We start from the raw sequence: 57,671 nt of genomic DNA on the forward strand, positions 1-57,671 counted from the left end.
TCTCATCGATTTCTAAATCCACATGGCCTAAAAATCCCATTTTTTCTGCTCTTTCTAAATTTACGATCTCTTTACCACTTAATTCGCTTAAACGCATACACTCTCCCCCTACCGAATTATGAATTTAAGTTATCCATAATTAGTACCTATTCTATATATCAAAAAAAAATAACCGTATCTCATTTAAAAGAGATACGGTTATTTTTACATACTTCATATAAAGCAATTATAGTTTTATTCCTTTTGGAAGTTTTCCATCTGGACTAATTAATGCTGCAGAGAACTCATCTGTAAACATGTTACGAATTAACTCATCAACATTTTCTTTTGTTACAGTGTTTACACTTTCAATAATCTCATCAAGTGAACGATGCTTACGAAGTAGCAATTCATTTTTACCATTGCGGCTCATACGGCTATTCGTACTTTCTAAACTTAACATTAAGTTTCCTTTTAATTGCTCTTTACTATTAATAAGCTCTTTTTCTGTAATACCTGTATTTTTCAATGTTTCTAATGTTTCCTGCATTGTGTCATACAGTGTATCTAATTGTTTGCTACCTGTTCCACCATACAGCGTTAACATACCTGTATCTTCATAAGAAGAATGGTAAGAAAATACTGAGTAGGCTAACCCGCGTTGCTCACGTACTTCTTGGAATAAACGGCTACTCATGCTACCACCTAAAACGTTATTTAATACGATTAAGTTATAAATATCTTCGTGTCCCATTTGTAAGCCTTTATATCCTAAACATAAATGAGCTTGTTCTGTTTCCTTTTTACGTGCTACCTTATTAAAATGGAAAATTGGGCTATGTACTTGTTCACGATTTGTTGTTCCTTCATAGCTACCGAAATATTGCTCTACCGTTTGTAAAAAGGCTTCATCAATATTTCCTGCAACTGAAACAACGACATTTTCAGGTGTGTAATGATCCTTGATATATTGGCGTAGCGTATCACCTGTAAACGTATCAAGCGTTTCTTCTGTTCCTAAAATAGGATATCCAAGCGGATGCGTTTCATATGTTGCTTTTGTTAACATATCATGCACAATATCATCTGGAGCATCTTCGTACATTTTAATTTCTTCACATACGACATTCTTCTCTTTTTTCAGTTCTTCCTCATCAAATGTTGAATTAAAGAACATATCTGCCAATACATCTAAAGCATATTTAGCATGCTCATCAAGCACTTTTGCATAGTAACAAGTGTATTCTTTTGAAGTAAAAGCATTCACTTGCCCACCAATGCTATCAAATGATTCTGCAATTTCGCGTGCACTACGTGTTTCCGTTCCTTTAAAGAACATATGCTCTAAAAAGTGGGAAACCCCGTTATTTTTTTCATTTTCATTTCTTGATCCCGCATGGATCCAAATACCAATCGCAACCGATCTTACGGTTGGTATATTCTCCATAACGATTCTTACACCATTTTTACAAGTATATTTTTTAATCAAAAACTTTCCTCCTACTGCCAGTTTCTCTAAATAAGTGCTATTATTTAATGATAACAAGTTTAAGGATGAATGTCATGCAAATGTATTTAATCCACACGTTTTTCATCCAGTAATTCTGTTATATTCCCTACTTTATATCCTTGTTCCTTCAATTTTGTAATCATTGTATCTAATGCTTCTGCTGTAGATGAAGTTGGATGCATTAATACGATAGCACCTGGATGTATTTTTCTCATTACTCTCTGCAATAGTACATCTGGATCCGGTCGCTTCCAATCAATTGTATCGACAGTCCACATGATGGTTCCCATTTGAAAATCATCTGCAATTTTCACGACTTCATCCCGAAAACTTCCACTCGGCGGAGCAAACCATCTCACCTTTTGATTCGTAGCAGCTTCAATCATTCGATTTGTTTTTTGTAACTGATCTCGTATTTCATCAGACGATAGCGTTTTCATATTAGGGTGTGTGTAAGAATGATTTCCAACTTCTTGATTTGCATCAACAATCATTTTTGCAAATCGCAAATTTTCTTTCACCCAGCGTCCTTCTAAAAAGAAAGTCGCCTTCACATCATGTTTTTTCAATATCTCTAATATACGCGGCAAATACTCGTTTCCCCATGCCACATTTATTGTTAATCCCACCATCTTTTTATTTGGATGTCCCCTATAAATTGGAGCTGGTGATAAATCTTTTAAGTGGACACTCGGTGATACTTCCTTGAACTCAAGATTTCTTTGATCAAATTTCTTTAGCTTCTTCATATTATTATAGGATGCTTCGATATCAACTTGTCTTCCATTATATCCCGGTGTCGATTTCCATATTTTATCAATCATCGCATTTTGAGGTGCAATCTCATATTGTTTTGCATGTTTTTGAATTTCTTCATACAAGTCATCCTGTGCAAAAACGGAATAAGAGCCTACACTGACATATAAAAAAAATATACATATGTATGCCAATATACGAACTTTCATATAAACCCTCCCATTAACTATATAAAAACCTTTTTTCTTCTTATCTTTGTTAATTTGAGCGTTATAATGAAAACTATACCTATACTGACATAAAAATATATGTAAATCATATTTTTTACATAACAAAAAAAGCCAGTTTAACTGGCTTTTACTTATTGCTGCTCTTGTTTGTTTTCTTCTTTAGCAGCTTCTTTTTCTTGCTCTTCTTTTAGCAATACTTTTCTAGATAGATTCACACGACCTTGCTTGTCAATCTCGATAACTTTAACTGTAATTACATCACCGATCTTCACAACGTCTTCTACTTTACCTACACGCTCAAGTGCAAGTTCTGAAATGTGAACTAATCCATCTTTACCGCTGAATAATTCAACGAAAGCACCGAATTTCTCAACACGCTTCACTTTTCCTTCGTAGATTTCACCTACTTGTACTTCGCGAACGATATCTTCGATAATTTTCTTAGCTTTGTCATTCATTTCTTGATTTATTGAAGAAATGAATACTGTACCATCTTGCTCGATGTCAATTTTAACGCCAGTTTCTTCAATAATTTTATTGATTTGTTTACCGCTCGGCCCAATAACGTCACGGATTTTATCTGGGTTAATTGTCATTGTAATAATCTTTGGAGCGTAAGCTGATAATTCAGTACGTGGCTCTGCAATAACAGATAACATATGATTTAGAATGTGCACACGACCAACTTTCGCTTGTTGTAATGCCTCTTCTAAAATTTCACGAGATAGACCATCGATTTTAATGTCCATTTGCAGTGCAGTTACACCTTTTGCTGTACCTGCTACTTTAAAGTCCATATCACCTAAATGATCTTCCATACCTTGAATATCAGATAAAATTGTATAATGCTCACCAGTTTTAACTAGACCCATTGCAATACCTGCAACTGGAGCTTTAAGTGGAACACCAGCATCCATCATTGCTAAAGTACTACCACAAATACTTGCTTGTGAAGTAGAACCATTTGATTCTAAAACTTCAGATACAAGACGTACTGTATATGGGAAATCTTTTTCAGATGGAATTACAGGCTCAAGAGCACGTTCTCCTAGTGCACCGTGACCAATTTCACGACGACCTGGTCCACGCATTGGTCTTGTTTCACCAACACTAAATGATGGGAAATTGTAATGGTGCATAAAGCGTTTTGATTCTTCTACACCAAGACCATCTAAAATTTGCACATCGCCTAATGCACCTAATGTACAAATACTTAATGCTTGTGTTTGTCCACGTGTGAATAAACCAGAACCGTGTGTACGAGATAAAATACCAACCTCTGATGCTAATGGACGGATTTCGTCACCTTTACGGCCATCTGGGCGGATTTTTTCAACTGTAATAAGACGACGTACTTCTTCTTTTACAATTTTATATAAAATCTCACTTACTTGTCCTAATGTATCAGCGTCAGCTTCCTGCGCTTCGTAATGCTCAATTACACGCTTTTTCACTTCGTTAATTGCATCTTCACGTGCATGTTTCTCATGTACTTGAATTGCAGAATGCATATCCTTCTCAGACATTTCACGTACAGCTTGATTAAGATCAGCGTCAACTTCATAAAGTTTCACTTCTGATTTCTCTTTACCTACAGCTTGTACAATCTCTTCTTGGAATGCAATTAGACGTTTAATTTCGTCATGTCCAAACATAATTGCTTCTAACATTGTTTCTTCAGGCACTTGATCTGCTCCTGCTTCAACCATGTTAATTGCATCTTTCGTACCAGCCACAACAAGGTGAATATCACTTTGTTCTTGCTGTTCTACTGTTGGATTAATAACGAATTCGCCGTTAATACGACCAACTGTTGCACCCGCGATTGGGCCTTCAAATGGAATATCTGAGATCGATAACGCTAATGAAGAACCAAGCATAGCTGCCATTTCAGAAGAACAATCTTGATCAACACTCATTACAATGCTGACAACTTGTACTTCGTTACGGAAACCATCTGCGAAAAGTGGACGAATTGGGCGGTCGATTAAGCGACTTGCCAAAATTGCTTTTTCACTCGGACGACCTTCACGTTTAATGAAACCGCCAGGAATTTTTCCGACTGCATATAAACGCTCTTCATAGTTTACTGTAAGTGGGAAGAAATCTACATTTTTTGGTTCTTTTGATGCAGTTGCTGTAGATAGAACCGCTGTATCGCCATATCTTACTAATACTGCTCCGTTCGCTTGCTTCGCAAGCTGACTTGTTTCAACTGTTAGCTGGCGACCAGCTAAATCTATCGAGAAGACTTGCTTTTCTTGACTCATTTAAGTACCCCTCTCAATTTAAAGTATTCAATTCTTCTATGTAAATGGATAGTATATCACAATATTCTACCTCTAGTATTACCGAAAATGAAGTAAGCTATAAAGGGTAGAAGATATATTTTTACCTAACAAAAAAGCGGGAATATTCCCGCTTCTTTGACTATCGACGTAAGCCAAGCTTTGTGATTAATTCACGGTAACGTGTGATATCGCTATTACGAAGGTAAGTTAGTAAGTTACGACGTTTACCAACCATCTTTAATAGACCACGACGTGAATGATGATCTTTCTTGTGAGTACGTAAGTGCTCGTTTAGAGTGTTAATTTGCTCCGTTAGGACAGCAATTTGAACCTCTGGAGAACCAGTATCAGTCTCATGAGTTCTAAATTGTGCAATGATTTCATTTTTACGCTCTTGTGTTAAAGCCATCCTATTTCACCTCCTATTAATTAAACCCCCAATTACCTAGCAAGCGTCGGTGAGTCGCAATGCCAAGCAATGGTTGTCATAAAGTACATAACATAGAATACTACTTTTCATTTGAAAAAGCAAGTATATTCTTTTCGTTCGCAAAATATTCTTGTGCTGTTTTCTTATCTTTTGCAATTTGTTCAACTAACTCATCGATGCCATTGAATTTCTTTTCTTCTCTTATACGCATATGCCACTCTACTGTAACATTTTGATCATATATGTCTTTGTTAAATTCAAATAAGTGCACTTCAATAGATAATTGACGCTCATCTTCTTTAAAAGTTGGTTTATACCCAATATTACATACACCATCGTACCATTCATCGTGAACTTTTAATCTCACTGCATAAACACCTACAGGTGGTAATAGATACTCATCACTTAAACCTACATTAGCTGTGGGAAAACCAATTTGGCGTCCACGCTTATCACCGTGTACAACCGTTCCCCCTACTGTATATGCTCTACCTAAAATAGATGGAATTTGTTCCATTTCACCATTTCGAATTAACTTTCGTAATGCTGTAGAACTTACTTTCTCTTCTTGAAATTCAACTTTTTCAATCACAGTCTGTGTAAACTCCCCTCTTGCATGAAATGGTAAAGTCTCCATCTTTCCTTTTCCTAAACGTCCATATGAATAATCAAACCCTGCTACTACATGCTTTACATTTAAACCAATAATATAATCATCTACAAATTGTTGTGGCAATAAGCCTGCAAACGATTCATCAAATTTAATAACATATAATATATCGATCCCTAAGTTTTCGACTATTTTTTCTTTATCACACATTGGTGTAATATACTCCGCATGCGCTTCCTTTTTTCCTAAAACAACAGATGGGTGCGGATAAAATGTCATAACTGCACTTTTATATCCTCGTTCATCCGCTATTTGTTTCGCAGTTCGAATCACACATTGATGTCCTAAATGAATGCCATCAAAAAATCCTAATGCCATTACAGTAGGCGGTAATTCTAATTTTTTTTGTTCATGTGGATGAGTTAAATGAATAAGTTTCACGCTTGAATTCACCTTTTTCTGTAATAATCCTTCCAATAATTCATTATAGCTTTAGTTCTTGATTATTCACAAGTACTTTCATCGGCTTTAGCATACCAAGGTGTTTTGGATGGTGCTCAAAAATTGCAAGGCAGCGATTATTTTTATCAAACACTGTTATAAATGGCGCTGTTATTTGCAATTCATTTTTTAAGAACATACCATTCTTTATTTTCTCTGCTTGCTTTTCATCTACAACCATTTTCGGGAACTTACTTAACGCTTCATCAATTGAAATGAAGATAGACTCTACTGTTCCATTTTGCACGTTTTCTTCAATTTCTTCAAATGATATGCAATCTTCTAATAAAAATTCACCAGAAGCTGTTCTTACAAGGTGAGACATATGTGATGGAAAACCAAGTTTTTCACCAATCATTACTGCTAACGTTCTTACATATGTCCCTTTACTACACGTTACACGGAAACGGAATGAAATATTTTCCCCCTCAAATACTTCACGGTCATCTAGTAATACAAATTCATGAATTGTAATTGTACGAACTGGACGTTCAACTTCTTGTCCTGCTCTTGCATATTCATATAATTTTTTTCCGTTAACTTTTACAGCTGAAAACATCGGAGGCATTTGTTCAATCGTACCTGTTAATGCAGCAAGAGCTCCTTCTACTTCCTTACGAGTAATAACACGATCTACATTTTTCGTTTCAACAACTTCACCAGAAGCATCTTCAGTTGTTGTTGAAAACCCAAGTGTTACTTCACCTTCATATGTTTTCGTCTCACTTGTTAAAAATTGTGCAATCTTCGTTGCTCGTCCCACGCAAATAGGTAATACTCCTGTTACATCTGGATCTAATGTTCCAGTATGACCAATTCGTTTCTCACGCAATATCTTTCTTAATTTAAATACACAATCATGTGATGTCATGCCTTTTGGCTTATGTAATAATACTACACCTTCCATATATGTTCACCTCATCATAATTCTTTCATAGTAATTATCCAAAATTTATTTTGCATTGAAAAAATGGATAGACAAATGTCTATCCATTATTCTTCACGTTTACCGTCTTTATTAATTTGATGTAAAAGTGTATCAATTCGATGACCATATCCGATAGACTCATCAAACTCAAAGGAAATTTCCGGTGTTTTACGAAGACGAATACGCTGGCCAATTTCTGAACGAATGAAGCCTTTTGCCTTCGCTAAACCCTTTAATGTACTTTCTTTCTGCTCTTCATCACCTAAAACAGAAATATATACTGTAGCAATTTGTAAATCTCCACTCACTTGTACATCTGTTACTGTAACAAATCCAACACGTGGATCTTTAATTTTACGACTGATGATGTCGCCTAATTCTTTTTTCATTTGCTCGCCTACACGGTTTGCACGTAATTTCATAACTCTTCACCTCATTCAATACCATTCCAATTGTGTTATTGTACGTTCAATTTCAGGAAATGAATCGATGTACTCGAGTACACGATTCATTTCTTTTTCACAAATAACACGATTAGAGGATACAGAAACAATTGCAATTTCTGTACGTTGCCATACATCTTGATGCCCTACTTCTGAAACAGCTACATTATAACGCTGCTTCACACGAGTTAGCACCCGTTGCAAAATTGCTCGTTTCTCTTTTAAAGAATGCACATCGTAAATCATACACTCGAATGAGAGTGAAGCGATAATCATCGCTTCACTTCTTCCATAATGTACGCTTCAATGATGTCCCCTTCTTTAAGATCATTATATCTTTCAATTGTAATACCACACTCATAGTTTTGTGCAACTTCTTTTACGTCGTCTTTGAAACGTTTTAACGTATCAAGTTGTCCTTCGAAAATTACTACGCCATCACGGATAATACGCACGCCACTATCACGTGTAATTTTACCGTCAATTACGTAACAACCTGCGATTGTTCCAACTTTTGTTACTTTGAATGTTTGGCGTACTTCCGCTTGACCGATTACTTTTTCTTCGAATTCTGGATCCAGCATACCTTGCATTGCTGATTCGATTTCTTCGATTACTTTATAGATAATACGGTGTAAACGAACATCAACATTCTCTAATTCAGCTGTACGCTTCGCATTCACATCAGGGCGTACGTTAAATCCAATTACAATTGCATTAGATGCAGAAGCTAAAATAACATCAGATTCTGTAATCGCACCTACGCCTGTATGGATAATTTTAACTTTAACACCTTCAACATCAATTTTACGAAGTGACGCTGCCATTGCTTCTACAGAACCTTGTACGTCTGCTTTCACAATTAAGTTAATTTCTTTTACATCGCCTTCTTGGATTTGTTGGAATAAATCTTCAAGGCTTAATTTAGATTTTTCACCACGTTGAGCAAGTAACGCTTCTTGTGCACGTGATTCACCGATTTGACGAGCTTTCTTCTCATCAGCGAATGCCATGAAACGATCTCCCGCTTGTGGTACTTCGTTTAAGCCTGTAATTTCAACAGGAGTCGATGGACCAGCAACTTTTACACGACGACCAATATCACTTACCATTGCACGAACACGTCCGAATGAAGTACCAACAACGATTGGATCTCCAACTCGAAGTGTACCGTTTTGAACAAGTAATGTCGCGATAGTTCCTTTACCTTTATCAAGCTGTGCTTCAATTACAGTACCAGCTGCATAGCGGTTTGGATTTGCTTTATATTCTTCCACTTCACTTACAAGAAGAATCATTTCTAGTAAGTTGTCAATTCCTTCACCTTGAATTGCAGAAATTGGTACGAAAATTGTATCTCCGCCCCAAGCTTCTGGAACTAATTCATATTCTGTTAATTCTTGCATTACACGATCCGGATTTGCCGCTGGTTTATCCATTTTATTCACAGCTACAATAATTGGTACTCCAGCTGCTTTCGCATGGCTAATCGCTTCAACTGTTTGTGGCATAACACCGTCATCAGCTGCAACAACAAGGATTGTAATATCCGTTACTTGCGCACCACGAGCACGCATTGTTGTAAATGCCGCGTGACCTGGTGTATCTAAGAACGTAATTTTCTTATCATTTACATCAACTTGGTATGCACCGATATGCTGAGTAATTCCACCAGCTTCGCCTGCAGTTACTTTTGAATTACGGATAGAGTCAAGTAAAGTTGTTTTACCATGGTCAACGTGCCCCATAATTGTAACTACAGCTGGACGCTCTTTTAAGTTCTCTTCATCATCTTGCTCATCGATGAATGTTTCAAATTCAGTTTCACTTACAACTACTTCTTCTTCTACTTCAATACCATAATCAGTAGCAATTAACTCAATTGTATCTTTATCTAAGTCTTGGTTAATTGTTGCCATAATTCCTAGCATGAAGAGCTTCTTAATAATTTCAGATGGCTCTTTGCTTAATTTTTTAGCAAGTTCACCTACTGTAAGGCTTCCAGAGAAAGTAATTTTATCTGGTGTTTCTACTATTTGCGTTTGTTGTCTTCCAGCAAAGTTATCTTGACGTTTGTCTTCAGTTCCTTTGCCTTTTTTCTTCTTCTTATTGCTGTTCTTTTTACTGCGAACAACTTTTTCTTCTACTTCAAACTCATCTGCAACAGAAGGTTTTTCCGCTTCAGTGTCATATTCATTATCTAATTTGTTTACTACTTCATCTTCTAACATTGTCATATGATTCGAAACCTCGATATTCATCTCTTTTAGTTTTGTCATAAGATCTTTACTTGAGATATTATTTTTTTTTGCATATTCATGTACTCGAATTTTACTCATACCTTCACCCCCGGTAATTTGTATCGAGCATGCTACGTAGCTTTTTCGCAAAGCCTTCATCTAACACAGCTACAACGACTCGCTCGTCTCTCCCAATCGCATGCCCTAATTGTTGTCGATTTTCGACTTTTTTCATTGGTACGTTGTAGTACGTCGTTTTATCAGTGATACGTTTTGTAGTGTTCGCTGACGCATCTTCAGAAAGCAATACGAGCTTCGCTTTACCACTTCGTACTTCTTTTAAAACGAGTTCTTCACCCGAAATGAGTTTTCGAGCGCGATTTGCTAGTCCTAAAAACGATTTCCAATCGGACACTTATTTCGACTCCTTCTCAACAAGCTCAAGAAGCTCTTCGTATAGAGAACCGTCGATTTTCGCTTTTAGATGATGTTCCAAAACATTTTTCTTTTGGGCTTGAAGAATACTTTCTTTATCTTTTGATAAATAAGCACCTCGTCCTGATTTCTTTCCAGTTAAATCAATGGACACTTCTCCCTCTTTGGAACGAACAATGCGAACGAGCTCTCGTTTTGATTTCATTTCTTGCGTTGCAACACATTTTCGTAACGGAACTTTTCGATTGCTCATACTCATCACCTCTATTCGATTTCGTCTTCAACTGAATCGAATCCGAATGCGATTACGCTATCTTCTTCTGTTACAATACCAAGTTGTTTCGCATCAGACTCACTCTTAATATCAATTTTCCAACCTGTTAATTTAGCTGCAAGACGTGCATTTTGTCCACGCTTACCAATAGCTAATGACAGTTGGTGGTCTGGAACAACAACAGTTGTTGCTTTTTCTTCTTCATCTACAAGCACTTTAACAACTTGTGATGGGCTTAAAGCATTTGCAACATATTCTACTGGATCATTTGACCAGCGAACGATGTCAATCTTTTCGCCTTTTAGTTCGTCTACAATGCGTTGTACACGTTGTCCTTTCGGTCCTACACAAGAACCTACTGGATCAACATCAATGTTCTCTGCATGTACAGAAATTTTAGAGCGATCGCCTGCTTCACGTGCTACAGAACGAATTTCAACAGTTCCATCATAAATTTCAGGAACTTCCATTTCGAATAAACGTTTTAAAAGACCAGGATGTGTACGTGATACGTAAATTTGTGGTCCTTTCGTTGTTTTTTCTACTTTCGTAATGAATACGCGAATACGATCATGTGGTTTGTACTGTTCGTTTGGCATTTGCTCACTTACAGGTAATAAAGCTTCTACTTTCCCTAAGCTTACATAGATGAAACGAGCATCTTGACGTTGTACGATACCCACCATGATATCTTCTTCACGGTCACTAAACTCAGAGTAAATAACACCACGCTCTGCTTCGCGCACTCGTTGTGTTACAACCTGTTTTGCAGTTTGTGCTGCAATACGACCGAAATCTTTTGGTGTTACTTCAATTTCTAGTACGTCACCATCTTGATAGTTTGGATTAATTTGTCTTGCTTCTTCAACAGAAATTTCAAGACGTGGATCAAACACATTATCAACAACGTCTTTACGTGCTAAAACTTGAATTGTTCCCACTTCTGGGTTAAAGCTCACACGAACGTTTTGTGCTTGGTTAAAATTGCGTTTATAAGCAGAGATTAACGCTGCTTCAATCGCATCAATAATAATATCTTTGCTAATTCCTTTTTCTGACTCTAATACGAGCAAGGCATCTAACAACTCAGTGCTCATGAAGATCCCCCTTCTAACTAAAACGTAACAGCAAGTCGCGCATTTGCAACTTTATCCATTGGAATTTGGATTTCTTTTTTACGTGTTTTAATTGTTAATAATAGTGTAATTGTAGTACCGTCGTAGGAAAGTAGCTTTCCTTCAAACATTTTTTCACCATCAATCGGCTCATATGTTTTAATTGCCACTTGTTTTCCTACCGCTTGCTGGAAGTCTTTCTCTTTCTTTAATGGGCGTTCCGCTCCAGGAGATGATACATCCAAAAAGTAAAGATGAGGAATTGGATCCTCTTTATCTAAAGCTTCGCTTAAACGTTCACTTACCGCACCGCATTCTTCAATGTCGACTCCCTTTTCAGAATCGATGAATACGCGTAAGAACCAGTCTTGTCCTTCTTGCACATACTCTACATCTACAAGTTCAAGATTTAACTCTTCAACGATTGGCTGCGCAAATGCTTCTACAACTTCTGTGACTTTCTTATCCATAAACAGCCTCCTTCCTGCCGCCATGTACCATTTACAAGAAAAGACCTCCGTTCATAAAAACGGTCCATCTTATTCTTTCTCGTTAGCTAACAAAAGCCCCTGCCATTTAGCAGGGAATATCTGTCTTAGTATTACCAAATTTAAGAAGTAAAACTTGTAACAAAATATGTATATACGACAGAAATTTCTTACCTCTCCACATCAATAAAACGTAGATAGTAACACGAAAGAGTGGGTTTCCCCACTCTTTTTTTTACACAATATACATGACATGGTTATCTCGGTTAATAGTATACCATAGCAAATGTTGATTTGCAAAGACTTTTCCTACCTATTAGAACAGTGATAACTGGTTTTGATCAGGTAGATCGCCTAAGCAACCTTGACTATCTAAATACTCAATAATTGTTTTCGAAACCTTACTGCGCTGCTGTAAATCTTCTTTTGATAAGAAATCTCCATTTTTGCGTGCTTCTACAATACTTAAAGCTGCGTTTGTACCAAGTCCAGGCACTGCATTAAATGGAGGAATTAAAGTATCCCCATCAATAATAAATTCTGTTGCATGCGAACGGTATAAATCAACCTTTTGGAATGAGTATCCACGCTCACACATTTCAAGTGTCATTTCTAGTACTGTCAATAAACTTTTCTCTTTCGGCGCTGCATCCAAACCTTTTTGCGCAATTTCATCAATTCTTACACGTATAGATGCTGAACCTTTCGCCATCGCCTCTATATCAAAATCATCTGCACGAACTGTAAAGTATGCCGCATAGAATAGAAGCGCGAAATGTACTTTAAAGTATGCAATACGTACAGCCATAAGTACGTAAGCAGCCGCATGGGCTTTAGGGAACATGTACTTAATTTTCTTACATGAATCAATATACCAACCTGGTACATTATTACTTTTCATGTCATCTTCCCATTCTTCTGGTACACCTTTACCTTTACGAACTGACTCCATGATTTTGAAGGCTAATGATGGATCTAAGCCTTGATAGATTAAATATACCATGATGTCATCACGACAACCGATAACTTCACTTAGCGTACATGTACCGTTATAAATTAACTCGTTTGCATTACCAAGCCATACGTCTGTACCATGTGATAGTCCAGAAATTTGGACTAACTCAGAGAATGTCGTAGGTTTCGTCTCTTCTAACATCTGCCTTACGAATTTCGTACCAAACTCTGGTATACCAAGTGTACCTGTTTTACAGTTAATTTGTTCTTCCGTTACCCCTAATGATTCTGGGCCTGAGAAAATTTTCATTACTTCTGGATCGTCTGTCGGGATGGTTTTCGGATCAATACCACTTAAATCTTGTAACATACGAATAACAGTCGGATCATCGTGTCCTAGTATATCAAGTTTCAATAAATTATCATGAATGGAGTGGAAATCAAAGTGTGTTGTTCTCCACTCAGCCCCTATTGAATCCGCCGGAAACTGAATTGGTGAGAAATCAAAGATATCCATGTAATCTGGCACAACGATAATACCACCTGGATGCTGTCCGGTTGTACGTTTTACGCCCGTACATCCTGCTACTAAGCGGTCAATCTCTGCATTTCGAATCGTTAAATTATGATCATTTGCATAACCTTTTACATATCCATAAGCCGTTTTTTCCGCAACTGTACCTATTGTACCCGCACGGTATACATAATCTTCACCGAACAATACTTTCGTATAGTTATGGGCACGTGGTTGGTATTCCCCGGAGAAGTTCAGATCGATATCGGGTACCTTATCTCCTTTAAATCCAAGGAACGTTTCGAACGGAATATCATGTCCATCTTTCACGTATGGAACATTACATGCAGGACATTCTTTATCCGGCAAGTCAAAACCAGAACCTACAGAACCATCATTAAAGAATTCTGATTGCTTACACTTCGGACATACATAGTGTGGTGGTAATGGGTTTACTTCTGTAATTTCCATCATCGTTGCAACGAATGATGAACCTACCGATCCACGCGAACCTACTAAATATCCGTCTACTAACGATTTTTTCACAAGCTTATGTGAAATTAAATAAATTACGGCAAATCCATGCCCAATAATACTTTTTAATTCTTTTTCTAAACGCGCTTCTACAATTTCAGGTAACTCTTCACCATAAATGCTACGCGCCATTTTATAACTCATGTCACGCGTCTCATCATCTGCACCTTCAATTTTCGGTGTATATAGATCATCTTTCACTGGATGAACATCCCCAATTAATGATGCAACCTTTTGTGTATTCGTTACAACAATTTCTTTCGCTACGTCTTCACCTAAGAATGAAAAACACTCTAACATTTCATCCGTTGTACGGAAATGTACAGGCGGTAATGAATGTCGGTTTAACGGATTGGCTCCGCCCTGCGAACTGACTAAAATTTTGCGATACATCGCATCCTCTGGGTCTATATAATGCACGTTTCCTGTAGCAACAACTAGTTTATCTAACGTCTCACCTAGTTTTACTAAGTTAGAAATAATTGTTTTTAATTGCCCCTCATCTCGAACAAGTTCACGCTCTACTAAATGACGTAACACCTCTGGAGGCATTACTTCAATGTAATCATAGAACTGCGCAATTTCTTCTACCTCTTCAGGAGCTTTTTGCATCATCGCCTCAAACACTTCACCTTTATCACAAGCCGTTCCTACTAAAATTCCTTCACGATATTTTTTTAATAGTGACCTTGGTACTCGTGGTACACGGTAAAAGTAATTTAGGTGAGAATAGGAAACAAGTTTATATAAATTTTTCAATCCTACATCCGATGTCGCAAGTAACGTCATATGACTTGGACGTCCACGCTTATACGCATCCCCTTGCCCCATGCTATCATTTAATTGATCGTGATATTCAAATCCCTTTTCAATCACATCTTTTAACATTTTCACAAGTAAGTATCCCGTTGCTTCTGTATCATAAATCGCACGGTGATGTTGCGTTAATTCAATATCAAGCTTTTTACACATCGTGTTTAATCGATGGTTTTTCATTTCCGGGAATAAGAATCTTGCAAGTTCTAACGTATCAATAACAGGATTATTCGTTTTTTCTAATCCAGCCTTTTTAAAACCTACGTTAATAAAACCCATATCAAAACTTGCGTTATGAGCAACAAGTGTATGGTCGCCCATCCATTTTTCAAACTTTTTAAACACTTCGTCCACTTCTGGTGCATCCGTTAACATATCATCTGTAATACCTGTTAATTCAATAATCGTCGCAGATAATGGTTGATGTGGGTTTGCGAAAGATTCAAAGCGGTCAATAATTTCGCCGCCTTTTACTTTTACAGCCGCTAACTCGATAACAGTATCATATACAGCTGATAAACCTGTCGTCTCAACGTCGAAAACAACATACGTTTCCTCTGCAAGTAAACGATGCGCTTCGTTATATGCAATCGGTACACCATCATTAACTAAATTCGCTTCTACACCATATATAACTTTAACCCCAGCCTTTTTACCCGCAGAATATGCCTCTGGGAAAGACTGCGCAACAGCATGGTCTGTAACAGCGATTGCCTCATGTCCCCATTTCCCTGCTTGGGCAACAAGTCTAGAAACAGGAGTAACAGCGTCCATTTGGCTCATCGGTGTGTGAAGATGCAGCTCTACACGTTTTTCACCTTCTGGCGCTTTATCTTTACGAGACGGTCCTGTTATTTCATTTATATCATTTGCAATCATTACTAAATCTCGAACGAATGTATCATTTTGAACAGAACCACGCGCTTTCACCCACATTCCTTTTTTCAAGGACTGCAACATTGGAATATCTTCTTTGTCACGTGAGAACATTTTGATCATAATAGAATCCGTATAATCTGTTATTTTTAAAGTTAATAACGTACGACCACTACGAAGTTCTTTCGTTTCTACATGGAAGACATACCCTTGAACTGTTTTTCTTCTTTCTTCATCTTGAATTTCTCGCATCGGTGTAATCTCTTCGTCTGGCTTAATAAGATACCCGAGTGTGACCGGTCCTTCATGCACAACGCTACTTTCTTCAGCTTGCTTCTTCGCCATTTCTTCCATAGCTTGTATAACACGTTCACGATCTTCTTGCTGCGTTTGCTCACGAAACTTTTGCATTTCTTCTGTATTTTGCTGTATATGTGTGTCTAACTGAAAACGCGGGAATCCAAAAGTTTCGTATTGATCCCCTACTGGTTTCGCTACGTTTTTCTTTAAAGCAGTAGATTCCAGCTCATTATTCACATTTATTAGCAACTTCACTCCATTCACCTGCGGAAGCTGCTTCTTTAAGTAAGCAAACATAGGTGAAAATGTAATTCGTTCCGTACAAAGTGGCCAATACGCCCTCACTTCTTCTTCTGTAAATTGTTTATTCTCTGTTTCTAATGCAAATGTTGTTCTTGCAATATGAGAAAATGATTGCTTAAGCTTTGTTTCTAGCAATTCATATAATTCTGTAGGCAAAATACGTGGCACTTGTAAATCAAAATGCCAACTTTTATTCACTTTATCAATAACGAGCCTTTCAATACCACCACCTTGTAAATATTGATTTATAAGGTCGTCTGGTATTTGCAACTGCTGGAGCAAGATTTGAAATCGCTCTTGTTGTTCGTTTGTTAAAGACATAAGCACTCTCCTTCCATTTGCTATTATAAATTGAAACGTACTACAAAGAAAGATTTCTCCCTTCTTCTTTTACAAAATACGTTTACAAAGAAAGAGAAGGTACCTCATTACGAGGTACCTCTTCTTATTTTAAAATATTTGCAATATATGTTTGAAGTTCTTCTACTTTCACTTCTTCAGACTCGCCTGTAGCACGTACTTTCACTTCTACAATACCTTCGTCTGCTTTTTTACCAACTGTCACACGAACTGGAAGGCCGAATAAATCTGCATCTGCAAATTTAACACCTGCACGTTCTGCACGATCATCTAGTAATACTTCGTACCCTTGCTCTTGTAATGAGTTGTAGATGTTTTCACCCATTTCACGTTGCGCATCAGATTTCATATTTACTGGAATTACATGCACATGGAATGGTGCTACAGCTTTTGGCCAAACTAAACCGTTCTCATCATTAAACTGCTCTGCGATTGCTGCCACTGTACGAGATACACCGATACCGTAGCAACCCATAATAAGTGGTTGTGTTTTTCCGTTTTCATCTAGGAATGTTGCGTTCATCGCTTCACTATAACGTGTTCCTAATTTGAATACATGACCAACTTCAATTCCGCGTGCGAAAAGAATTGTTCCGTTTCCGTCTGGAGATTGGTCTCCTTCTTGAATGAAGCGTAAATCTATATATTGACTTACTTTAAAGTCGCGTTCTGGATTTACATTTACATAATGGAATCCTTCTTCGTTCGCTCCTGAACATCCGTTAACAATTGATGCTACAGCATGGTCAGCGATAATTTCGATATCACCTGTTACACCAATCGGTCCTAAAGAACCAACTTCACAGTTTAATAATTCTCTCACTTCTTCATGAGAAGCAAGCTCAACAACTGAAGCGCCGTATACATTTTTCACTTTTACATCGTTTACTTCATGATCACCACGAACAAGTACAACTACTAATTTCTCATCTACTTTAAATACCATAGACTTAATGCACTTGTCAGCTTCAATGTTTAAGAATGCAGATACTTCTTCAATTGCTTTTTGATCTGGTGTTGCTACTTTTTCAAGTGACTTTTCTGCTTCATCACTCTTCGTATACGTAGCTACCACAGGAGCCATTTCGATGTTTGCTGCATAATTAGATGTATCAGAGTATGCAATTGTATCTTCACCAACTTCAGATAATACCATAAATTCATGCGTATCTTTTCCGCCCATTGCTCCAGAGTCAGCAATAACTGCACGGAAATTCAAGCCACAACGAGCAAAAATGTTAGAGTATGCTTTGTATAAACGATCATACACTTCATCTAAACTCTCTTGTGTAGCATGGAACGAGTATGCATCTTTCATTAGAAACTCTCTTCCGCGTAATAAACCGAAACGCGGTCTTTGTTCATCACGGAATTTTGTTTGAATTTGGTATAATGTTAACGGTAATTTTTTATATGATTTCACTTCATCACGTACAAGATCCGTAATTACTTCTTCATGTGTCGCTCCTAATGCGAATTCACGAGCGTTACGATCTTTCATACGCATTAATTCAGATCCGTAAGAATACCAACGGCCTGATTCTTGCCATAATTCTGCAGCCTGCATCGCTGGCATTAATAATTCTACAGCTCCTGCGCGCTCCATTTCTTCTCGAACGATACGTTCTACTTTGTGTAGTACTTTTAATCCAAATGGTAGAAAACTATAAATACCAGAAGCATTTTGACGCATAAAACCTGCACGAAGTAATAACTGATGACTCTTAATCTCCGCATCAGCTGGAACTTCACGTAATGTAGGACTGAATACCATACTTTGTTTCATTTATTCGCACCTCTTCATTTTACTCTTTTACGCAGTAAAACCCCTCACCTCGAGTTAGGTGAGGGATTTTATTCTACGAGCTCTATTTCATTTATAAGTTTCACTTTATTTTACAAGAAAAACTTACGAATGTCATTCCAAGTTACAACTAACATAAGTAACATTAATAATGCAAAACCAATAAAGTGAACCATTCCTTCTTTTTGACGGTCAATTGGTTTCCCTCGTAACGCTTCAATTAAGAAGAAGAACAAACGTCCACCGTCTAAAGCAGGGACTGGTAGTAAATTAAATAAACCAAGGTTAATACTTAAAACTGCTGCTAAACTTAATACACGCGTAAATCCATAATCTACAACTTGATCTGTTAGATTATAAATTCCTACTGGACCTGACAACTCATTAATAGAGAATTGACCAGTTACTAATTTCACAAGTGAATCAAAAATTAGTTTTGTCCATTGGTATGTTTGTTCAAAACCTGATTTAATAGAACCCATTACTGTTTTCTCTACTGGAGAGTAAACACCAATTCTACCTACTTCGTCTTTTCCTTCTTTATCGAGCGTTGGCGTTACTTTTACATTAAACTGTTCACTATCACGCTTTACTTGTAACGTAATTTCTTTATTTGGATTTTCACGTACAATGGTAACAACTTCTTTCCATGTACTTGTGTTTTTCCCATCGATTGCTTGAATTGTATCATTTTCTTTTAATCCAGCTTGCTGTGCTGCACTATTATCCATCACTTTTCCGACCATTGGCTTGTCAACAGGAACACCTTGTACAAATCCTAGAATCACAAAAATAACAAATGCTAAAATGAAGTTCATTGCAGGACCCGCAAAGATTGTTAAAGCACGTTGACCCAATTTCTTGGAGCCAAACTGCCTATTATACGGAGCAATTTGAATTTCTTCACCAGCAGTAATGATACGAGCCTTTTCATTCACTCGGAATGTTTGAAGCTCTTCCTCGTACTCTTCATAGCCCGAAATTGTTAAATTATGCTCTAAATCAGCTTGTTCGACTTCAATGACACGAACATTTGGATACTTTTCATATCCATCAAAAACTAATTTCGCAACTTCGTCTTTTTCATTTAATACAAGGCCAACCTTTTTCCCAGGCTTTAACTCAACTGTGTCTGCATCCTCGCCAGCCATTCTTACATAGCCACCAAGGGGCAGTAATCGAATCGTATACACCGTTTCATTCTTTTCAAATGAGAATATTTTCGGACCAAAACCAATCGCAAACTCACGGCATAAAATACCTGCTCTTTTTGCGAAATATAGATGCCCTAGCTCATGGAAAAATACGAGTGCACCGAAAATTAGTATAAAGGCAATCGCTGTATTCAATTCCATAACCACCTTTGCTAAATTTGTTCCATCACAAACCGTCTTGTGGTTGCATCAATTTCCAAAATTTCCTCTAAGCTCGGACGTGCAATGACATTGTGATGGTTCATTGCTTTTTCAATGAGGTCTTCCACTGTTAAGAAACCAATTCTCTTTTGTAAAAAAGCTTCAACAGCTACTTCATTCGCTGCATTCATTACAGCTGGCATACTTCCACCTGCTTTTCCAGCTTCATACGCAAAACGTAGGCAACGGAATCGTTCTTGGTTCATTTTCTCAAAATGCAACGTCCCTATTTCCCATAAATTTAACTGTTTTGTGTCTGAAAGAGGCAATCGATCAGGATATGTAAGTGCGTATTGAATTGGTACTCGCATATCAGGCGAGCCAAGCTGTGCCATTACACTACGATCTTCAAATTCAACCATAGAATGGATAATACTTTCTTTATGTAAAACAACATCGATTTGCTCATAAGGGATACCAAAAAGCCAATGTGCTTCAATTACTTCTAGCCCCTTATTCATCATTGTAGCAGAATCAATTGTAATTTTCGAACCCATTGACCAGTTTGGATGTCGAAGCGCATCTTCTACGGTCACATGATGCAATTCATCTCTCGTTTTATCACGGAAACTTCCACCGGAAGCCGTTATAATGAGTCGAGAAATTCTTTTTTCATTTTCACCATTCAAACATTGAAAAATAGCTGAATGTTCACTATCTACTGGAAGTAACGAAACATTATGTTTTCGTGCCGCTTCCATTACAAGATGCCCTGCAGTTACTAACGTTTCTTTATTTGCAATTCCAATTGTTTTTTTCGCCTCAATTGCACGAAGTGTTGGTAACAACCCTACGCTACCTACAACAGCATTTACTACAATCTCCGCATCTGGATGTAATGCTACTTCTAAAAGCCCTTCACTACCATATACAACTTTTGTATTACCAGAGACAGCTTGTAATTTTAAAACATCTTCCTCTCTTTGCACAGAGACGATTTGCGGAGAAAATTCTTGAATTACCTTTACTGCGTAGTCAATATTTTTCCCTACAGAAAAAGCAACGAGACGGAATTGGTCTGGGTGCGAGCGTAATACATCTAAAGTTTGTGTACCAATTGATCCGCTTGCACCTAATAAACTAATGTTTTTCATGACTCCAACCCCTCGTTCATTTATTAATTATATTGTAATAAGAAGTAGAGAATTGGTAAAACAAATAACCAACTATCTGTTCGATCTAATATACCACCATGTCCAGGTAAAATTGTACCTGAATCCTTTACGCCATAATGACGTTTAAATGCAGATTGTACTAAATCACCAATTTGTCCAAAAATAGAAATGATAATTGTCAACACAATTAAAATCCCTACATTAGCCTCAACTGGGAAGAACATATTGTAAACAAGTGCCACAACAACTCCACAAACGATGCCGCCTAATGAACCTTCAATCGTTTTATTTGGACTAATTTCTGGCCACAATTTCCTCTTTCCTAATGCCTTTCCTACGAAATATGCGCCTGAATCAGTAGCCCATATAACAAATAATGCACAAAACACATATTTAATTCCTAATATTCTCGTTTCATTTAAATATAGGAACCCCATTCCAACATATGTTGTTGCCATTAGTAAAAATGAAGCATTGTCAAAAGTAAATGTATTCTTAGAAAGGACTGTATATGATAAAAGTAATAAAACAATCACAAATGTGATTTCTAATTTACCTAATCCAATCTGCGTAAACAGTTCTGATGCACTACTTGGAATTAAAATAATCCATAATAATACTGCAGCTAAAACTGTTGGTACTGAAATAAGCGTAAGCTTATTCATACGAATTAATTCATATAAACCTATAGAAGCAAGTGCATACACTAAAACCGTAAAAGGCACGCCACCGTAAATTACGATGGGAATGAATAGCGCGGCAGCAACCACTCCAGTAATAATTCTCTGTTTCACTACCAAACCCTCTCTTTCTACACGCCTCCGAATCTGCGCCCTCTATGCTGAAAGTCTGTAATCGCATTTAGCAAATGTTCCTCGGTAAAATCTGGCCAATACACATCTGTAAACCAAAATTCCGAATATGCAATTTGCCATAACATGAAATTACTAATACGTAGCTCTCCGCTCGTACGGATTAACAACTCTGGGTCAGGTAAAGAACTCGTCATTAAATAGGAAGAAAGCATTTCTTCACTTACATCTTCAACACGAATTTTTCCTTCCTCACTATCTTTCACCATATGTTGCACAGCAGAAACGATTTCATCTCGACTTCCATAGTTTAACGCGAAATTAAGAATTAATCCCGTATTCTCTTTCGTATCTTCCATGGCCTTTTCCATCGCTCTGCGTGTATGCGTAGGAAGACGATCTTGTTGTCCTATTACTCGGACTTGTACGTTCTCTTCAATCAATTCTGGTAAAAATGTACCTAGAAATTCTTCTGGAAGCCTCATTAAATAGTCAACTTCCTTTTTCGGTCTTTTCCAGTTCTCAGTTGAAAAAGCATAAAGAGTTAATACTTTTACATTAAGTTTGCTTGCAAATTTTGTGATCTTCTTTACAACTTGCATGCCTTCATGATGTCCCGCAATACGAGGCATCGCTCTCCTCTTTGCCCATCTTCCATTACCATCCATAATGATGGCAATATGTTCTGGGATGTATCCTTTTTTCACTTTTTCAACGAGATGATCAAACGATGCGACCTTTTTACTTTTAAAAAAAGGAAAGTTTTTAAACATCATTCATACCCTCCAGCAAGCAGACGTATGCCTAAAAGTGTAAAAAGACCCCCTTAAAAAGAGGGTCATATTTGCGAAGGTATCGCTATTACACTTCCATGATTTCTTTTTCTTTGTTTTTTGCGATTTCGTCAACTTTTGCAATATATTTATCTGTTTCTTTTTGGATATCTTCAGTATATCCTCTTAAATCATCTTCTGTAATATCGCCAGCTTTTTCAAGCTTCTTAAGATCATCGTTACTGTCACGACGTACGTTACGAACAGCAACTTTTGCTTCTTCAGCATATTTTTTCACAACTTTTACAAGATCACGACGACGCTCTTCTGTTAATGCAGGGAATGCAATACGAATTACAGTTCCATCATTAGAAGGGTTTAAGCCTAAATCTGCTTTTAAGATTGCTTTTTCAATATCACCGATAGAAGTTTTATCATAAGGTTGAATTACAAGTAAACGTGCTTCTGGAACTGTAATGTTCGCTAATTGCACAACAGGTGTTGGTGCACCATAGTAATCAACTTGTACCTTATCTAATACAGACGAGCTTGCACGACCTGCGCGAACTGTTGCCAATTCACGAGAGTAAGCAGCAACTGCTTTTTCCATTTTTTCATTTGAAGACTTCAATACTTGTTGTCCCATATTTATTTCCCCCTTACAACTGTTCCGATATTTTCGCCTAAAACGGCACGTTTAATGTTACCTTTTTCCATAACCGAGAATACAATTAATGGAATATCATTGTCCATACATAAAGAAGAAGCTGTTGAATCCATTACACCTAAACCTTCTTTTAATACATCTAAGTAAGTAAGTGTTTCGTATTTCGTAGCTGTTGGGTCAAGAGATGGATCTGCATTATATACGCCATCTACGTTGTTTTTCGCCATTAAGATAACGTCTGCTTCGATTTCCGCTGCACGTAGTGCTGCTGTTGTATCTGTAGAGAAATATGGGTTACCTGTACCTGCTGCAAAGATTACAACACGTTTTTTCTCTAGATGACGAACTGCTTTACGGCGAATGTAAGGCTCTGCTACTTGACGCATTTCGATTGAAGTTTGAACACGAGTTTGAATTCCAATGTTCTCTAGGCTATCTTGAAGAGCTAATGAATTCATAACTGTTGCTAACATACCCATGTAATCTGCTCCAGCACGATCCATTCCCATTTCACTTCCGATTTTACCACGCCAAATGTTTCCGCCACCAACAACAACAGCAACTTCTACATCAAGTTCTGCAATTTCTTTCACTTGTTCCGCAACTGATTTAATAACAGATGGGTTAATTCCAAATCCTTGTTCGCCAGCTAATGCTTCTCCGCTTAGCTTTAATACGACACGATTATATTTCGGTTTACTCATAATGAACCTCCAATTGCTTACATCTTTATTTTAAAAAAGGGAACACAATGTGTTCCCTAATCTTTATTAGTTGCTACCTTTTACTTGGTTCATTACTTCTTCAGCAAAGTTGTCTTCGCGTTTTTCGATACCTTCACCAACAGCGTAGCGAACGAATCCTTTTAATGTTCCGCCTTTAGACTCAACGAACTGACGAACTTTCATATCAGGGTTTTTAACGAATGCTTGGTCAAGTAAGCAAATGTCTTCGAAGAATTTGCCTAGACGGCCTTCAACCATTTTTGCAACGATTTTTTCAGGCTTGCCTTCGTTTAAAGCTTGTTGTGTTAATACTTGACGCTCATGCTCAACTTCTTCAGCTGTTACAGCATCGCGGTCGATGTATTTAGGGTTAACTGCTGCGATGTGCATTGCTACATCTTTAGCAGCAGCTTCGTCAGTAGAACCTTCAAGAACTGTTAGTACACCAATACGTCCACCCATGTGTAGGTAAGCGCCGAATGCATCAGCATCAGTTTTTGATACGATTTCGAAACGACGAAGTGTAAGTTTTTCACCAATTTTAGCGATTGCTTCGTTGATGTGCTCTTCTACTGTTTTGCCGCCTTCGATTGTTTGAGCCATAGCTTCTTCAATGTTAGCTGGTTTGTTAGCTAATAAGTGTGCAGCTAATTCTTTAATTAACGCTTGGAAACCTTCGTTTTTCGCAACGAAATCAGTTTCAGAGTTTAATTCTAAGATTAAACCTTCGTTACCGTTTGTTTCGATGAAAGTTAAACCTTCAGCAGCGATGCGGTCTGCTTTTTTAGCAGCTTTCGCAATACCTTTTTCACGTAAGAAGTCAATTGCCTTCTCCATGTCGCCATTAGTTTCTGTTAAAGCTTTTTTGCAGTCCATCATACCTGCGCCAGTTTTTTCACGTAATTCTTTTACCATTTGTGCAGTGATTGCCATACTTTTCATCCTCCTAAAATATGTATTTATACTTTTTATAAAGGTGTTTATACCTTAAAAAAGGTGATAAAAGGCCGAACCCCTTATCACCTTTCCAACTTTGTTACGCAGTAACAGTTTCTTCACCTTGTTTTGCTTCAAGGATCGCGTCTGCCATTTTAGATGTAAGAAGTTTTACAGCACGAATTGCATCATCGTTTGCTGGGATAACGTGATCGATTTCGTCTGGATCACAGTTTGTATCAACGATACCGATGATTGGAATGTGTAATTTGCGTGCTTCAGCAACTGCAATACGCTCTTTACGAGGGTCTACTACGAATAATGCACTTGGAAGACCTTTCATATCTTTAATACCGCCTAAGAATTTCTCAAGACGCTCTAACTCTTTTTTAAGTTGAACAACTTCTTTCTTAGGAAGTACTTCGAAAGTACCATCTTCTTGCATTTTTTCGATGTCTTTAAGACGCTTGATACGCTTTTGGATTGTTTGGAAGTTTGTTAAAGTTCCACCTAACCAACGTTGGTTAACGAAGTACATACCAGCACGAGTTGCTTCTTCTTTAATAGCTTCTTGTGCTTGTTTTTTAGTACCTACGAATAAGATGTCTCCGCCTTCAGCAGCGATGTCACGCATCGTTCTGTAAGCTTCCTCAACTTTTTTCACAGTTTTTTGTAAGTCGATGATGTAGATACCGTTACGCTCTGTGAAAATGTAACGCTTCATTTTTGGGTTCCAACGACGAGTTTGATGTCCGAAATGAACACCAGCTTCAAGCAATTGCTTCATAGAAATTACTGACATAATATAGTTCCTCCTAAATGGTTTTTGATATCCTCCGTTTACTTCATCTCTAAGCGAAACTACAAACGTAGCACCAACACTTAAATCAGTAAACGTGTGTACTTTGTACTGACACCACTGCTTACTATATCATACTGAAATATTACAATCAAGTCGAAAATGCGAACAATGTAAAACTTTCTTTGTTCACACTCGAATTCTAGTATTACCAACCTGTATTTCTTTTAAGCAAAAAAATAAAATTCAATTCATAGCTTTTCCTAAAAACACGATTATGACGCTATTTACAAACAACATCAATCTTTTATACGCAAAAAAACTCTCCTCAAAAAATGAGGAGAGTTTTATAAATTAGTTTGTTTTTAATTTAGCAAGTTCCTGTAGAAACTTGTCGTTTAGCACTTTAATGTATGTTCCTTTCATACCTAAAGAGCGAGACTCAATAACACCAGCACTCTCTAATTTACGAAGTGCATTTACGATTACAGAACGAGTAATTCCTACGCGATCAGCAATTTTACTTGCAACAAGTAAACCTTCTGTTCCATTTAATTCTTCGAAGATATGCTCGATTGCTTCTAACTCACTGTAAGATAATGAGCTAATCGCCATTTGAACAACAGCTTTACTACGTGCTTCCTCTTCGATTTCTTCTGCTTTTTCACGTAAGATTTCCATACCTACTACAGTTGAACTGTATTCAGCAAGGATTAAATCATCATCTAAGAACTCTTGACCAAGACGAGCTAACACTAATGTACCTAGACGCTCACCACCACCAACGATTGGTACGATTGTAGTTAAACCTTGACCGAATAATTCTCTATTTTCTACCGGGAATGCTGTGTAAGCACTGTTTACATCTAAGTTTGAAGATGTTTCTGTAATGTTGAATAAGCTTTGCGTGTATTCTTCCGGGAATTGACGCTCTGCAAGCATTTGTTTCATACGCTCATTCTCAATTTGTTGGTGAATTGCATAACCTAGTAATTTACCACGACGACTTACTACGAATACGTTCGCTTCGATTACTTCACACATTGTGTCAGACATCTCTCTAAAGTTTACAGGCTTACCTGCTGCGCTCTGTAATAACGCATTTAATTTTCTTGTTTTTGCTAATAATTCCATTTCAAAAGTTCCTCCTACATGTTACTCACATATTTTTTCATCACTTGGAAACTAGGGCGAGTCACCTGATGACACTATTACAAAATAAACTGGCTCACATCTTTATTTTTAGCAATCGTTGCTAATTTCTCCTCAACATATTGAGGTGTTATCGTTATTTTCTCTAACGTAATTTCAGATGCTTCAAATGATAAATCTTCAAGGAGCTTCTCCATAATCGTATGAAGTCTTCTTGCTCCAATATTATCTGTATCCTGATTAACTTGATAAGCAATCTCAGCAATCTTACGAATAGCATCGTCTGAAAATTCAATTTCTATACCTTCAGTCGCTAATAAAGCCACATATTGTTTAATTAACGCATTGTCAGGCTCGATTAATATTTTAACAAAATCATCCGTCGATAATTTTGTTAATTCTACTCGAATCGGAAATCTCCCTTGCAATTCCGGAATTAAATCCGACGGTTTAGACATATGAAACGCTCCAGCTGCAACGAATAAAATATAATCCGTTTTTACTGATCCGTATTTTGTCGCAACATTCGATCCTTCTACAATTGGTAAAATGTCACGTTGCACACCTTCACGTGATACATCTACGCTATTCGACTGCTTACCAGCAATTTTGTCAATTTCATCGATAAAAATAATCCCGAGCTGTTCAGCACGATAAACAGCCTCTTGTGTAACTTCATCCATATCAATTAAGCGCTGTGCTTCCTCATTTGTCAAGAGTTTTCTTGCTTCTTTCACAGAAAGTTTACGTTTTTTTGTTTTTTTCGGCATAAAACTTCCTAATGCATCTTGGAAATTCATTCCCATTTGTTCCATGCCAGTTCCTTGTAACATATCAAACATGGAAGACTGTTGCTCAGTCACTTCAATCGATACAATTTCATCTTCAAGAAGCCCTGCAGCAAGCTTTCTTTCCACATCTTGACGTTTCTTTTCGATTTCAACATCTTCCTGCGCATCAGATGTTTGGTTCGAATTTTGAGTACCGCCAAATAGCATTTCTAATGGGTTTTTAAATCCAGATTGTTTCTCCGGACTCGGCACTAAAATTTCAACAAGACGTTGGTTCGCTTGTTCTTCTGCTTTGTCTTGTACTTTAATTACCATTTCTTCTTTCACGATACGAACTGACGTTTCCACAAGGTCACGTACCATCGATTCTACATCTCTACCTACATATCCAACTTCTGTAAATTTGGTAGCTTCAACCTTAATAAAAGGTGCTCCAACGAGTTTCGCCATTCGTCGTGCTACCTCTGTTTTACCAACACCTGTCGGTCCAATCATTAAAATATTTTTAGGCGCAATTTCATCACGTAGATTTTCAGCTAATTTACTTCGACGATATCGATTTCTTAAAGCTACAGCAACCGCTTTCTTCGCATCTTTTTGACCGATAATGTATTGATCTAATTTTTCCACAATTTGACGCGGAGTAAAATGTAAATGCATATAAAATGCCTCCCTTACGATTCTACAATTCTTCCACAATTATATTGTGGTTTGTATAAACACAAATATCGCCAGCAATGTCTAAACTCGCTTTCGCAATTTGCTTCGCTGTTAAATGTTCACTTGCATATTGCTTTAAAGCACGACCTGCAGAAAGCGCATAATTCCCACCAGATCCAATTGCTAAAATACCATCATCTGGTTCGATCACTTCTCCTGTACCTGAAACAAGAAGCATAGTTGTTTTATCCATGACAATGAGCATCGCTTCTAGCTGACGTAACATTTTGTCGCCACGCCATTGTTTTGCCATCTCAACTGCAGCACGCTGCAAGTTCCCATTGTACTCTTCTAATTTCCCTTCAAACATTTCAAAAAGAGTAAATGCGTCAGCAACGGAACCTGCAAAGCCAGCTAAAACTTTCCCTTGGAAAAGTTTACGGACTTTACGAGCTGTATGTTTCATTACAACTGCATTTCCCATTGTCACCTGGCCATCTCCAGCCATTGCACATTCTCCATTATGATGAACTGCAAATATCGTTGTAGCGTGGAAATTTCCCATAGAAAAAACTCCTTTATATGTTTTTATAGCTTTAAAAGCAATTTATGCCCGTGGGTGATGCTTCATGTAGACCGAACGCAATCTTTCTTTAGAGACATGCGTATAAATTTGTGTCGTCGACAAATTCTCATGACCAAGTAGCTCCTGTACAGTACGTAAATCTGCCCCTTCATCTAACATGTGTGTAGCAAATGTATGCCTTAACATATGGGGACTTATCCGCATTGTCAGTGAAGCCTTCTTAATGAGTTCGTTTAATACATAGCGTACCCCTCGACTTGTTAGCGGCGTGCCTTTCGCATTTAAAAATACCATATGAGAGTGTTCTTCAGTTTTGTGAGCTAACTGTTTTCTCCCGTTCTCTATATAAGTAATTAAAGCATCTTGCGCATAGCTTCCGAACGGAATATACCTTTGTTTTTTTCCTTTTCCCATTACTAAAATTGTTCCCACCGCGAAGTCAATATCGGTAAGTTGTAAATTGACACATTCACTCACACGGATTCCAGTCGCATACATCAACTCTAATAAAGCTTGATTCCTTTGACCTAGCGGCGTTTCCGTATCAGCAACTTCAAATAATTCCTCTAATTCTTCAGCATATAAAAACTTTGGGATTGACAATTCTTTTTTGGGGAGTGACGCAAGTGCAAACGGATTATCTTTCCGATAACCTTCACGCATCAAAAAACGATATAAACTTCGTAAGCTTGATACTTTTCTTGCGACAGATTTACGGGCTAACTTTGCATCGTGCAACGTCGTTAAGTACAAACGAACATCCGCGTATGTAACATCTAAAAAAGAGGATATGCCTTCTCGCTCCATAAATTGCACAAAATGTTCTAAATCATTTTGATAACTTGCAATTGTATATTTTGAATAATTTCTTTCAATTTGTAAATATCCAACGAATAATTGTAACAATTTCTTCACATTCACACAATTCACCTCAATAAAGGCTACTAAATCGTATCACAACTTAGTAGCCTTTGCAAGAAATTTAACTAAATATTTACAAAATTTTGAATTGTCTCTAAAGCGCGTGTTGCATATGCTTCATTTCGTTCTGCTTTTCTCTTAATTTTCTTCTCTAACGGTGCAAACAAACCGAAGTTTGCATTCATTGGCTGGAAGTTTTTCGCGTTTGTCGCAGTAATATAATTCGCCATACTTCCCATTGCAGTTACAGGCGGTAATACAACCGGCTCTTCACCTTTCACAAGTCGAGCAGCGTTAATACCCGCCAGTAATCCTGATGCCGCCGATTCAACATATCCCTCTACTCCAGTCATTTGGCCAGCGAAGAATAAATCATCACGTTGTTTATATTGATATGTTGGACGAAGCAAGTTAGGCGAATTAATAAACGTATTACGATGCATTACACCATAACGTACAATCTCTGCGTTTTCCAGTCCCGGAATCAACTGTAACACTTCTTTTTGTGGCCCCCACTTTAAATGCGTTTGGAAACCTACGATATTGTATAACGTTCCCGCTGCATCATCTTGACGTAACTGAACAACAGCATATGGCGTTTTCCCTGTTTTCGGATCTTCTAATCCAACAGGTTTCATCGGTCCAAATACTAGCGTCTGTCTTCCTCTACTTGCCATAACTTCTACTGGCATACAACCTTCAAAGAAAATTTCTTTTTCAAATTCTTTTAAAGGTACTGTTTCAGCAGCAATTAAAGCCTCGTAAAAACGGTCAAATTCCTCTTCCGTCATTGGGCAGTTTAAATATGCAGCTTCACCTTTATCGTAACGAGACTTTAAATATACTTTATTCATATCAATGCTGTCTTTCTCAACAATTGGCGCTGCAGCATCATAGAAATAAAAATAATCTTCACCTGTTAATTCTTTTAATTGTGCTGCAAGATCAGGAGACGTAAGTGGACCTGTCGCGATAACAGTAGGCCCTTCTGGAATTTCAGTAATTTCTTCATTCATCACAGTTACGTTCGGATGGTTTTTCACATACTCCGTTACCTTTGCTGCAAATTCATGACGATCTACAGCTAAAGCCCCTCCTGCTGGTACAGAGCACTCATCAGCTGCACGAATAATAACAGAGTCCATTAGACGCATTTCTTCTTTAATAACACCAACAGCGTTTGTTAATGTGTTTGCACGAAGCGAATTACTACATACTAACTCTGCAAATTTATCTGTGTGATGAGCTGGCGTTTGCCTTACTGGTCTCATTTCATATAATTTTACTTGGACACCACGTTTTGCAATTTGGTAAGCTGCTTCACTTCCTGCAAGACCTGCGCCAATGACGTTTACTACTTGTGTTGTCATATTTATCACCTTTCCTTTTCTTCCCGAAAAAAATGTGAGCAGTTACGCTCACATTTGTTGTTCTTCTTCATAATCACACGAAATACATTGTACTTGCACGCCTTTTTTCAACTTCTTCTCTACAAGCATACCTTCGCACTTCGGACATTTACGACCAATTGGTTTATCCCAAGATACAAAGTCACACTCTGGATACGTACCGCACCCATAGAAAAGACGTTTCTTTTTATTACTACGGCGTTCAATAATTTGACCTTTATCACACTTCGGACAAGTAACACCGATTTCTTTCACAATCGGTTTTGTATTACGACAATCTGGGAAATTCGAACAAGCCATAAATTTCCCGTATTTACCCATTTTAAAGACCATTGGGTGATCACACAATTCACAGTCTTCCCCAGCTGGCTCATCTTTAATTTCTACTTCACGCATTTCTTTTTCCGCTTTTTCTAAACGCGGTTCAAAACCTACGTAGAAATCATCAACAATTTTTACCCAATTCGCATTTCCTTCTTCTACTTCATCAAGACTTTGCTCCATGTTAGCAGTAAATTCGATGTTAATAATTTCTGGGAAAAACTCTAAAATAAGTTCAATTACTATTTCACCAAGTTCAGTTGGAACGAAGCGTTTATTATCCAAACCTACGTATCCACGTTTTTGAATCGTTTCAAGTGTCGGTACGTAAGTCGACGGTCTTCCAATTCCAAGCTCTTCAAGCGTTCTTACTAAACGAGCCTCTGTATAGCGCGGCGGAGGTTGTGTAAAGTGTTGCTTCGGTTCTAAATCCTTCGAAAATACCGTTTCCCCTACTTCTAAAGGTGGCAACATTTTATCCTTTTCTTCAGCCCCGTCATCTTTCGACTCTACATACACTTTCATAAATCCTGGAAACTTTACAACCGATCCACTTGCACGGAACTGAACATTGTTATTAATGAGTCTAGCTGTCACAGTATCCATTATAGCAGACGCCATTTGACTTGCAACAAATCGCTCCCAAATCAGTTTATACAAACGAAGTTGGTCACGACTTAAGAAACTCTTTAGTTCCTCTGGCCTTCTCATTACCGAAGTAGGACGAATTGCCTCATGCGCATCTTGCGCGTTCGACTTTTTCGTTTCTTTCTTCTTTTCTGTTCCTATGTATTCCGCACCAAACGCCTCAGTAATGTAAGTACGTGCCTCTGTTTGAGCTGTTTCTGAGATACGTGTTGAGTCAGTTCTCATATACGTAATAAGACCTACAGTCCCTTGCTTTCCAAGATCTATACCTTCATACAGTTGCTGCGCGAGCATCATTGTTTTCTTTGCACGCATGTTTAACTTACGCGCTGCCTCTTGTTGCAAGGAAGATGTTGTAAACGGTAATGCAGGATTACGTTTTCGCTCTTTTCGCGTTACATTTTCAACTGAAAACGCATTATCTTTCATCTGTTCAATTATTTCATTCACTTGCGTTTCATTCGTTAATTGAACTTTTTCACCATCTACACCGTAAAAGCTTGCTTCAAATGTGTCTTTCCCCTTCACAAATTCTGTCTTAATTGTCCAGAATTCTTCAGGCTCAAAGATTTGAATTTCTTTTTCACGTTCGATAATTAAACGAACTGCTACAGATTGTACGCGTCCTGCACTTAATCCTTTTTTTACTTTCTTCCATAATAAAGGACTAATATTGTAACCTACAAGACGATCTAGTATACGCCTTGCTTGTTGTGCATCTACTAAATCCATATTAATCGCACGAGGATGTTTAAATGATTCTTTTATTGCATCTTTTGTAATCTCATTAAACACAACTCGGCAATCTGATTCAACGTCCACATTTAACGTGTTGGCTAAATGCCAAGCAATTGCTTCCCCTTCGCGGTCTGGATCGGCCGCGAGATAGACTTTCTTTGCTTTTTTGGCCGCTGATTTTAAATCTTTTAAGACGGGACCTTTACCACGAATGGTAATATACTTCGGGGTGAAGTTGTTCTTTACTTCTATCCCCATTTGACTTTTAGGTAAATCGCGAACGTGTCCCATAGACGCGACAACTTTGTATTTTTTCCCTAAATATTTCTCAATGGTCTTCGCCTTAGAAGGCGACTCCACGATTACGAGGTAATCTGACATGCTAGTGCCTCCTTAAGAGGTGGATTCAAGTCTTCATCAATCTTATTGATTTCTCTTGTTTTTGTCAATCAAGAATGAATATACCATACAGTGCCTATCTACCATTTGTCAATAATTGTTTAATAAAAACATAAAAATATAAGGTTAATTTAAAATCTCCTCCAAGATATCTTCTGCATTTCTTACTAGTTTTGCTCCTTGTTGAATCAGATGATTCGTTCCTGATGAACTATCTATAAATATAGGTCCAGGAAGTGCAAATACCTCTCTATTTTGCTCTAAAGCAAGATCCGCAGTAATAAGTGTTCCACTTCTTGATTTCGCTTCTACAACTAAAACACCCTTACTTATACCACTAATAATCCGGTTCCTTTTTGGAAAATACCATTTTTTCGGTGCATAGTGCGGCGGATATTCTGTTAATAACAATATATATTCATTCCACTTTTCATATAAATGTCTATTCTCTTTTGGATACATATACGATAATCCATGCCCTAGTATTGCAATGGTCGGACAATTCTGTCTTACTGTAATTTCATGAGACATTGTATCTATCCCTCTTGCAAACCCACTGACAATAAGCCATTCCCTTTCTAATAATGGGTGTAAAATAAATTTCAAACTCTCATGCCCATATAAAGTCGGTTCTCTCGTTCCAATAACCGCTAACTTATTCGCTTTATTAAGAAAATCCTTCTCTCCTTTTCCATATAACACAAAGGGTGGATCTTGTATTTCACGTAATAATTGTGGATAATCTTCATCCCATATAGTCATATAAAAGATTCTATTTTTCTCTAAATAAGATATGTATTGCGAGAGATTTGAACTTTGAAGAAAAATTACTAATTCTGAAGATTTTTTCGAGGATATTCCAGTGTAGTATTCCATTTGTTTTGCATTAAAAGTGTATATTCCATTCAATTCAGCATCGACATATAGTAGTCTTTCCATCGCATTCCAATGATCTGCTAAAAAATAATGAAGATGTAATAATCGTTCTCTTTTCATCTTAATTCTCCTTACCCATAATTTTTATTATGTAAACAAGAATTGCGTAAAAAGACACCTTCAAGCAAGAAGGTGTCTTTCAACAGATTAGTAGTTTTTACAAGTCTCAAATAAACCTTTTTCTTTTAAGACAGAGATTAGCGTTTCGCCCATAACCGCTGGAGTTTCCGCTACTTTAATACCACAAGCTTCCATCGTTTTAATCTTCTCAGCAGCAGTTCCTTTACCACCAGAGATGATTGCACCAGCATGGCCCATACGTTTGCCAGCAGGCGCTGTTTGGCCACCAATGAAGCCTACAACAGGTTTTGTCATATTAGCTTTCACCCATTCAGCTGCCTCTTCTTCCGCTGTACCACCGATTTCACCAATCATAATTACAGCATGTGTTTCTTCATCTTCATTAAATGCTTTTAACGCATCAATAAAGTCCGTACCGTTAACTGGGTCCCCGCCGATACCTACAGCAGTAGATTGGCCAATACCTTCTTGTGTTAACTGATGTACAGCCTCATACGTTAATGTACCAGAGCGAGATACGATACCTACATGGCCTTTTTTATGAATGTACCCTGGCATAATACCAATTTTGCATTCATCAGGTGTAATAACACCAGGACAGTTTGGTCCAAGTAAACGTGTATGTTTACCCGCCATATATCTCTTTACGTTTACCATATCTAATACAGGAATTCCTTCAGTAATACATACTACTAAATCGATTTCTGCATCAACCGCTTCCATAATTGCATCAGCCGCAAAAGCGGGTGGAACGTATACAACTGAAGCGTTTGCGCCTGTTGCTTTCACTGCATCTTCTACAGTATCAAATACTGGTACACCTTCAATATCAGTGCCACCTTTACCTGGCGTTACACCACCGACAATCTTCGTACCGTATTCAATCATTTGTTTTGTGTGGAATAACCCTTGAGAACCTGTAATACCTTGAACAATAACTTTTGTATCTTTATTAACTAATACGCTCATTTTTCTCCCCCGCTTTCTATTAGCCCACTAGTGAAACAATTTTTTGTGCACCGTCTGCCATAGATTCTGCTGCAACAATATTTAAGCCAGACTCATTTAAAATCTTCTTACCTAACTCTACGTTTGTACCTTCAAGACGTACAACTAAAGGCAATTCAAGACCTACTTGTTTCGTCGCTTCAATAACACCTTCTGCGATAACATCACACTTCATAATGCCACCAAAAATGTTAACGAAGATACCTTTTACATTTTTGTCAGAAAGGATAATTTTGAATGCTTCTGTAACTTTTTCAGCTGTTGCACCGCCACCAACATCTAAGAAGTTAGCTGGATCGCCATGGTAATGTTTAATGATATCCATTGTAGCCATCGCTAAACCTGCACCATTAACCATACAACCGATATTTCCATCTAAAGGAATGTAGTTTAAGTCATATTTAGAAGCTTCAATTTCTTTTGAATCTTCTTCATCAAGATCACGAAGTTCTAAAATGTCTTTATTGCGATATAAAGCATTAGAATCAAAGTTTAATTTCGCATCTAATGCCATAACTTTACCGTCACCTGTTGTAACAAGTGGATTAATCTCCGCGATAGAGCAATCTTTTTCGATAAACGCACGGTATAAGCCCATCATAAACTTCACAGTTTGTCCTACAAGCTCTTTTGGAATATTGATGTTAAACGCGATTCGGCGCGCTTGGAAGCCTTGTAAGCCTACTGCTGGATCAATATATTCTTTAAAGATCTTTTCAGGTGTTTGCTCTGCTACTTCTTCAATTTCTGTGCCACCTTCTTCAGATGCCATTAAAACAACTTGAGAAGTTGCACGATCTAAAACTAGACCAACATAATATTCTTTTTTAATATCGCAACCTTCTTCGATAAGTAAGCGCTTCACTTCCTTACCTTCAGGACCTGTTTGATGTGTCACAAGTGTAGTTCCTAAAATGCTCTCTGCATATGTACGAACTTCATCTAAATTTTTTGCAACTTTTACTCCGCCAGCTTTGCCGCGTCCACCAGCGTGAATTTGTGCTTTTACTACACATACATCCGTTCCTAATTCTTTCGCTGCTTCTACAGCTTCTTCTACTGTAAATGCAACCTTCCCGTTCGGAACGCTAACCCCATAGCTTCTAAGGACTGCCTTACCTTGGTACTCATGGATATTCATGGTCCCATCCTCCCCTGTTTTCCTGTTTTACTCGAAAAGTTTTTTAATGTTTAAAAAACATTACATTGCCATTGTATAAGATGATTGGCACGCTGTCTACAATAAAGTGTCAGAAAACTGAAATCGCTTTATTCTTTTTTGAAAATAATAATGTTCATATACCAAAATAAAAAAATAAGCTGCATATTCGCAGCTTATTTTTGAATCATATCTTTAATTGGTGCAAACGATTTTCGATGTTCTTCTAATACCCCATGCGCTTCAATCGCTTCTAAATGTTGTTTTGTGCCATATCCCATATGTTGTTCAAATCCATATGCAGGATACTTTTCTCCAAGCTCTTTCATCATACGATCTCTCGTTACTTTCGCAATAATGGATGCAGCTGAAATAGAAATACTTTTCGCATCACCTTTAATAATGGATGTTTGCGGAATTGGTGTAGGAAGTTTCATCGCATCAATTAATAAATATTCTGGTGCACAAGATAAATTCGCAACAGCATCTAACATCGCTTGTTTCGTCGCTTGATAAATATTGATCTCATCAATAATTTGTGGTGATACAATTCCAACTCCAATTGCAATTGCTTGTGCTTTAATTTCATCATAAAAACGCTCTCGCTTCGCCTCACTCAGCTTCTTCGAGTCATTTAACCCTGGAATATAAAAATCTTCTGGAAGGACAACAGCCGCCGTCACAACAGGCCCAGCTAGCGGTCCACGCCCTACTTCATCTATACCCGCAATAAATGTGAGCCCTTTTTCACGTAATGCAATCTCATACTTGGACATTTCGAAAAACTTTTCTTTTTCTTTCTGCGTTAACTCTTTTTGTTTATGCCACTTCAAAATGAGCTTTTGTACCCCTTTTCGTTCATCTTTCATTAATGTTTGAAAGCGGTCGTCCTCTTCACTGATAATTTCTTGCAGTAAATGTTCCGCTTCTTGAATAGTCACTTTTTGCATTCACGCACACTCCCTTTATATACAAAAAAGAAAAGACGTACAAACGCACGTCTTATACTTCTTCTACTTTTTCAACACCTTCTGCTTGCTCCGCAAACTCTTCTGGTGTTTCAAACGTCATTTTTCCAAGTTTTCCACCACGAAGCTCACGAAGTACAAGCTCAGATGTTTTATCATAATCAATCATTCCGCCGCCCATTAAACAGCCTCTATTTTTTCCAATTGCATCGAATAACTCCACAATATCTTCTGGAATTTCATTTAAATTATATCGCTCTTTCAAACGTTCTGGGTAATGTTTCTCCATAAAACGTAAAGCGTAAACAGCAACATCCTGTAAATTTAAAATTGAATCTTTAATTGCGCCCGTTGTTGCTAAACGAAGACCCACTAGTTGATCTTCAAATTTAGGCCATAAAATACCCGGTGTATCTAACAGTTCCATTTCCTTCCCAACTTTAATCCATTGTTGAGCTGTTGTCACCCCAGGACGATCTCCTGTTTTAGCAATATTTTTCTTCGCTAACTTATTAATTAACGTTGATTTACCAACATTCGGTATACCTACAATTAACGCACGAATCGCTCTCGGTCTAATACCTTTTGCAACCATTTTATCAAATTTTTCTTTCACCAACACTTTACAAGCCGCTGCAATTTCTTTCATACCTTGTCCAGCTTGTGCGTTAATCGAAATTGCCATTTGGCCTTTTTCTTTAAAATATGCGATCCATTGCTTTGTTAAACGATCATCTGCCATATCCGCTTTATTTAAAACAACAAGCCTCGGTTTATGTGTAATGATCTCATCGATCATTGGATTTCTAGAAGATAAAGGTAATCGAGCATCTACAAGCTCAATTACAACATCAATTAACTTTAATTTTTCTGTTACTTGGCGTCTAGCCTTTGCCATATGTCCCGGGAACCATTGAATTACCATGTTGCCACCTTCTTTTTCTTTTATTTCACAATACGAGCATCTTTTAACGGCCAATATAGTATATTTGCTTTTCCAATCACTTGGTCCATTGAAATTGTACCAATTGAACGACTATCTTTACTAAAACGACGATTATCGCCTAAAACAAATAATTGACCTTCTGGAACAGTTTTCTTCCCTGTCATTTCTTCAAGAGTAAAATCATATGTAAGCGGTCCGTCAGCAATTTGTTTTTTCTGCTTGTCTAAATACGGCTCCTCATAAGCCTTTCCGTTAACATATAGTTTATCATTACGATACTCTATTTCATCGCCTGGTAGGCCGATAATGCGCTTAATATAATCCTTATCTTCCGTTGCTCGGAATACGATAATATCAAATCGTTTCGGATCTCCTATGTGATAACCAATTTTATTGACAATCATTCGATCGCGATCATGTAAAGTAGACGCCATCGACACTCCATCTACGAGAATTGGTGCAAAGAAAAACTGTCTAATAACACCCGCTAATACAACAGCAATCAAAATTGCCTTGATCCATTCCCAAAGTGAACTCTTTTCTTTCTTCATGCATTTCCCCTCCACGATTATGTAAGCTGCTCGTATTATATCAAAATTTTATATAGATTGGAAAAAGGGAGCTTGTGTATTTACAAGCTCCCATACATGTCTTATCGAATTTCTTTAATACGTGCTTTTTTACCGCGAAGGTTACGTAAGTAGTATAACTTAGCACGACGTACTTTACCACGGCGAAGTACTTCAAGTTTCGCGATTCTTGGCGTGTGCACTGGGAACGTACGCTCAACACCTACACCGTAAGAAATCTTACGAACTGTGAATGTTTCACTGATTCCGCCACCACGACGTTTAATTACAACACCTTCAAAAAGCTGAATTCTTTCACGAGTTCCCTCAACTACTTTTACGTGTACACGTAAAGTGTCTCCAGGACGGAATGAAGGAAGGTCAGTTTTTAATTGGCCTTGAGTAATTTCTGCGATTAATTGTTGCATATTAAATTCTCTCCTTTAAACAGATGCTCTTATAAAGTCTTAATAAATTACAGCGGAACATCGTTAATACGGCCACTGATTTCAGTAGCACAAGTGTTATAATAGCATATTGCTAGGACTGTTGCAATAGGAAATATATCAAGCCCTTACTTGTCTTCTTTAATCTGTTCTAGCCATTTCGCTTCTTGCTTAGATAATTCTCGTTCTTCCAGTAAATCCGGTCTACGCGTGTACGTACGACGTAGTGATTCTTTGTGTCGCCATTCATCAATATTTTTATGATTTCCTGACATTAATACATTCGGTACCTTCATACCACGAAAATCAGCTGGACGTGTATAATGAGGATGCTCTAATAAACCTGTACTAAACGAATCCTCGACTTGCGAAGCATGATTTCCTAGCACTCCCGGCAGGAGACGCACGACACTATCAGTAATAACCATAGAGGCTAACTCTCCACCGGTTAATACGTAGTCTCCGATAGAAATCTCATCTGTTACGAGATGCTCACGAATTCGTTCATCGTAGCCTTCATAATGACCACATACAAAAATAACATGCTCTTCTTCAGCAAGTTCTTCTGCCTTCTTCTGCGTAAAACGCTCCCCTTGCGGACACATTAGGACAACTCTCGGTTTACGGTCTGTTTCCTTCGTTAACTCTTCCACTGCATCAAAGATAGGCTGGGGGGTTAATACCATCCCAGCGCCACCACCATACGGATAATCATCTACGCTATTATGCTTACTCGTTGTATAATCGCGGAAATTGACAACACGAAGCTCTACCGCTTCTTTTTCTTGTGCTTTCTTTAAAATTGAAGATCCAAACACACCTGTAAACATATCTGGAAACAATGTTAAAATGTCAATTTTCATTATAGCAATCCTTCCATTACATGAATGGTTACTAATTTATTCTCAATGTTAACTTGAAGTACAACATCATCAATATAAGGAATTAATAGATCTTGACCTTTTGGACGTTTAATTACCCAAACATCATTTGCACCAGGAGATAAAATCTCTTTTATTGTTCCTAACGCTTCTCCTTCTTCCGTTACAACGTTGCAACCAATAATTTCATGGTAGTAGTATTCACCTTCAGCTAGTTCGCCTAACTGCTCTTCTGGTACTTTTATTAAAGAACCTTTAAACTTCTCTGCTTCATCTACATTGTTGTATCCTTCAAATGTTAATAGATCAAACGTCTTATGTTGACGATGAGAAGTTACTTTCACCGGAAGGTAGTCTGTACTTTTCTCATTACTTATGTATAACGTGTTTCCTACTTTATATCGCTCTTCTGGAAAATCAGTACGAGAAATAACACGAATTTCTCCTCTTACCCCATGAGTATTTACAATTTTCCCTACGTTAAACCACTTTGTCATAAATAGTATGTCACCCCTGGTTTCTATATAAATTAAGCATTTCCATTTCATATATGGAACATTCAACTTCTCTTTAAATGTTAAAAAAGGGAGAGGAAATAACTCCTCGCCCTTTTTACATTTATTGAATTTCCAGTGTTACTTTTTCATCATTATGATGTCCCACTGAATACAAGAGCATTCGAATTGCTTTCGCAACTCTCCCTTGCTTTCCAATGACTTTTCCAACATCCTCAGGATGCACAGTTAATCGATACTTTATCTCTCCGTTGTAAAGTTCCTGTGTAACTTTTACATCTTCAGGATAATCGACAAGAGGCTTGACAATCGTCTCGACTAACTTCTTCATAGTCATTGCCTCAATTACTTACCTTGTTTAGATAAGTGGAATTTCTCCATGATACCTTGGTTAGAGAATAAGTTACGAACTGTATCAGATGGTTTAGCACCATTTCCTAACCATTTTAATGCTGCTTCTTCGTTGATCTTAACTTCAGCTGGTTGAGCAACCGGATTGTAAGTACCGATTTCCTCAATGAAACGTCCGTCACGAGGAGAACGAGAATCTGCAACAACTACACGATAGAAAGGAGTTTTTTTAGCTCCCATACGTTTTAAACGAATTTTAACTGCCATTTATAAAGCACCTCCGAATTTATTTCACACAGATAATTATATTAGCAAAAAGACTATTGCTTTGTAAAGTATTTTTTCTTAACAGAGCCATCTTTTTTCCTTACATGAATGGAAACTTCAATCCACCTAGTCCTTTTTTCTTACCTTTTTGCATTCCAGTCATCGTTTTCATCATCTTTTTCATATCATCAAATTGCTTGATTAAACGATTGATCTCTTGTACCGTTGTACCGCTACCTTTGGCAATGCGCTTTTTGCGACTAGCATTGATTATTTCCGGTTGTTCTCGCTCTAATTTAGTCATAGAACGAATAATTGCCTCAATATGCCCAATTTGTTTTTCATCAACTTGCGCATTTTTCAGCCCTTTAATTTTATTTGCACCAGGAAGCATTCCTAACAATTCATCAAGCGGTCCAAGTTGACGCACTTGTCCAAGTTGTTCTAGGAAATCGTCAAGCGTAAACGAAAGCGTACGCATTTTTTGCTCAAGTTCTTTTGCTTTCTCTTCATCAACTGTAGCTTGCGCTTTTTCAATTAATGTTAAGACGTCTCCCATCCCTAAAATACGGGATGCCATACGCTCTGGATGGAACGCTTCAATCGCATCTAGTTTTTCACCCATACCTGCAAATTTAATCGGTGTATTTGTTACCGCCTTAATAGATAATGCCGCACCACCGCGCGTATCACCATCTAATTTCGTTAATACAACACCTGTTAAACCTAACTGTTCATGGAAACTTTGTGCAACATTTACCGCGTCTTGTCCCGTCATCGCATCGACAACAAGGAAAATTTCATCCGGTTTCGCAACTTCTTTCACTTTCGCTAATTCATCCATTAGTTCTTCATCAATATGCAGGCGACCTGCTGTATCAATTAAAACATAATCGTGATGATCTTCTTTTGCTTTTGCAATCGCTTGTTTCGCAATTTCAACAGGACTTACTTGATCTCCTAAAGAGAATACAGGCATGTCCAATTGCTTCCCTAATGTTTCAAGCTGTTTAATCGCTGCTGGACGGTAAATATCCGCTGCAACAAGCATTGGTTTACGATTATGCTTTTTACGAAGCAAATTCGCAAGCTTACCTGTCGTCGTTGTTTTACCCGCACCTTGCAGACCAACTATCATTATAACAGTCGGTGGCCTATTAGCAACAGCAATTTTGCTTTGCTCTCCGCCCATAAGTTCTGTAAGTTCTTCCTGTACGACTTTAATTACTTGTTGTCCAGGTGTCAAACTTGTCATTACATCTTGTCCGACAGCACGTTCAGACACACGCTTTACAAAATCTTTTACTACTTTAAAGTTAACGTCCGCTTCTAAAAGAGCTAGACGAACTTCTCTCATCATTTCTTTCACATCGGCTTCAGAAACTTTTCCTTTGCCGCGGATTTTTTGCATTGTCTGTTGAAGTCGGTCGGCTAATCCTTCAAATGCCATATTGCCGCCCTCCTAATCTAATTTTTCGATAGCTTCAACAACTTGTTTCATTTCTTCATTCACATGCTCTTCTTCGCTGATTAGCTGTTTTAGCTTTGCAACAAGTCGCTGTCGCTCTTGAAACTTTTGAAGTAATACTAATTTATCTTCATATTCTTCAAGCATCGCTTCAGTCCGTTTAATGTTATCATACACGGCTTGGCGACTTACATCAAATTCTTCCGCAATTTCACCAAGAGATAAATCATCTAGATAATAAAGCGACATATAACTTCTTTGTTTTTGCGTTAACAACGATTGATAAAAATCAAATAAATAGTTCATTCTCGTTGTTTTCTCGAGCATGTTGGATCATCCTTTGTTAAGTGATTTCCCTTTACATGAATTAGTTTACATGGAGTACAAAAGAGTGTCAAGTTTTTTTCTTAACATCACATATTTTTATAGAAAAAGAAGCGGAAAATACCGCTTCTTTCACTTATACTTCTTCTGTTTCTACTAAGTTCGCAAATAAACCATACACATATTGTTCTGGATCAAACTGCTGTAAGTCATCCATTTGCTCTCCTAATCCAACGAATTTCACCGGTACATCCATTTCGTTACGAATCGCTAATACAATACCACCTTTAGCAGTTCCATCTAACTTCGTTAAAACAATACCAGTAACATTTGTTGCTTCACGGAATGTTTTCGCTTGACTTAAACCGTTTTGTCCTGTTGTTGCATCAATAACAAGTAATACTTCGTGAGGAGCCCCCGGTACTTCACGCTCAATTACACGCTTCACTTTCTCTAACTCTTTCATTAAGTTTACTTTGTTTTGTAAGCGTCCTGCTGTGTCACATAGTAATACGTCTACTTTACGTGCTTTCGCGGCTTGTACAGCGTCATACATAACCGCCGCTGGATCAGATCCTGATCCTTGTTTAATCACTTCTACACCAACGCGATCGCCCCATACTTCTAATTGTTCAATCGCTCCCGCACGGAATGTATCTCCTGCCGCCAATAGGACAGACTTACCTTCTGATTTGAATTTATGTGCTAGTTTACCAATCGTCGTCGTTTTCCCTACGCCGTTAACACCGACAAATAAAACAACTGTTAATTGATCCTCTTGCACATTAATTTCATTACTAAACTCACTATCGCCTTTGTAAATCCCTACTAACTTTTCTGAAATAACAGCTTGTACTTCTTTTGGGTCTTGGATGTTACGACGTTGCACTTCTTCTTTCAATTGATCAATTAATTCCATTACCGTCGAAACTCCGACATCTGCACCAATTAAAATCTCTTCTAATTCCTCAAAGAAATCTTCATCTACTTTACGATAACGATAAACTAAATCATTTACTTTATCTGCAAACGAATTTCTCGTTTTTTCTAATCCATTTTTAAATTTCTCTGTTACTGTATCTGTTTGTTTTGAAATTTTTTCTTTTAATTTTTTAAAGAAGCTCATACTGTCTCATCCTTCCTAATTACTTGCAACTAGTTCTTCTCCATCATCTAAACGAACCGAAACAAGTTTAGATACCCCTGACTCTTGCATTGTTACACCGTACAATACGTCAGACTCTTCCATTGTACCTTTTCTATGTGTAATGACAATAAACTGTGTCTCATCACTAAATCTCTTTAAATACTGCGCAAAACGGGCAACATTCGCCTCATCAAGAGCCGCCTCTACCTCATCTAGTACACAGAATGGGACTGGGCGCACTTTTAAAATACCAAATAAAAGCGCAATTGCTGTTAAAGCACGCTCTCCACCAGAAAGTAAGCCTAAGTTTTGCAGTTTCTTCCCTGGCGGCTGCGCTACAATATCAATACCCGTATTTAATAAGTCCTCTGGATTCGTCATGACTAGATCCGCTCTACCGCCTCCAAATAATTCAGAGAATACCGATTGAAACTCCATTCGAATTCCTTCAAACGTAGTAGAGAAGCGTTTTTTCATTTCTTCATCCATTTCAGTAATAAGTTGGTGCAATGTCGTTTTCGCTTCTTCTAGGTCATCTTTTTGCTCTAGTAAGAATGTATGACGCTCCGCTACACGCTCATACTCTTCAATTGCCCCTAAGTTTACTGCGCCTAGCTCTTCGATGGATAGTTTAATTAGTTTCACCTTTTTACGTGCATCTTCGGCAGGCATCATCATTGTATACTTCAGTTTTGCTGCTTCAAATGAAATCGTATATGTTTCACGTAAATGTTGTAATCTATTTTCTAACTCTACATCAAGTCGGTTTATTTTTACTTCTTGATTTTTCAGCATCTCAAGAATGTATTTATGTTTACCTGTTGTTTCTTTCAGATTACGCTCTAAATGTTCTACTCTCTCTTGTAACGATACGCGTTGTTCCCGGCGAGAGCGAATTAACTCTGAAGTTTGATTACGATCATACGCTTTCTTCTCAATCATATTCGTAATCTGTTCTTCACCACTTGAATTAGATGTCATTTCTTGTTTTAAGAATGCTAAATCCTCTTTTGTTTTGACAAGGGTTGCATCCGTTTCTTCTTTTTCCTTCGTCAATCGTTCAACTTTTTCTTTTTGATTAGATAGGCGTTGTTGCTTTTCAGCCGCTAACACTTTTAACTCAGTCATTTCTTTTTGTACTTTTTCTTTCGAAGAATGCTGCTCACTTTTTTGTTTTGTTAAAGCAACAATTTTGCTATCTAATTCCGTAATCTCCGCTTGAAGCGTTGCTAAAATCTTTTCTAGCTCTTCTTTGCGCCCTTGTATTTTCACTTGATCTTGTAAAAATCCTTCAATCTCTAAATCGTAAATAGATAAACGATCATTAATACGATGTTCTTCTAATTCTAAGCGACTAATTTCTTCTCTTAATTTCTGTTCATCTACACGCTCTGCTTCTACACTTTGCCTTAGTTCGCGTATTTGCACTTCTTTTTCTTGAATCTCTTGCTTTACTGCTTTAACAAAGTTTTCTAACTTCGTTGTTTTTTCTTCCATATCAGTTAACTTGCTCGTCCACTCTTCTAGTTCACGTTGACGTCCTAATAAAGAAGATTTCGCCTGCTTTACCGCTCCACCAGTCATAGAACCGCCAGGGTTCACTACATCACCTTCGATTGTTACAATGCGATATCGGTATTGCAGTTGTTTCGCCAACTCATTCGCCCCACGTAAATCTTTCGCAACAATAACAGTACCTAATAAATTTGAAACTACATTTTCATATTTATTGTTATATTGCACAAGCTCTGCCGCCACACCTACAAACGATGGGTGCTGGTTTACAATACGTAATTGTTCAAATGATAACGATCTACTTTTAATAACAGCTTGCGGTAAAAACGTTGCTCGTCCATGTTTATTTTGTTTTAAAAACGTAATTGCATTACGAGCATGTTCTTCTTTTTGTACGACAATATGCTGCATTGCTGCACCTAGAGCAATCTCCATTGCAATTTCATATTCTTTCGGTACCGTTAACAGTTCTGCAACAGCACCCTCGATACCTTGCAACCTATCTTCTCTAGCTTTTAATACTTCACGTACCCCTTGATAGAAACCAGAGTAATCTTCTTGCATCTCTTCTAGCATTTCTTTTCGAGAACGTGCCTGTTGTACAAATTGATACGCTTGATACAGTTTTGTTTCGTTTTCACTATACTGGGTCTTGCATTTCCCAAGTGCCGTTTCTGTTTTTTGTATATTAGAAAGGATTCCAGCTACTTTTTCTTTCACTTGCTCATAACTTTCCACAAGCTTCGTCTTTTTCGCTGTAATTTCCATACGTATTTCTACATATTTCGCATTTTCTTCATCGAGGCGTTCATTTTTTGAGTTTTGTTGTTTAGATTGTTCTTCAATCATAGATAACTCATTACGATGACTAGCTTGTTGATTTAAAAGTTCAATATAGTCACCTTTTAAATTCTCAATTTGTTCTTCTAAATTGTCAGCAAAATTTGCAAGCAGTAGCTCATTATCATGCAATTTCGTCTCCAACTCTTTTACTTGATTTACAAATTGCATCAACACTTCTGTACTGGATTCAATTTCCTCATCATAACTTGTAGCTTTCTCTGTTAATTCAACAATTAACTGTTCGAGTTGTGCACAATGCGTCGTTGCATTTTGTTTTCTCTCTTTTAATAACTCACGCTGTCCTTCTAACTTTTCTAGCTCTTTACTAGAAAGAAGAAGTACTTCTTGTAAGGAATCTACAGACTCATCTACTGCTTGTAATTGCCCTCGTAATTCCTCAAGCTCTTCTTCACCTTTTTGTAAATGCGTTGACATTTTAGCTTCTTCGTTTTTATTATGCCCAAACTGATTTCGAAGCGCTTCCCATTTCTCATGTAATTCTTCAATTTCATGTACAATAAGCGCCGCTTCTACTTTCTCTAATTCTTCTTTTTTCTCGAGATAATCTTTCGCAATAGAGGCTTGTCTTTCTAAAGGTTCTACTTGACTACTTAATTCGTGAATGATATCTTGTACACGATTTAAGTTTTCTTGTGTTTCTGCTAATTTCACTTCAGCTTTCTTTTTACGAAGTTTGTATTTCAGCACTCCCGCCGCTTCTTCAAATACACCACGACGTTCTTCTGATTTACTACTTAAAATCTCTTCGACTTTCCCCTGGCTAATAATTGAAAAAGCTTCTCTCCCCATACCAGAGTCCATAAATAAATCGATAATATCTTTCAATCTACATGATTGTTTATTAATATAGAAATCACTATCACCAGAACGAGATACACGACGAGTTACACACACCTCATTATATTCAATCGGTAAACGTTGATCTTCATTATTTAAAGTTAATGTTACTTCAGCAACATTAACTGCTCTTCTCGTATCACTGCCTGCAAAAATAATATCCTCCATCTTTGCACCACGTAATGATTTTGCAGATTGTTCACCAAGTACCCAGCGAATCGCATCAGTAATATTACTTTTCCCACTTCCGTTAGGTCCTACTACAGAAGTTACACCTGGGACAAAATCAACAGATACACGCTCAGCAAAAGACTTAAACCCTGCTATTTCTAATCTTTTTAAAAACACGAAAGGCCTTCCTCCTATTCTCCGTTGTTATAACTGTTGTCTATACAAAAACAAGCTATTATACGGATTTCCCTTCCTTTTATTCACAAATAAAAAGAAAGTTTCATTCTATGCATAAGGAATCCCCCTCATTCAAAGGGGGATTCCTTATAGTTGTTCTTTTAATTTTTTCAATGCTTCTGCAGCAGCTTGTTGCTCTGCTTCTTTTTTCGACTTGCCACTTCCAAGACCTAATGCCTCATTATTTAAAGTTACACGTGACACAAATTCTCGGTTATGAGCCGGTCCTTTTTCTTGCAAAATTTGATACTCAATATTGCCACTACCATCACGCTGAATCAACTCTTGTAATTGACTCTTATAATCCATCACATGAGAAAAAGCACCTTCATTAATTTTCGGATATACAACTTCTTTTAAGAATCCCCAAACTGTTTCAAGCCCTTGATCAAGATAAAGGGCACCAATAAACGCTTCAAAGACATCCGCTAATAAAGCTGGTCGTTCACGTCCACCCGTCATTTCCTCACCTTTCCCTAATAAAACAAGGCTACCAAATGACAATTCGTTTGCAAAACGAACAAGAGATGGTTCACATACAATAGCTGCACGTAGTTTTGTTAACTCTCCTTCGCTCATTGTCGGATATTTTTGAAACAGATACTGTGATACAGTGAGTTCCAATACAGCATCACCAAGAAATTCAAGACGCTCATTGTCCTCATGCGGTTTTTTTCGATGCTCATTCACATACGATGAATGCGTAAATGCTTGAATCAATAATTTTTCATCTGAAAACGTAATACCTATCTCTTCTTGAAATACTTTAAACGCTTCACGATATTTTGTTTCGTATTTTTTTTCTCTATGTTTTCGGTACGGCATAAGTCCCTCCAGATATAAGCCGAGAAGCCCCGCTAAAAAACGGGACTTCACTTAAGCATTATAGATGACTCTCTATGTAAGTCACAGCATCGCCAACAGTAGCAATCTTTTCAGCATCTTCATCAGAAATTTCCATTTCGAATTCATCTTCCAATTGCATTACAAGTTCTACTACATCTAGGGAGTCTGCGCCTAAATCTTCTTTAAAGCTCGCAGCTGGTACTACTTCAGTTTCTTCTACACCTAAACGATCAACGATGATTTTTGTTACACGCTCTAAAACATCTGCCATTCCATTCACCTCCCCTCAAATATTATATTAAATATTGACCAAAAAAACTAGCCGAAATCAATTCTTTTATTACATTACCATACCGCCATCAACATTTAACGTTTGACCTGTAACATATTTGCTTTGATCAGAAGCAAAAAACGTTACAGCATTTGCGATATCCTCCGCTTCACCAAACTGAGCTACAGGAATTAATTTTAACATTTCAGCTTTTATATTTTCATCTAATACATCTGTCATATCTGTCGCAATAAACCCAGGAGCAATTGCATTTACAGTAATATTACGGCTCGCTAACTCTTTTGCTGATGTTTTTGTTAATCCAATTACACCCGCTTTAGCAGCTACATAGTTTGCTTGTCCTGGATTACCTGTTACTCCAACAACAGAAGCGATATTAATAATACGTCCATGACGTTGACGCATCATATATCGAGATACTGCCTTCGTACATAAAAATACACCTTTTAGGTTTGTATTAATAACTGTATCCCATTCTTCTTCTTTCATACGCATTAATAAATTATCTTTTGTTACACCCGCATTATTTACAAGAATATCAACTTGTCCAAATGTATCTACAGTTTGTTTCACCATATTTGTCACATCTTCAGCATTTGCAACATCTGCTCTTACTGCAATTGCATCCGAACCTAATTTCTTTATTTCATCAACTACTTCATTTGCCTTTTGCTCATTACCAGCATAATTTACTACAACATTTGCCCCTTGTTTCGCTAAATCAATCGCAATCGCACGACCAATTCCACGCGAAGCGCCAGTTACTAATGCTACTTTCCCTTTTAACATCAGTTTTCTCCTCTCAAATTCGAAATGGTATCTTTTAAGGTCTCTTCATCGTATATCGCATATGCTTTCACTGATGAATCAATTGACTTCATAAGTCCAGCAAGTACTTTCCCAGGTCCAATCTCAATAAATGTATCTACCCCTTGATTCACCATGTTTTCAATGGATGGGTACCATAAGACAGGCGAATAGAGCTGTTCAATTAGCTTTTCTTGAATATGTGCACCACTTGTAATAACGTCTGCTGTTACATTCGCGATAACAGGAATATTTGTATCTTGAATTGTAATTTCATTTAAGACACTTTGGAACTTCTCCGCTGCTGGCTTCATAAGCGAAGAGTGGAACGGTCCACTTACCTTAAGCGGAATTGCTCTCTTTGCACCATTTTCTTTCGCTCTTTGAGAAGCAATCTCGACTCCTTGCTTTGTTCCAGAAATCACAATTTGCTTCGTACTATTCATATTAGCGATTTGTACTGCATATCCTTCACTTGTTACTTCTTCTGTAACTTGTTTCAGCACATGTGGATCAGCACCTAAAATAGCCGCCATTGCACCTTCTCCGCCAGGAACAGCTTCTTCCATGTATTCCCCACGTTTCCTTACAGCATATACAGCGTCTTCAAAAGTTATTGCACCCGCTGCTACAAGAGCGCTATATTCACCTAAACTATGTCCTGCAACAAAGTCTGGTGTAATATCATACTCTTTCAAAGCTGTCAAAATAGCAAAACTCGTTGTTAATAAGGCAGGCTGCGCATTTGTCGTTAACGTCAGCTTTTCCTGCGGCCCTTCAAAAATCACTTCTGAAAGTGAATCTTGCAACACCTCATCTGCTTTTGCAAACACATTTGCAACCTCTTTATTATTCTCCGCTAACTGTTTACCCATTCCAACTGCCTGTGAACCTTGGCCCGGAAAAAGAAATGCTAGTTTTCCCATTTCAAATCCTCCTCTTATTGGAGTGGCTCTTTCTCCATTACGCTTGAAATAGTAGGGATAACTTCTTTCGCTACCATTTCTCTCGTTTGACGAATCGCACTAAATATTGATTGGTCATTGGAAGAACCGTGAGCCTTAATGACAGGAGCTTTCAATCCAAATAATGCCGCTCCTCCATACTCCGAATAATCCATTTTATCTTTTAATACCATAAGTTTTGGCTTTAATACCGCTGCTGCTAATTTGCTCGTAAACGAACTCATCAATTGCTCTTTTAACATAGAGAATAATGCAAGTGCTGTTCCTTCTAATGATTTCAGTGCTACATTCCCTGTAAAACCATCACATACAACAACATCTGCTACACCTTGCAATAAATCTCTTGATTCAACGTTCCCAACGAAATTAATTGGGGCATCCTTAAGCATTGCAAAGACTTGTTTTGAAAGCTCGTTCCCTTTGCCATCCTCTGTTCCAACGTTTAAAAGGCCAACGCGAGGATTTTTAATTCCTCTTACTTTCTCAGCGTATACAGATCCCATTACTGCATATTGATATAAATGAATTGGTTTTGCATCAACGTTCGCTCCAACATCTAACATAACAAAACCTTCTCCATCAACAGTTGGCATTGTAGGGGATAATGCTGGTCGCTCAATCCCTTCCATACGACCTACAACAAACAATCCAGCCGCCATTAAAGCTCCTGTACTACCAGCTGATATACAAGCATTAGCTACGCCGTCTTTCACTTGCTGCGCTGCTAGTACCATTGAAGCTTGTTTTTTTCGACGAACCGCTCTTACTGGTTCATCTGTCGATTCGATTTTTTCATCTGTATGAAGTATAGTAATTCGTTCTTCACTCGTTAAGTATTGACGAATTTCCTCTTCTTTACCTACTAACGTAATATGTAAATCAGTATATTCCTTAATAGCTTTCATTGCTCCTAATACGACAGCCTTTGGAGCATGATCGCCGCCCATTGCATCTATTGCGATTTTCATAAGTTGTTACCTTCCTCACTATAATTACTAGATCGATACATTTCAAAAGTGCCTGTAAAAACAAGTTCTTCTCCAACAAAGCTACGCACTTTGACAACGGTCCGTCCTTTATCATTCTCTACATCTTCAACGCGCGCTTTTGCAACAACACGCTCTCCTAATTTTACAGGACGAATGTATCGAATGGTAGACTTTGCAGTTAAAGCTAATTCTTCATCAATAACCGCAACAGCTAGTGAGTTTGCTTGCGCAAACAAATGATGCCCACGGGCAATCTGATTTCTTTTAAATACGTGTTCTACCTTTACTTCAAAGATAGAAATCGCATGTCTATCTAATTCTATATCGATAATTTCTCCGACAACCTCTTCTAACGGTAAAGATTTCACATCTTCTTCATGTTGCTTTGTAGCTACATGTTTAATTCTTTCTCTTAATTCAGGAATAGATAATTCCATACGATCAAGACGTACAGTTTGTATACTCACTTGAAATTTTTCTGCTAAATCTTCATCCGTAATAAAAGGATTCGTTTCTATTGTTTGTTGTAATAATTCTTGTCTTTCTTTTTTACTTCTTCTTTTTTTCATACCGCACCATCCATTTTTATGACTAGGTACTAACAGTAGTATATAATCATTAAAAGTAGAATGCAACAAAAACTTTCGTTGCCTCCCTTTAATCGAGCTTCTCTCCTTGGAACACACCTGTCCCGTCAAGATAAGTACGCAGCGAAGCATACTGATCATTATGCCAAAACGCTTCTGAATCTACTAGTAACGCCGCATCTTGTCTAGCTGTTTCTAACGCTCGATAATCATGTACCATATCAGCAACCTTGAATTCTGGCAAACCACTTTGCTTACTTCCAAAGAAATCTCCAGGACCTCTTAACTCTAAATCTTTTTCTGACAATACAAATCCATCATTCGTTTCGGTCATAATACGCATACGCTCTTTTCCCGTTTCCGATTTTGGATCCGCAATTAATAAACAATATGATTGTTCACTACCACGCCCAACACGCCCCCTGAGCTGATGGAGCTGCGATAAACCGAAACGCTCTGCATCATAAATAACCATTACAGTCGCATTCGGTACGTTTACACCTACCTCAACAACTGTTGTTGACACGAGAATTTGTACTTTATTTTCACTAAATTGCCCCATTATCTCTTCTTTTTCTTGAGATGATAGTCTTCCATGCATTAATCCGACTTGGCATTTCCCTTGATAATGATGAGTCAGCATACTATGTAAGTCGATCGCATTTTGTACATCAAGTTTCTCAGATTCTTCAATAAGGGGACAAATAACATATGCTTGTCTTCCTTTTTTTATCTCCTTCTCCACAAAACCGAGAACTCGATCTAACATATCATGTTTTGCCCAGTATGTTTCAATTACCTTTCTACCAGCTGGCATCTCATCGATTATAGAAACATCCATCTCTCCAAATGCAGTAATTGCTAACGTACGCGGTATTGGTGTCGCCGTCATAAATAAAACATCTGGACTTTCACCTTTCTCCCTTAAAACTCGTCGCTGCGCTACACCAAATCGATGTTGTTCATCAGTAATAACGAGACCTAACCTATGAAAAATAACTTCATCTTGAATTAAAGCATGTGTTCCAACAAGGATATCTATTTCTCCTTGTTCTAATTTCGCCAAAATCTCTCGACGCCTTACACCTTTAACAGAACTTGTTAACAATTCGACCTTCATACCAAAGTGCGAGAATGTCTCTGCGAGCGATTGATAATGTTGCTCTGCTAAAATTTCTGTAGGAACCATTAAAGCACCTTGATAATGTGCTAATTTCGCTGCATAAAGGCCAATTGCTGCAACAACTGTTTTCCCAGAACCTACATCACCTTGCAACAGACGATTCATCCGATAAGGAGATGTCATATCTTTCATAATTTCATCTACAACCCGGCGCTGTGCACCAGTTAAGGGAAACGGAAGCGCATCGATAAACTCTTGCAATTCTGCTGAAGGAATTTCTTTTTTTGTCCCTTTCGAATTTTCCCTCTCCATTTTCCGTAATGTTTGCATTTTCAGCTGAAATAAGAAAAACTCCTCATATACAAAACGGCGACGTGCTTGTTTTAAATCTTCCTGTCCTACTGGAAAATGCAACGCCCGAAGCGCTTCATAACGCGGCAATAATTTATATCGACTTAGCAATCCATCAGGCAACACTTCAACTATAGAGTCTCCATACTCCTTTAACGCTTGGGCAATAAAACGACGCATCTGTTTTACTGTAAGTTTTCCTTTCACTGAGTATACAGGCTCTACTTCTTGTTGACGTACAACCGGTCCAAAATGAAGCTCTGATACCGCAATCGTTTGACGATGCTGATCCCATTTACCAGTAATCGTTACCGTTTCATCTAAATTTAACTTTTGCTTATAGTACGGCCTATTAAAACATACAGCTGTAATTAAATAACGACCGACGAGGACACGAACCGTAAGACGCGACTTCTTTTTCCCATAATATTGCAGTAAAGGAGCACTATGAACTTTCCCCTCAACTGTTACCCGTTCATCATGCTTTACTTCAGCAAGATCTTTCATCGCATAATCTTCATAACGGTACGGAAAATGTTCTAATAGATGAGAAACTGTATAAATTCCCATCTCGTGTAGTAATTCAGATGTTTCTCCTCCGATTCCCTTTACATCGGTAACAGGAACTTGTACAACTTCATTCAAGATTCTCACGCTCCGTCACATTATTTTCTTTGATTCATTCATACTATTGACATCTGTAATCGCTCTCTTTCACCCTATATATTCTATCATAGGCATTCTAAGAGAAACTACTCAAATCCCTCGTAAGCAACACGAAAGAAAAGAGCCTCACTATTAGCAGCAAGGCTCTTTTTTATCTTCAATATGCTAGCCTTTTGAATAAAAACTAGTAATGAACTTCATATTACTACTTCTTATCCATTAGCAAGTAAGTAATCCATTTATTTTCAAAACGAATTTTTTCTTATTCTACAGAGAAGATGAACGAATACACCGGTTGGTTTCCAGCATGTACTTCTACTTCTGCATCTTCAAAATTCTCTTCTACAAATTCAACTAACTCAGCTACTTCTTCGTCTGTTGCATCTTCACCTTGTAGAATCGTTACAATTTCAGAATCTTCATCAATAAGTGCTTCTAGTAATTGCTTCGCAGCTCCTACTTTTGCAGCATTTGTTGATACGATTTTCCCATCTGCAATACACATGAAATCATCTTTTTGAATTGCTACACCATCAATTTCCGTATCACGTACAGCATACGTAATTTGACCGGTTTTCACATGAGATAAAGCTTCTTTCATGTTTTCTTCATTCTCTTCTAACGTTCCAACTGGATTAAATGCTAACATTGCAGCCATACCTTGAGGAACTGTTTTTGAACGAACTACAATCACTTCTTGATCAACAACTGACGCTGCTTGTTCTGCTGCCATCACGATATTTCCGTTGTTCGGTAAAATAATGATTTTTTCAGCGTTCGCTTCTTCAATCGCCTTCACAATATCCTCCGTACTTGGATTCATCGTTTGGCCACCTTCGATCACTTTCGTCGCGCCAATGCTCTCAAATAAAGTTTTGATACCAGATCCCATAGCTACAGTTACGATACCGTACGGTTGTTTCTCTTTAGACTGGCTAGCCGGCTCAGGCATCGTAGTAGGCTCATCTAATAAAGCAGTATGCTGTTCACGCATATTTTCTACTTTAATCTTAATTAAACTACCGTAGCGTTGTCCATAATTCATAGGATCTCCAGGGTGTTCCGCATGAATATGAACCTTAACAACCTCATCGTCTGATACAACAAGTAGTGAATCTCCGTATACACTAATATCTTCACGGAATTTTTGTTCAGAGAAATTATGTTCTTTCATTTTTTCAGGCTCTAATTTCACCATGAATTCCGTACAATATCCATACTTTATATCTTCTGTACTCAATTGGCTTTGTACACTACGGTGATGTTCTGCGCGTACCATGTCATTCATAGATGGTTGGGCAGGCACATTAGAAGAAATCGTTTCTCCTTTTAAGTCAGCTAAAAATCCTTCATATACAACAACAAGACCTTTACCACCGCTATCTACAACGCCAACTTGTTTTAATACAGGTAATAAATCTGGCGTACGATTTAACGATGCATTCGCTTCTTTCACAACGTCTTCCATAAACAAAACAAAGTCGCGCTGTTTTTTCGCAACTGTCACTGCATATTTACCCGTTTCTCTTGCAACCGTTAAAATCGTTCCTTCAATCGGTTTCATAACCGCTTTGTAAGCCGCTTCTACCCCAGCATCTAAAGCTGCAGCAAAATCAACTGTTGTTAATTCTTCTTTTTGTTCAATGGATTTAGAGAAACCACGGAACAACTGAGACAAAATAACACCAGAGTTACCACGAGCTCCCATTAATAATCCTTTGGCTAAACTTACACCGACTTTACCAGCGTGCTGTGAAGGATTTGCTTTCACTTCACGTGCGCCTGAAGTCATTGATAAGTTCATGTTTGTACCGGTATCGCCATCTGGAACCGGAAATACGTTTAATGCATCAACAAGCTGAACATTATTTGTTAAATTATTCGCTCCTTGCATGATCATTTGTGATAAACGTTTCCCATCAATTTTTTGAATTGACACAGATTTTCCTCCTTAATGCACATTACAAGTTTATTACTTTAACTCCTTGTACGTAGATGTTTACAGAATCTACTGCTAGTCCTACAGTTTGATCTAATGTATATTTCACTTTCGTCTGCACGTTATGTGCTACTTCTGAAATTTTCGTACCATAGCTCACAATAATATACATATCAATATGTACTTCATCTTCATCTTTACGAACAATAACACCTCTAGTGAAGTTTTCTTTTCGTAAAATATCTGTTAAACCATCTTTTAACTGATTTTTTGATGCCATACCTACGATACCGTAGCAATCTACTGCGGCACCTCCAGCAATTGTTGCAATTACATCTGTACTAATATCAATTTGACCATACTTCGTTTTAATTTCAATTGACATCTCGTTTTCCCCCTTCATAAATGGTGAAAGTGAGCTAGACTACTTTAGTTACTATCATATAATCTTTTTAAAGAAAATTCCATCGTTCTTTCTTTTCACTCTCATATTTTATGTTTTAAATCACATTTTTTATGATGAGCAAAATAGTCCATTGTTATTATACAACATGTACCACTATAATATGTCAAGTAATTTTTCTTGATTTCAACTTTTCATCATCGACATATGGTGTCAAGTAATTTTTCTTGATTTCTTTTTTCTACGGTGTTGCATTCTCTTTTTAGTTGTGTTAAATTATAGTAGTGTTTTTAGCATCGCAAAAAAGACTAACATTGAAAAATTACGTATGGTAAGGTATCAAGGGAGGGAAATATAAATGGCTCGTGTTTGTGCTATCACTGGAAGAAAAGCTCGTTCTGGTAACTCTCGTTCTCACGCAATGAACGCTACAAAACGTAAATGGGGCGCTAACC

The 57,671-nt window shown here is 37.6% G+C and carries 55 protein-coding genes (2 of these 55 cut by a window edge); 1 reads left to right on the forward strand and 54 read right to left on the reverse strand.

Annotated features, from left to right (window positions below):
• From KZZ19_RS18490 to KZZ19_RS18755, 54 genes are all read right to left on the reverse strand, one after another.
• Positions 1-97, reverse strand: partial view of a YlmC/YmxH family sporulation protein gene (locus KZZ19_RS18490; protein WP_237979323.1) — the 5' end (the start) only. The gene continues 155 nt to the left of window position 1, outside the view; the window shows 97 of its 252 coding nt (coding positions 1-97); its start codon is at positions 95-97; the stop codon falls past the left edge of the window.
• Between the two features lie 129 nt (positions 98-226).
• Positions 227-1,468, reverse strand: a complete 1,242-nt coding sequence (locus tag KZZ19_RS18495) for a M16 family metallopeptidase (protein ID WP_237979325.1) — start codon at positions 1,466-1,468, stop codon at positions 227-229.
• An 86-nt stretch (positions 1,469-1,554) separates the two neighbouring features.
• The gene (locus KZZ19_RS18500) at positions 1,555-2,454 is read right to left on the reverse strand and encodes a polysaccharide deacetylase family protein (RefSeq protein WP_237979326.1); all 900 of its coding nucleotides are present in this window, start codon (positions 2,452-2,454) and stop codon (positions 1,555-1,557) included.
• Between the two features lie 152 nt (positions 2,455-2,606).
• Positions 2,607-4,745 (reverse strand): polyribonucleotide nucleotidyltransferase, encoded by a 2,139-nt coding sequence (gene pnp, locus KZZ19_RS18505; protein WP_046957398.1) that lies wholly within the window; start codon positions 4,743-4,745, stop codon positions 2,607-2,609.
• Positions 4,746-4,905: 160 nt separating this feature from the next.
• A complete protein-coding gene (gene rpsO, locus KZZ19_RS18510; RefSeq protein ID WP_001229392.1) occupies positions 4,906-5,175 on the reverse strand; it encodes a 30S ribosomal protein S15 in 270 nt (89 codons plus the stop codon).
• 100 nt (positions 5,176-5,275) lie between these two features.
• Entirely contained in the window at positions 5,276-6,247 is a 972-nt protein-coding gene (gene ribF / locus KZZ19_RS18515) for a bifunctional riboflavin kinase/FAD synthetase (RefSeq protein WP_088097483.1), read from the reverse strand.
• A 43-nt stretch (positions 6,248-6,290) separates the two neighbouring features.
• Positions 6,291-7,214 (reverse strand): tRNA pseudouridine(55) synthase TruB, encoded by a 924-nt coding sequence (gene truB / locus KZZ19_RS18520; RefSeq protein ID WP_237979327.1) that lies wholly within the window; start codon positions 7,212-7,214, stop codon positions 6,291-6,293.
• An 86-nt stretch (positions 7,215-7,300) separates the two neighbouring features.
• Positions 7,301-7,657 carry a 30S ribosome-binding factor RbfA gene (gene rbfA / locus KZZ19_RS18525; RefSeq protein ID WP_000776445.1) on the reverse strand — a complete coding sequence of 119 codons (357 nt, stop codon included), beginning with the start codon at positions 7,655-7,657 and terminating at the stop codon, positions 7,301-7,303.
• A 15-nt stretch (positions 7,658-7,672) separates the two neighbouring features.
• Positions 7,673-7,954, reverse strand: a complete 282-nt coding sequence (locus KZZ19_RS18530; RefSeq protein ID WP_000582364.1) for a DUF503 domain-containing protein — start codon at positions 7,952-7,954, stop codon at positions 7,673-7,675.
• Complete coding sequence (infB, locus tag KZZ19_RS18535; protein WP_237979328.1) at positions 7,951-10,017, reverse strand: translation initiation factor IF-2; 2,067 nt, start codon at positions 10,015-10,017, stop codon at positions 7,951-7,953. The genes KZZ19_RS18530 and infB overlap by 4 nt, the downstream gene beginning before the upstream one ends.
• A gap of 4 nt (positions 10,018-10,021) precedes the next feature.
• Entirely contained in the window at positions 10,022-10,333 is a 312-nt protein-coding gene (locus tag KZZ19_RS18540) for a YlxQ family RNA-binding protein (RefSeq protein ID WP_001286527.1), read from the reverse strand.
• Positions 10,334-10,606: an RNase P modulator RnpM gene (gene rnpM, locus KZZ19_RS18545; protein ID WP_000071127.1), complete on the reverse strand. Its 273-nt coding sequence runs from the start codon at positions 10,604-10,606 to the stop codon at positions 10,334-10,336.
• Positions 10,607-10,617: 11 nt separating this feature from the next.
• Positions 10,618-11,724 carry a transcription termination factor NusA gene (gene nusA / locus KZZ19_RS18550; RefSeq protein ID WP_000102596.1) on the reverse strand — a complete coding sequence of 369 codons (1,107 nt, stop codon included), beginning with the start codon at positions 11,722-11,724 and terminating at the stop codon, positions 10,618-10,620.
• A gap of 17 nt (positions 11,725-11,741) precedes the next feature.
• Positions 11,742-12,212, reverse strand: a complete 471-nt coding sequence (gene rimP / locus KZZ19_RS18555) for a ribosome maturation factor RimP (RefSeq protein ID WP_000359098.1) — start codon at positions 12,210-12,212, stop codon at positions 11,742-11,744.
• 334 nt (positions 12,213-12,546) lie between these two features.
• Positions 12,547-16,848, reverse strand: coding sequence for a PolC-type DNA polymerase III (locus tag KZZ19_RS18560; protein ID WP_237979329.1), 4,302 nt, complete (start codon positions 16,846-16,848; stop codon positions 12,547-12,549).
• A 124-nt stretch (positions 16,849-16,972) separates the two neighbouring features.
• Positions 16,973-18,673 (reverse strand): proline--tRNA ligase, encoded by a 1,701-nt coding sequence (locus KZZ19_RS18565; RefSeq protein WP_237979330.1) that lies wholly within the window; start codon positions 18,671-18,673, stop codon positions 16,973-16,975.
• 110 nt (positions 18,674-18,783) lie between these two features.
• Positions 18,784-20,040, reverse strand: a complete 1,257-nt coding sequence (rseP, locus tag KZZ19_RS18570; protein ID WP_237979331.1) for an RIP metalloprotease RseP — start codon at positions 20,038-20,040, stop codon at positions 18,784-18,786.
• Between the two features lie 17 nt (positions 20,041-20,057).
• Positions 20,058-21,200, reverse strand: coding sequence for a 1-deoxy-D-xylulose-5-phosphate reductoisomerase (dxr, locus tag KZZ19_RS18575; protein ID WP_088097489.1), 1,143 nt, complete (start codon positions 21,198-21,200; stop codon positions 20,058-20,060).
• Between the two features lie 23 nt (positions 21,201-21,223).
• Positions 21,224-22,015, reverse strand: a complete 792-nt coding sequence (cdsA, locus tag KZZ19_RS18580) for a phosphatidate cytidylyltransferase (protein WP_088097490.1) — start codon at positions 22,013-22,015, stop codon at positions 21,224-21,226.
• Positions 22,016-22,032: 17 nt separating this feature from the next.
• Positions 22,033-22,809 (reverse strand): isoprenyl transferase, encoded by a 777-nt coding sequence (uppS, locus tag KZZ19_RS18585; protein ID WP_000971311.1) that lies wholly within the window; start codon positions 22,807-22,809, stop codon positions 22,033-22,035.
• A gap of 85 nt (positions 22,810-22,894) precedes the next feature.
• Entirely contained in the window at positions 22,895-23,452 is a 558-nt protein-coding gene (gene frr / locus KZZ19_RS18590; RefSeq protein WP_000531506.1) for a ribosome recycling factor, read from the reverse strand.
• Positions 23,453-23,454: 2 nt separating this feature from the next.
• Positions 23,455-24,177 carry a UMP kinase gene (gene pyrH, locus KZZ19_RS18595; protein WP_000042667.1) on the reverse strand — a complete coding sequence of 241 codons (723 nt, stop codon included), beginning with the start codon at positions 24,175-24,177 and terminating at the stop codon, positions 23,455-23,457.
• A 66-nt stretch (positions 24,178-24,243) separates the two neighbouring features.
• Complete coding sequence (gene tsf / locus KZZ19_RS18600) at positions 24,244-25,131, reverse strand: translation elongation factor Ts (protein ID WP_088097491.1); 888 nt, start codon at positions 25,129-25,131, stop codon at positions 24,244-24,246.
• A gap of 103 nt (positions 25,132-25,234) precedes the next feature.
• A complete protein-coding gene (gene rpsB, locus KZZ19_RS18605; RefSeq protein ID WP_000111484.1) occupies positions 25,235-25,936 on the reverse strand; it encodes a 30S ribosomal protein S2 in 702 nt (233 codons plus the stop codon).
• A 351-nt stretch (positions 25,937-26,287) separates the two neighbouring features.
• On the reverse strand, positions 26,288-27,067 hold the full coding sequence (codY, locus tag KZZ19_RS18610) for a GTP-sensing pleiotropic transcriptional regulator CodY (protein ID WP_000421290.1): 780 nt from the start codon (positions 27,065-27,067) through the stop codon (positions 26,288-26,290).
• A gap of 77 nt (positions 27,068-27,144) precedes the next feature.
• Positions 27,145-28,536, reverse strand: a complete 1,392-nt coding sequence (gene hslU / locus KZZ19_RS18615) for an ATP-dependent protease ATPase subunit HslU (protein ID WP_237979332.1) — start codon at positions 28,534-28,536, stop codon at positions 27,145-27,147.
• A 22-nt stretch (positions 28,537-28,558) separates the two neighbouring features.
• On the reverse strand, positions 28,559-29,101 hold the full coding sequence (hslV, locus tag KZZ19_RS18620; RefSeq protein ID WP_000526271.1) for an ATP-dependent protease proteolytic subunit HslV: 543 nt from the start codon (positions 29,099-29,101) through the stop codon (positions 28,559-28,561).
• A 42-nt stretch (positions 29,102-29,143) separates the two neighbouring features.
• Positions 29,144-30,043 (reverse strand): tyrosine recombinase XerC, encoded by a 900-nt coding sequence (gene xerC / locus KZZ19_RS18625; RefSeq protein WP_237979333.1) that lies wholly within the window; start codon positions 30,041-30,043, stop codon positions 29,144-29,146.
• A 65-nt stretch (positions 30,044-30,108) separates the two neighbouring features.
• Positions 30,109-31,413: an FADH(2)-oxidizing methylenetetrahydrofolate--tRNA-(uracil(54)-C(5))-methyltransferase TrmFO gene (gene trmFO / locus KZZ19_RS18630; protein WP_000211996.1), complete on the reverse strand. Its 1,305-nt coding sequence runs from the start codon at positions 31,411-31,413 to the stop codon at positions 30,109-30,111.
• Positions 31,414-31,461: 48 nt separating this feature from the next.
• Positions 31,462-33,540, reverse strand: coding sequence for a type I DNA topoisomerase (topA, locus tag KZZ19_RS18635; RefSeq protein ID WP_001286953.1), 2,079 nt, complete (start codon positions 33,538-33,540; stop codon positions 31,462-31,464).
• 144 nt (positions 33,541-33,684) lie between these two features.
• Entirely contained in the window at positions 33,685-34,554 is an 870-nt protein-coding gene (gene dprA / locus KZZ19_RS18640) for a DNA-processing protein DprA (protein WP_237979334.1), read from the reverse strand.
• An 87-nt stretch (positions 34,555-34,641) separates the two neighbouring features.
• Positions 34,642-35,544 (reverse strand): succinate--CoA ligase subunit alpha, encoded by a 903-nt coding sequence (gene sucD / locus KZZ19_RS18645; protein ID WP_000115178.1) that lies wholly within the window; start codon positions 35,542-35,544, stop codon positions 34,642-34,644.
• A 19-nt stretch (positions 35,545-35,563) separates the two neighbouring features.
• The gene (gene sucC / locus KZZ19_RS18650) at positions 35,564-36,724 is read right to left on the reverse strand and encodes an ADP-forming succinate--CoA ligase subunit beta (RefSeq protein WP_076539696.1); all 1,161 of its coding nucleotides are present in this window, start codon (positions 36,722-36,724) and stop codon (positions 35,564-35,566) included.
• Positions 36,725-36,918: 194 nt separating this feature from the next.
• Entirely contained in the window at positions 36,919-37,692 is a 774-nt protein-coding gene (locus tag KZZ19_RS18655) for a ribonuclease HII (protein WP_098341880.1), read from the reverse strand.
• 52 nt (positions 37,693-37,744) lie between these two features.
• Positions 37,745-38,635 (reverse strand): ribosome biogenesis GTPase YlqF, encoded by an 891-nt coding sequence (gene ylqF / locus KZZ19_RS18660; protein WP_098341879.1) that lies wholly within the window; start codon positions 38,633-38,635, stop codon positions 37,745-37,747.
• Between the two features lie 20 nt (positions 38,636-38,655).
• Positions 38,656-39,207: a signal peptidase I gene (gene lepB, locus KZZ19_RS18665; RefSeq protein ID WP_000711857.1), complete on the reverse strand. Its 552-nt coding sequence runs from the start codon at positions 39,205-39,207 to the stop codon at positions 38,656-38,658.
• A 101-nt stretch (positions 39,208-39,308) separates the two neighbouring features.
• Positions 39,309-39,653: a 50S ribosomal protein L19 gene (rplS, locus tag KZZ19_RS18670; RefSeq protein ID WP_001186518.1), complete on the reverse strand. Its 345-nt coding sequence runs from the start codon at positions 39,651-39,653 to the stop codon at positions 39,309-39,311.
• Between the two features lie 146 nt (positions 39,654-39,799).
• The gene (gene trmD, locus KZZ19_RS18675) at positions 39,800-40,534 is read right to left on the reverse strand and encodes a tRNA (guanosine(37)-N1)-methyltransferase TrmD (protein WP_064475006.1); all 735 of its coding nucleotides are present in this window, start codon (positions 40,532-40,534) and stop codon (positions 39,800-39,802) included.
• The gene (gene rimM / locus KZZ19_RS18680; RefSeq protein ID WP_048546010.1) at positions 40,534-41,049 is read right to left on the reverse strand and encodes a ribosome maturation factor RimM; all 516 of its coding nucleotides are present in this window, start codon (positions 41,047-41,049) and stop codon (positions 40,534-40,536) included. The genes trmD and rimM overlap by 1 nt, the downstream gene beginning before the upstream one ends.
• 121 nt (positions 41,050-41,170) lie before the next feature.
• The gene (locus tag KZZ19_RS18685; RefSeq protein WP_016118543.1) at positions 41,171-41,398 is read right to left on the reverse strand and encodes a KH domain-containing protein; all 228 of its coding nucleotides are present in this window, start codon (positions 41,396-41,398) and stop codon (positions 41,171-41,173) included.
• A 14-nt stretch (positions 41,399-41,412) separates the two neighbouring features.
• A complete protein-coding gene (rpsP, locus tag KZZ19_RS18690) occupies positions 41,413-41,685 on the reverse strand; it encodes a 30S ribosomal protein S16 (RefSeq protein WP_000268750.1) in 273 nt (90 codons plus the stop codon).
• A 100-nt stretch (positions 41,686-41,785) separates the two neighbouring features.
• Positions 41,786-43,135, reverse strand: a complete 1,350-nt coding sequence (ffh, locus tag KZZ19_RS18695; RefSeq protein ID WP_237979336.1) for a signal recognition particle protein — start codon at positions 43,133-43,135, stop codon at positions 41,786-41,788.
• A gap of 12 nt (positions 43,136-43,147) precedes the next feature.
• Positions 43,148-43,480, reverse strand: coding sequence for a putative DNA-binding protein (locus KZZ19_RS18700; RefSeq protein WP_000891061.1), 333 nt, complete (start codon positions 43,478-43,480; stop codon positions 43,148-43,150).
• A 133-nt stretch (positions 43,481-43,613) separates the two neighbouring features.
• Positions 43,614-44,603, reverse strand: a complete 990-nt coding sequence (gene ftsY / locus KZZ19_RS18705; protein ID WP_088097495.1) for a signal recognition particle-docking protein FtsY — start codon at positions 44,601-44,603, stop codon at positions 43,614-43,616.
• 15 nt (positions 44,604-44,618) lie between these two features.
• Positions 44,619-48,188, reverse strand: a complete 3,570-nt coding sequence (gene smc, locus KZZ19_RS18710) for a chromosome segregation protein SMC (RefSeq protein WP_237979338.1) — start codon at positions 48,186-48,188, stop codon at positions 44,619-44,621.
• A 147-nt stretch (positions 48,189-48,335) separates the two neighbouring features.
• On the reverse strand, positions 48,336-49,073 hold the full coding sequence (rncS, locus tag KZZ19_RS18715) for a ribonuclease III (RefSeq protein ID WP_098341877.1): 738 nt from the start codon (positions 49,071-49,073) through the stop codon (positions 48,336-48,338).
• A 58-nt stretch (positions 49,074-49,131) separates the two neighbouring features.
• Complete coding sequence (gene acpP / locus KZZ19_RS18720) at positions 49,132-49,365, reverse strand: acyl carrier protein (protein ID WP_000786062.1); 234 nt, start codon at positions 49,363-49,365, stop codon at positions 49,132-49,134.
• A gap of 69 nt (positions 49,366-49,434) precedes the next feature.
• The gene (fabG, locus tag KZZ19_RS18725) at positions 49,435-50,175 is read right to left on the reverse strand and encodes a 3-oxoacyl-[acyl-carrier-protein] reductase (RefSeq protein WP_061678211.1); all 741 of its coding nucleotides are present in this window, start codon (positions 50,173-50,175) and stop codon (positions 49,435-49,437) included.
• Entirely contained in the window at positions 50,175-51,119 is a 945-nt protein-coding gene (gene fabD, locus KZZ19_RS18730) for an ACP S-malonyltransferase (protein ID WP_237979340.1), read from the reverse strand. Before fabD ends, fabG begins: the two co-directional genes overlap by 1 nt.
• Positions 51,120-51,133: 14 nt before the next feature.
• Positions 51,134-52,126 (reverse strand): phosphate acyltransferase PlsX, encoded by a 993-nt coding sequence (gene plsX, locus KZZ19_RS18735; protein WP_237979343.1) that lies wholly within the window; start codon positions 52,124-52,126, stop codon positions 51,134-51,136.
• Positions 52,123-52,716 carry a transcription factor FapR gene (gene fapR / locus KZZ19_RS18740; protein ID WP_000747352.1) on the reverse strand — a complete coding sequence of 198 codons (594 nt, stop codon included), beginning with the start codon at positions 52,714-52,716 and terminating at the stop codon, positions 52,123-52,125. Before fapR ends, plsX begins: the two co-directional genes overlap by 4 nt.
• 88 nt (positions 52,717-52,804) lie before the next feature.
• Positions 52,805-54,853 (reverse strand): ATP-dependent DNA helicase RecG, encoded by a 2,049-nt coding sequence (recG, locus tag KZZ19_RS18745; protein ID WP_088097500.1) that lies wholly within the window; start codon positions 54,851-54,853, stop codon positions 52,805-52,807.
• A gap of 283 nt (positions 54,854-55,136) precedes the next feature.
• Entirely contained in the window at positions 55,137-56,813 is a 1,677-nt protein-coding gene (locus KZZ19_RS18750) for a DAK2 domain-containing protein (protein ID WP_237979345.1), read from the reverse strand.
• A 22-nt stretch (positions 56,814-56,835) separates the two neighbouring features.
• Complete coding sequence (locus KZZ19_RS18755) at positions 56,836-57,198, reverse strand: Asp23/Gls24 family envelope stress response protein (RefSeq protein ID WP_000021109.1); 363 nt, start codon at positions 57,196-57,198, stop codon at positions 56,836-56,838.
• 376 nt (positions 57,199-57,574) lie between these two features.
• Between KZZ19_RS18755 and rpmB the strand changes: the two genes are divergently transcribed.
• Positions 57,575-57,671: the 5' portion of a 50S ribosomal protein L28 gene (rpmB, locus tag KZZ19_RS18760; RefSeq protein ID WP_000124776.1), read on the forward strand. 92 nt of this gene lie beyond the right edge of the window; only the first 97 of its 189 coding nucleotides appear in the window; its start codon is at positions 57,575-57,577; its stop codon lies off the right edge, out of view.

The organism is Bacillus thuringiensis (genome assembly GCF_022095615.2).
GTDB lineage: Bacteria > Bacillota > Bacilli > Bacillales > Bacillaceae_G > Bacillus_A > Bacillus_A cereus_AG.

Excerpts from the sequence above, each read along its gene's own strand:
- KZZ19_RS18560 (WP_237979329.1), bottom strand. The coding sequence starts at position 16,848 with ATGTCTTTAACAAACGAACAACAAGAGCGATTTCAAATCTTGCTCCAG.
- rnpM (WP_000071127.1), bottom strand. The coding sequence starts at position 10,606 with ATGAGCAATCGAAAAGTTCCGTTACGAAAATGTGTTGCAACGCAAGAA.
- plsX (WP_237979343.1), bottom strand. The coding sequence starts at position 52,126 with ATGAAAATCGCAATAGATGCAATGGGCGGCGATCATGCTCCAAAGGCT.
- ftsY (WP_088097495.1), bottom strand. The coding sequence starts at position 44,603 with ATGAGCTTCTTTAAAAAATTAAAAGAAAAAATTTCAAAACAAACAGAT.
- rimP (WP_000359098.1), bottom strand. The coding sequence starts at position 12,212 with ATGGATAAGAAAGTCACAGAAGTTGTAGAAGCATTTGCGCAGCCAATC.
- ylqF (WP_098341879.1), bottom strand. The coding sequence starts at position 38,635 with ATGGTAATTCAATGGTTCCCGGGACATATGGCAAAGGCTAGACGCCAA.
- KZZ19_RS18655 (WP_098341880.1), bottom strand. The coding sequence starts at position 37,692 with ATGCAAAAAGTGACTATTCAAGAAGCGGAACATTTACTGCAAGAAATT.
- truB (WP_237979327.1), bottom strand. The coding sequence starts at position 7,214 with ATGGAAGGTGTAGTATTATTACATAAGCCAAAAGGCATGACATCACAT.
- codY (WP_000421290.1), bottom strand. The coding sequence starts at position 27,067 with ATGGAATTATTAGCAAAAACAAGAAAATTAAATGCGTTATTACAGAGC.
- rbfA (WP_000776445.1), bottom strand. The coding sequence starts at position 7,657 with ATGAAATTACGTGCAAACCGTGTAGGCGAGCAAATGAAAAAAGAATTA.
- sucC (WP_076539696.1), bottom strand. The coding sequence starts at position 36,724 with ATGAATATCCATGAGTACCAAGGTAAGGCAGTCCTTAGAAGCTATGGG.
- KZZ19_RS18700 (WP_000891061.1), bottom strand. The coding sequence starts at position 43,480 with ATGCTCGAGAAAACAACGAGAATGAACTATTTATTTGATTTTTATCAA.
- trmFO (WP_000211996.1), bottom strand. The coding sequence starts at position 31,413 with ATGACAACACAAGTAGTAAACGTCATTGGCGCAGGTCTTGCAGGAAGT.
- KZZ19_RS18500 (WP_237979326.1), bottom strand. The coding sequence starts at position 2,454 with ATGAAAGTTCGTATATTGGCATACATATGTATATTTTTTTTATATGTC.
- hslU (WP_237979332.1), bottom strand. The coding sequence starts at position 28,536 with ATGCATTTACATTTTACTCCGCGTCAAATTGTGGAAAAATTAGATCAA.
- lepB (WP_000711857.1), bottom strand. The coding sequence starts at position 39,207 with ATGAAGAAAGAAAAGAGTTCACTTTGGGAATGGATCAAGGCAATTTTG.
- sucD (WP_000115178.1), bottom strand. The coding sequence starts at position 35,544 with ATGAGCGTATTAGTTAATAAAGATACAAAAGTTATTGTTCAAGGTATT.
- topA (WP_001286953.1), bottom strand. The coding sequence starts at position 33,540 with ATGTCAGATTACCTCGTAATCGTGGAGTCGCCTTCTAAGGCGAAGACC.
- KZZ19_RS18685 (WP_016118543.1), bottom strand. The coding sequence starts at position 41,398 with ATGAAGAAGTTAGTCGAGACGATTGTCAAGCCTCTTGTCGATTATCCT.
- nusA (WP_000102596.1), bottom strand. The coding sequence starts at position 11,724 with ATGAGCACTGAGTTGTTAGATGCCTTGCTCGTATTAGAGTCAGAAAAA.
- dprA (WP_237979334.1), bottom strand. The coding sequence starts at position 34,554 with ATGAAAAGAGAACGATTATTACATCTTCATTATTTTTTAGCAGATCAT.
- pnp (WP_046957398.1), bottom strand. The coding sequence starts at position 4,745 with ATGAGTCAAGAAAAGCAAGTCTTCTCGATAGATTTAGCTGGTCGCCAG.
- rpsO (WP_001229392.1), bottom strand. The coding sequence starts at position 5,175 with ATGGCTTTAACACAAGAGCGTAAAAATGAAATCATTGCACAATTTAGA.
- rpsB (WP_000111484.1), bottom strand. The coding sequence starts at position 25,936 with ATGTCAGTAATTTCTATGAAGCAATTGCTTGAAGCTGGTGTTCATTTC.
- uppS (WP_000971311.1), bottom strand. The coding sequence starts at position 22,809 with ATGATGTTTAAAAACTTTCCTTTTTTTAAAAGTAAAAAGGTCGCATCG.
- trmD (WP_064475006.1), bottom strand. The coding sequence starts at position 40,534 with ATGAAAATTGACATTTTAACATTGTTTCCAGATATGTTTACAGGTGTG.
- rimM (WP_048546010.1), bottom strand. The coding sequence starts at position 41,049 with ATGACAAAGTGGTTTAACGTAGGGAAAATTGTAAATACTCATGGGGTA.
- rplS (WP_001186518.1), bottom strand. The coding sequence starts at position 39,653 with ATGCAACAATTAATCGCAGAAATTACTCAAGGCCAATTAAAAACTGAC.
- KZZ19_RS18755 (WP_000021109.1), bottom strand. The coding sequence starts at position 57,198 with ATGTCAATTGAAATTAAAACGAAGTATGGTCAAATTGATATTAGTACA.
- rpsP (WP_000268750.1), bottom strand. The coding sequence starts at position 41,685 with ATGGCAGTTAAAATTCGTTTAAAACGTATGGGAGCTAAAAAAACTCCT.
- KZZ19_RS18530 (WP_000582364.1), bottom strand. The coding sequence starts at position 7,954 with ATGATTATCGCTTCACTCTCATTCGAGTGTATGATTTACGATGTGCAT.
- KZZ19_RS18565 (WP_237979330.1), bottom strand. The coding sequence starts at position 18,673 with ATGAAACAAAGTATGGTATTCAGTCCTACATTACGTGAAGTTCCAGCT.
- dxr (WP_088097489.1), bottom strand. The coding sequence starts at position 21,200 with ATGAAAAACATTAGTTTATTAGGTGCAAGCGGATCAATTGGTACACAA.
- acpP (WP_000786062.1), bottom strand. The coding sequence starts at position 49,365 with ATGGCAGATGTTTTAGAGCGTGTAACAAAAATCATCGTTGATCGTTTA.
- ffh (WP_237979336.1), bottom strand. The coding sequence starts at position 43,135 with ATGGCATTTGAAGGATTAGCCGACCGACTTCAACAGACAATGCAAAAA.
- fapR (WP_000747352.1), bottom strand. The coding sequence starts at position 52,716 with ATGAAAAAAAGAAGAAGTAAAAAAGAAAGACAAGAATTATTACAACAA.
- fabG (WP_061678211.1), bottom strand. The coding sequence starts at position 50,175 with ATGTTAAAAGGGAAAGTAGCATTAGTAACTGGCGCTTCGCGTGGAATT.
- infB (WP_237979328.1), bottom strand. The coding sequence starts at position 10,017 with ATGAGTAAAATTCGAGTACATGAATATGCAAAAAAAAATAATATCTCA.
- tsf (WP_088097491.1), bottom strand. The coding sequence starts at position 25,131 with ATGGCAATCACTGCACAAATGGTAAAAGAATTACGTGAAAAAACTGGC.
- hslV (WP_000526271.1), bottom strand. The coding sequence starts at position 29,101 with ATGGGAAATTTCCACGCTACAACGATATTTGCAGTTCATCATAATGGA.
- fabD (WP_237979340.1), bottom strand. The coding sequence starts at position 51,119 with ATGGGAAAACTAGCATTTCTTTTTCCGGGCCAAGGTTCACAGGCAGTT.
- frr (WP_000531506.1), bottom strand. The coding sequence starts at position 23,452 with ATGGGACAACAAGTATTGAAGTCTTCAAATGAAAAAATGGAAAAAGCA.
- pyrH (WP_000042667.1), bottom strand. The coding sequence starts at position 24,177 with ATGAGTAAACCGAAATATAATCGTGTCGTATTAAAGCTAAGCGGAGAA.
- rncS (WP_098341877.1), bottom strand. The coding sequence starts at position 49,073 with ATGCCGTACCGAAAACATAGAGAAAAAAAATACGAAACAAAATATCGT.